This window comes from Achromobacter sp., assembly GCF_050285585.1.
Taxonomy (GTDB): Bacteria; Pseudomonadota; Gammaproteobacteria; order Burkholderiales; family Burkholderiaceae_B; genus Achromobacter.
Map to the genome: position 1 here is coordinate 178,428 of NZ_JBLZXF010000005.1, position 56,176 is coordinate 234,603.

Here is a 56,176-nt window from a genome sequence, read left to right on the forward strand (position 1 = left end):
GCCCCCACGCCGCGCTCCTGACGGAGCTAGCTGCCCCCCGAGGGGGCTGTCCCACCTTGGGGCGGCCCGGCGGTGGGACGGCGCCCCCCACCCCGCGCTCCTGACGGCGCTAGCTGCCGCCCGAGGGGTCTGTCCCACCTTGGGGCGGCCCGGCGGTGGGACGGCGCCCCCACGCCGCGCTCCTGACGGCGCTGGCGGGGGCATCGCGTGATGAGCGCCCTGCGGGGCGCTTTTTTCATTTCCGGCGGCCGGGGCCGCCTGGACGCCGTTGCGCGTCGCATCCGGTCAATCGCGGTTCTCTCCCTGTCAACCCGGGCGGGAGCACCGCGCCCTAGCATTCCATGCATCGGCTCGCGATCCGGCCTTGCCCGGCCGGACGCTCCTCATGCGGATCCCCAAGAATGCTGACTCTCCACGACCACCCGCGCTCCGGCAACTGCTATAAGGTCCGGCTCTTTCTTGCCCTTATCGGCAAGGAGTATCAGAGCGTTTTTGTCGACGTCCTGGCGCGCGGGAACCAAACCGAGGAATTCGCGCGCATCAGCGCGTTCCAGCAGGTTCCCGCGCTTGTCGACAACGGCCTTGCCATCTGGGACAGCCACGCCATTCTTCTCCATCTTGCCCACCAGTACGCGCCCGGGTGGCTCGCGCCCCAGCCCCACCTTGGCGCCATGTATGCCTGGATATCGGTATCCGCCAACGAAATCGCGAACAGCCTGCAGCCCCTGCGGCTGACGCGCGTGGTCAGCAACGCCGAAGCCGCGCACCACCTGGGCGTGAGCGAGGCGCTGCTGGATGTGCCCGGCATGGAACGCCGCACCGAACGGGTCCTGCGCCGCATGGACAAGCGCCTGGCCGAACGTGGCTGGCTGGCCGGAGGCGATGCGCCGACCGTGGCCGACATCGCGTGCTACGGCTACCTGGCGCTGGCCGAGGAAGCCGCCATCGACATCGCGTCCTACCCGGCCATCGCGGCGTGGCGGCAGCGCATCCGCCAATTGCCGGGCTATGTCCCGCCCGGCCCGTAGACGGCCCACACCGACACATACCGATAAATATCAAGGAGGAGACCCCATGGACGCCATTCAGGCCGCAGAGCCCCTTTCCCGGCCGCACAAGAAACCGAATCTGTTCCGCATCGCCGTCGCCACGGTCGTCGGCACCGCCGTGGAGGCCTTCGACTTCCTCGCTTACGGAACGGCCGCCGCCCTGGTGTTCAACAAGCTGTTCTTTCCGCAGTTCGACCCCGTCACGGGAACGCTCGCGGCCTTTGGCGCCTTTGCCAGCGGCATGCTCGCCCGGCCCATCGGCGGCATCCTGTTCGGCCACTTCGGCGACCGCATCGGACGCAAGTCGATGCTGACGCTGAGCCTGCTGCTGATGGGCATCTGTACGGTGCTCATCGGACTATTGCCGACCTATGAACAGATCGGCATCTCGGCGGCGGTGCTTCTGGTCGTGCTGCGGATCGGACAGGGGCTGTCGTTCGGCGGGGAAATGGGAGGCGCCATGCTGATGGCCGTCGAACACGCGCCGCCGAAGTGGAAGGCTTTTTTCGGCAGCCTGCCTCTGGTGGGCGCGCCCCTGGGCATCCTGCTTTCCGTGGGCGCCTTCGCGCTGGTAACGCGGCTGCCCGAGGCCGACTTTCTTTCCTGGGGCTGGCGCCTGCCGTTCCTCGCGAGCGCCGTGCTTATCGTCGTGGGCCTTTTCATCCGCCAGGGCATCGATGAATCGCCGGAATTCGAGCAGGTCAAGCGCGAGAAGGCCCAGGCCAGGCAGCCTCTCGAAGAAAAGGTGCCGCTGGGCGAACTGCTGCGCGCGCACGGCAAGTCCCTCATCCTGTGCATCGGCTGCAAGATCGCCGAAGTGACGCTCATCTACACGTTTCTTGTGTTCTCGGTGTCCTATGCCGTGTCGAAGCTGGGATTCAGCCGGACCGACGCGTTGCATGCCTTGCTGTACGGCGCCGGCGTGCTGATGTTCACCATTCCGCTCTTCGGCATGCTGGGCGATCGCATCGGCGCGCGCCGCGTCTGCGGTTGGGGCGGGATGCTGCTGGGCATCATGGCCATCCCCATCTTTCTCGCCGTGGGCAGCGGCTCGCTCGTGGCATACAGCATTGCCGTCTTCATCGCCATGGCATTCAACTACGCGATCATGATCGCGCCGCAGTCGAGCCTCTACAGCGTGCAGTTCCCCGCGGAACTGCGCTATTCCGGACTATCCATCGGGGTCCAGTTCTCCGCCGCCATCGGAGGCGGGCTGGCGCCGCTCATCTCGGCCACGCTGGTCCAGACGTTCGACAGCATTCTTCCCGTCGGCATCTACCTGGCGTTTCTCGGCGTCGTCGCCGGCACCTCGGCCTTTCTCATGGCGCCGACGCCACAGGACGCGCGCCGCGCCTGAAGCGACGAAGCGGCGGCGCCTTGCCCGACCTAGGCAGGGCCTTCGTCCGCCCTCGCCGTCTTGCGGTAGAGGGCGGGAGGCATTCCGAAGCGCTCATGGAAACGGCGGATGAAATGGCTCGTATGCTGGAAACCGCAAGAGACGGCGATGTCCTTCACCTCGACGTGCCGGCGCCTCGGATCCTCCAGCGCCTCCCTGGCCAGCTGCAGGCGGCGTTCGCGCACATAGCTGGTGTATTGCAGCGCGCGCATCTTGAAAAGCCGGTGCACCCAGCGGGGCGACACGCGCAGCACGTCCGCCACCGCCTGGACCGAGAGTTCCGGGTCGGTGATGTGGGCCTCGATATAGCTGGCCAGGATCTGCCAGTTATCGGCAGGCGCACGCACGACGCCGGGAATCTTCTCCAGGGCCTGGCTGGTATAGATGGAGGCGAGCAGGGCAAGCAGCGCCTGTTCGGCAAACAGCGACGACGTGGGATTGGATTCCGCCTTATCGAAGAAAACGTGGTGCAGGCAGCGGTGGGCGGTCTGCACCATGGGCAGGCCGGCGGCGGCGCGCTGCGCGGTGAACTGGGCCATCGCGGCGCTATGCGCCCCCAGCAGGCGCGACAAGGGCCCCTTGATCACCACGAGCCGCGAATCGGTCAGCATGTGGATCTCGGAGGGAAGCGCGGTGGTGCGGAAAATGATGTCGCCGGGCTCCAGGAGCAGCGTGGCTTCGTTCTGCACGATGACGCCGTGCCCCGCGATCACGAAGCTCGCCAGGAATTCCGCGTGTTGCGGATCGGCGGCGTGCTCCGCGCGGTGGTTCACGCAAATCGGCGTGGCCTCCAGGCTCACGACCAATCCCCCGGCGCGCAGGCGACAGGCCTGCAATTGCAGCCTCGGCTGCTCGGTGAGCGCCCGGAATTCCCCTGGCAGGATCAGCTTGTCCAGTTCGCGCTGGTATCCGGAAATCTCCTGCGCGTAGAAGGGACGAAACAGGGGAGCGAAGTTGAGATCGATCTCGGGTGAGGCGGACCGGGCGGGTGGATTCATCGTTCGGCTGGCGCGTGACATGGCTTGGAGCACTCTATCAGCCCGGCCCGCGACGGCCGGCAGGCGCGTGCGCTCCTGTCGCAATGAGTCAACCCGCATTCGTGATCGGTCAATCGATTGGAGCGAAGGCGGGCGTGTAATTGAGTCATTATCCCCAAGGAGACCCCATGCTAGACAAACAAGCCCATTCCGACGCCTTCTTCGCGCGCTCCGCGAACAAGCTCGATTTCGGGAATTGGGGCGAGAAGGAGAAGGTGGCGTTGAGCTGCCGCATTCTCGCCAGCGAAGGTCATTCGGAAACCCTGGCCGGCCAGATTACCGTGCGCAACGAGGACGGCACGTTCCTCACGACGCCGATGGCCCATGCGTTCGACGAAATCGTCCCCGGCACCGTCATTCGCATCAATGAGGGCATGGAGGTGCTGGAAGGCCCGGGCACGCCCAACCCCGCCGTGCGGTTCCATTTCTGGGTGTACCGCCACCGCCCGGACGTGCATTGCATCATCCACACTCACCCGCCGTATGTGTCGACCCTGTCCATGACGGGCAAGCCGCTGGTCGTTTCGCACATGGATGCGACGCCTTTCCACAACGATTGCGCCCACCTGAAGGAATGGCCCGGGCTCCCCATCGCCGACCAGGAGGGCGAAATCATTTCGGGAGCATTGGGCGACAAGCGGAGCATCCTGCTGGCGAACCATGGTTTCCTGGCTGCCGGGACGTCCGTGGAAGAGGCGCTGTACCTGTCGGTGCTGATTGAGCGCGCGGCGCGCAATCAGCTGCTGGCCGCGGCCGCATACGGGGAAGTGAAACCGGTCAATGACGAACTGGCCGCCGAATCCCACGACTTCCTGCTCAAGCCGAGCATCGTCCGCGCGAGCTTCGCCATGTTCGCGCGCCGCGTCGAGCGGCAAATGGCTGCGGGCTAGGCCCGCTTGCGGGGCTCAGGCCTGGCGGGCATGCGCCTAGGCCGGAGCCCCGGGGCCTTTCCGGCTATTTCTTGAGCAGGTCGCGGATTTCGCGCAACAGGGCGACGTCCTCGGGCGTCGCGGCAGGCGCGGCCGGCGCTTCCTCGGCCTTGGTGCGGGCCTTGTAGATGGCCTTGACCATCCAGAAGATCACGAAGGCCAGCAACACGAAGTTGATGATGATCGTGACGAAGTTCCCCCACGCGAAGACGTTGGCGCCCGCCTTGGTGAGGTCGGCGTAGGTCATCGGGCCGCTATAGCCGTCCGGCATCGACAGGACCAGGAACTTGTTTGAAAAATCGACCGAACCGCCAAGCACGAAATTGACCAGCGGCATGACGATGTCCTTGACCAGCGAATCGACGATTTTGCCGAACGCCGCGCCGATGATGACACCGACCGCGAGGTCCACCGCGTTGCCTTTTACAGCGAAATCTCGAAATTCTTTGACGAAACCAGTCGCTTTGCTCATAAAAGCACTCCCTTCGTGATACGCCCCCCAGTGGGCTGGCGCTATAATACGCGGTTGCTATGTTGTTACATATTCCCGCGAAGCCGATGCCGCAGAAGTGATGCTACTCGTAGAGCGGGCGCATCAACAAGGATAGGAAGATGAGTCAGGATACGCTGGTGCATGATGATGACGGTGCGGTTGATCCAAATCTGCCGCCCGATCCTTCGCGACGTTTCTGGGTAACCACCGCCTGTGCTGTGGGTGGCGTAGCAGGTGTCGCAACGGCAATACCGTTGGTGAGCACGTTTTCCCCCTCTGAAAAGGCCCGCGCGGCCGGGGCGCCCGTGGAAGTGGACGTCGGCGACATTCCCGTCGGCTCCATGAAAACGGTCGAGTGGCGCGGCAAGCCGGTCTGGATCATCCACCGGTCTCCCGAACAGATCGCCGGCCTCAAGACCCAGGACGCCCTGCTGGCCGATCCCGATTCCAAGCGGCCTGGCTTCACTCCCGCATACGCCGAAAACGAAGGCCGCTCGCGCAAGCCCGAGCTCTTCGTCTGCGTCGGCATCTGTACCCATCTGGGCTGCTCGCCTACCGCGCACTTCGAAAAGGGCGGCGGCATGGGCGCCAACTGGCAAGGCGGATTCCTCTGCCCCTGCCACGGCTCGACGTTCGACCTGGCCGGCCGGGTCTACAAGAACAAGCCCGCTCCCGACAACCTCGAAGTTCCGCCGTACCAATATCTCAGCGATACCCGCATCATCGTGGGTGTCGATGAAGACAACAAGGCCTGACGCTCGCGTCGCGCTTTTTTAATTACGTAAGTAAAACAAATACGCCACGTATTAGAGAAGGAGCCGTTACATGGCTGGCGAGAAAACCGTCGAGACGACAGGCCTGTTGGGCTGGCTGGACCGGCGCTTCCCGGTGACCTCCACCTGGAAAGCCCATCTGTCCGAATACTACGCACCGAAGAACTTCAACTTCTGGTATTTCTTTGGTTCACTGGCCCTGCTGGTGCTGGTGTTGCAGATCGTGACCGGCATTTTCCTGGTCATGCACTACAAGCCGGATGCCGAACGCGCGTTCCAATCCGTCGAATACATCATGCGCGAAGTCCCGTGGGGCTGGCTGGTGCGCTACATGCACTCCACCGGCGCGTCGATGTTCTTCGTCGTCGTGTACCTGCACATGCTGCGCGGGCTGCTCTACGGCTCCTATCGCAAGCCGCGCGAGCTCGTGTGGATCTTCGGCGTCGCGATCTTCCTCTGTCTGATGGCGGAAGCCTTCTTCGGCTACCTGCTGCCCTGGGGCCAGATGTCCTACTGGGGCGCCCAGGTGATCGTGAACCTGTTCTCGGCCATTCCGTTCATCGGCCCCGAACTGTCGATCTGGATCCGCGGCGACTACGTCGTGTCGGACGCCACCCTGAACCGCTTCTTCGCCTTCCACGTCATCGCCATCCCGCTGGTGCTGGTGGGCCTGGTCGCCGCCCACCTGGTGGCGCTGCACGAGGTCGGCTCGAACAACCCGGACGGCATCGAGATCAAGCAAGGCCCGAAGGACAAGTACGGACGCCCGAAAGACGGCATCCCGTTCCATCCCTTCTATTCGGTGCATGATCTGATGGGCGTGGCGGGCTTCCTGCTGGTGTTCGCGTTCATCGTGTTCTTCGCGCCGGAAATGGGCGGCTACTTCCTGGAGTTCAACAACTTCATCCCGGCCGACTCGCTGAAGACGCCTCCGCACATCGCTCCGGTGTGGTACTTCACGCCGTTCTACTCGATGCTGCGCGCCACCACCGACGAGTTCACCTGGGTGCTGGCTGGCGCCTCGGTGCTGGGCGCCATCGCGCTGCTCGTCAAGAGCAACCTGAAAGGCGTCATGCGCGTCGCCATCCCCGGCATCCTGATCGTCGTGGCCGTGCTGCTGCGCGTGATCGACGCCAAGTTCTGGGGCGTGGTCGCCATGGGCGGCACCGTGGTCATCCTGTTCTTCCTGCCGTGGCTGGACCACTCCCCGGTCAAGTCGATCCGCTACCGTCCCACGTGGCACAAGTGGATCTACGGCATCTTCATGGTCAATTTCCTGGTGCTCGGCTACATCGGTACGCAGCCGCCCAGTCCGCCGTTGAACATCACGTCGCAGATCGGCACGCTTCTGTACCTGGCATTCTTCTTCATGATGCCGGTCTGGAGCCGCCTTGGCACCTTCAAGAAAGTGCCCGAGCGCGTTACGTTCCACGCCCACTGAGCCCACCAGATAACGGATTAACCATGATCAAGAAGCTGATTGGTGCCGTGGCCTTGTTGCTCGCATGCACCTCCACTTTCGCCGCCGAAGGCGGATTCCCGCTGGACAAGGCCCCGTACCGCGTCAACGACATGTCGTCGCTGCAGAACGGAGCCAAGCTGTTCGTCAACTACTGCCTGAACTGCCATAGCGCGTCCTCGATGCGTTACAACAAGCTCAAGGACATCGGGCTGACCGACCAGCAAATCAAGGAAAGCCTGCTGTTCACCGGCGAAAAGGTCGGCGACATGATGACCGTCGCCATGACCCCGAAGGACGCCAAGCAGTGGTTTGGCACGACGCCCCCGGATTTGTCCGTGATCGCCCGCGCCAAGTCCGTGAACGCCGGCCCCTCGGGTTCCGACTACATCTACACCTACCTGCGCACCTTCTACCGCGACACGTCGCGCGCCACGGGCTGGAACAATCTGGTCTTCCCGGCCGTGGGCATGCCCCACGCGCTCTGGGAACGCCAGGGTCCGCGCGAGCTCACGACCGTCGCCATGCACGAGGTCGAAGGCAAGGAAGGCGCGCCCAAGACCTGGGAACGGGTCACGACGGTGTACGATGCACAAGGTTTTTCCACGGTCAAGGCCGAACCGGTAGCCAACTACCACGGCCATGCCACCTTCGATGCCAAATTCAAGGCCGCCAACCCGGCCCAAGTCGCAACATACGACAACGACATCGCCGATCTGACCGCGTTCATGTCCTGGATGGCCGAGCCCGTCCAGACGTTCCGCGTTCGCCTCGGTGTCGGCGTCATGTTGTTCCTGCTGCTGTTCTTCCTGGTTACCTGGCGCCTGAATGCCTCGTACTGGAAACACGTGCGCTAACCGCAAGCCCCGCCAGGTTTTTTTGCCGTCCCCGGTTGTAAATGGGGACGGAATCGGCGGATAGGGCCGTACGCCTATCCCGCCTGGCAATTGGGGCCAGCGCCTGCTAGATTAAGGCGCTGGCCTTTCGTTTTTCATAAAGGACTTACCGCCATGATGGTGCTCTATTCCGGAACCACGTGTCCGTTTTCGCAACGCTGCCGTTTCGTGTTGTTCGAAAAAGGCATGGATTTCGAGATCCGCGACATCGACCTGTACAACAAGCCCGAAGACATCTCGGTGATGAATCCGTACGGTCAAGTGCCCATTCTGGTCGAGCGCGACCTGGTCCTGTACGAGTCGAACATCATCAACGAGTACATCGACGAGCGCTTCCCCCACCCGCAGCTCATGCCCGCCGACCCGGTCATGCGCGCCCGCACGCGCCTGTTCCTCTACAACTTCGAAAAGGAACTGTTCGTCCACGTCTCGACGCTCGAAGACCGCAGCGCCAAGCCCGACGAAAAGAAGCTGGCCAACGCCCGCCAGAACATCCGCGACCGCCTGGCTCAGCTGGCTCCCATGCTGCTGAAGAACAAGTACATGCTGGGCGAGGAATTCTCCATGCTCGACGTGGCCGTGGCCCCGCTGCTGTGGCGCCTGGACCACTACGGCATCGAGCTGCCCAAGAACGCGGCGCCGCTGCAGAAGTACGCCGAACGCATCTTCTCGCGTCCGGCCTATATCGAAGCGCTGACGCCTTCGGAAAAAGTAATGCGTCGTTAAGGCTGTTCCGCAATGGGTGAAACTTCGACCAAACCGTATCTGATCCGCGCGCTGCATGAATGGTGCACCGACAACGGCTACACGCCGTACATCACCGTGCAGGTCGACGAGCACACCATGGTGCCCGTCGCCCATGTGCGCGACGGGCAGATCACACTGAACGTCGGCACGCTGGCCACCAACCGTCTGGTGCTGGGCAATGAATTCATCGAATTCCAGGCCCGCTTCAGCGGCGTGACCGAAAACGTCTACGTTCCCGTGGGCGCCGTCAGCGCCATCTACGCGCGCGAAACCGGCGCCGGCATGGGCTTCGAAGTGCAGCCCTACGAACCGCCAGCCGCCGGCGCCCAGGGCACGGCGGCCGACGCCGCGCCCGAAGGCTCCGACGCGACCGCCGCCCCCGGCGACGACGGCGGAGACGGCGACGAACCCAAGCGTCCGCGCCTGACCATCGTCAAATAGCCGCCGCGCAGGCACGGCCACGCCCGGGGCTGCATTTTTTTCATTACAATGCGGTCCCTGTGCAAGGCCACGCAGGCAAAGCCGGTGTAGCTCAGTTGGTAGAGCAGCTCACTTGTAATGAGAAGGTCGAGGGTTCGATTCCTTTCACCGGCACCAAGCTTGCAGCCCAAACAGAATGGAAACCCGCAGCGCCCGAGGCGAAGCGGGTTTTTTTTGTCCGGGCGTACTGGCAGGCGCTCCCCGCGCGCGATCGCTCGATCTTGGCGCTGGTGACGGCGGTCAGGCCTCCCATTCTTCCAGCACCTTCCCGCGGGTCTCGATGCCATGACGGCCCGCACCCGCGAACCGGGTCATCGCCATCGGCCCGGAAATCGCGGCAAGCTTGGCCCATACAGCGCCCACGCCACAGCCCAATGCGCGCGGCTCCAACAGGCTATCTGCCGTACAACCTGAGCCGTCGCCACCATCAGCGAGATCTGCAAAGGCACCCTGATCGAACAATCGGTCATGAGCCGCATCGTGGATCAGGTCGAACAGCGCGGTTTCGCGGTGCGCGCCAAGCGCGCCACCAATGCCAGGGGGGCGAGGTCAGGCTGGCCCGTGGGCGAAGCCGTTCACGACCAAGTCGATATCGCCGCGCAGGCAATAACCGCCACCAGCCAGTCCATCCTGTCACAGGCCGAGCAGGACGATTTGAGACGGCAACCGGCGCGGCGTGGCGCTAGCCGGCCTTGGCGGCCGCGACCGCCATGCGGCCCACCAGCACCGCGATCTCGTCCGCGACGGCCTGCGGCAATGCCTTTACGGCCAGGCGCCGCAATAGCGCCTGCCTGGCCACCGCGAATGCGATTGCCTGGCCGAGAATGGCGTGCGCGCGCAGGATATTGCGGGCATCGTCCGCTGCGTCGCCCCGTATGCCGGCAACCCGCTGCGTCACCGCCTCGTGCAGCGGCTGGAACAGTTGCCCGTAAGTCTCGTCAAAGATCGGCGAAGGCTGGAGCTGTTCGCGCGCCAGCAGCAGGCTGCCGCTTACGGATTCGGCGGCGCCGTCCAGCAGCGCGCGCGTGAACGCCCGCATCAGCGCCTCCAGTGCGCGCGCCGAGGCTGCCGCGCCGGACGGCTGCTCGGCCAATATGCGCTCCAGGCCCGCGCGCTCGACGATGCCGTTCGCCACGCGCCGGATGACCGCGGCATATACACCGTCCTTGCCGCCGAAATGATAGGGAATGGCGGACTGATTCACGCCCGCCGTATCGGCCAGTTCACGCGTGCGCACGCCGTCCAGCCCGTATCGGCTGAACAGCGACAGCCCCGCCTCGATCAGTTTGTCGCGCGTTTCGCGGGCGCGTTCCGCATGACCGTCTGTGGATGGCTTCATCGTATCCGTGAGGCGGGGCGTCATGTTTACCACCTTGCCTGCATCAATCTCGTCGAGTTCTGGTTGAGTTCCACGCCAGCCGTGTCGCCCACGATGACGGTGCCGCCAACGTTGGCCACATGCCGCCCGAAAGCGCAGTTGGGCTCAAAAGCGAAACACATACCCGGCTTCAGCTCCAGTTCGCGCGCGACCGTGGGCAGGCGTTGCAACTGCGTATACCGGCCGGCCTCAGGTAGGCATTCTATGCCGGGCGCCGTGCCAAAGCCCACCGGCCCATAGGGATTGATGCTGTGTATCAGCGGATGCACATGCCAGCCGCCCGCCTCCAGCAGCGGCCGCTCCATCGCGTCCACCACGGCGCCGAACGTGTTCCCGGCATGAAGCGCCCGCAACCCCTGCTCGTAGCACTCGCGGGCGACCGCCGCCGCGCGCAGGATGTCCGGATGCACTTCGCCGACCGCCACCGCGGCCTGATGCTGCGTTTCCATCATGCCGTAGAGGGCGAATATCTCAGACAGTACGACGTCCCCCTCACGCAATACGCGAGGACGCTGCGAACGGTACTGCCACGCCGGCGGGCCCCAGCCCACATACTCCGGCCCCGACCCCAGCAGGATCTCGGCGGTGTATCCCCCCATGGAAAAGCAGGTGGATGTCACGGCAGCGACCAGTTCTGCCTCGGATACCCCCGGGCGAGCAGTCGCGCGCAGGGTTTCGCTCATGGCTTCGCCAATGTGCGCGGCATAGCGGATAAGCCCCAATTCCTCTTCGCTCTTGACAGACGCCAATGCGAAGAATGCCCGATACACCGGCACGAACTCGGCCTGCGCAAGCGCGCCCGCCAATCCCTCCATCGTGCGGCAGGGCAAGGCGCCATCGAAATAGAAGGGCGGGTATGGCTCCAGGCCGATGATGCCGACGCGCGCGCCGGCAAGGCCGCGGCTGGCCAAATAGGCGCCCGCATCGCGGCCGGTCTTGCCCACGCGCAACTGCTCGGGCGCCAGCCACTGCAGGTCGCCGCGCATTGCGGCCTGGATATGGTCGGCCACCATCATGGAAGCGAACGTGAATACCAGCGGCGCGTCCTCGCCAACGAAGAGCACCAGCGATCCTGGCCGGTCGTTGGTGAAGTAGCAGTCCGGCGCGAACGCCGCCGGGGCTGCCGCCTCCCGGTCGCCATAGACGATCAGGGCGTCAAGACGCTCTTCGCGCATGAGCCGGCGCGCCAACTGCCAGCGCCTGTCGCGCTCGGCCAAAGAGAGAGGAGGGGGAATTTGGATCATGCTGCGCTCCTGACAAGGTTGAGCCTACAATTTAATTCATTTGAATGAATTAAATCAACCTGGACACGCGATGGCGCGCGGCGGTTGCGGCCGGGGAAATCCCGCGCAACGCGGCCGCGCCGTTCCGTCCCCGACCGTTTTGCAATCTTCGCGAATTTTGTGCATAATTCGGCCCCTCTACCTGTTCCCCGATAGCTCAGTCGGTAGAGCGACGGACTGTTAATCCGCAGGTCGCTGGTTCGAGCCCAGCTCGGGGAGCCAAAGAATGCAGTACTGAAGGGCCCGCAACGTGTTTGCGGGCCTTTTGCATTTCCGGACGGCTTCCCGCCCGCCGCGCAGTACGATGATGCGCATTCCCTCACCGCGATTGCCCCTGCACCATGCGTTCTGCGCGATCCCTGCCCGCCCTGGTTTCCCTGCGCGCCTTTGAAGCAGCCGCGCGGCGCCTGAGCTTCTCCCTGGCCGCGCAGGAGCTGTTCGTCACGCAGAGCGCCATCAGTCACCACATCCAGCGCCTAGAGACGGAACTGGGCGTGGCGCTGTTCGAACGCCGCGCCCGCGCCGTGACCCTGACCGCCGCGGGCCAGGCCTACTACGAGCGGGTGCACGCCGCATTCGAGTTGCTGCGCCAGGGCACGGACGACATCCGCGCGCCCGCGGCGGCGCGCAAGAAGCTGCGGGTTGGCCTGCTGGCGTCGTTCGCCACGCGCTGGCTCGCGCCGCGGCTGGCGGGATTCGCCGCCGCTCACCCGGACATCGACTTGCAGTTGCTGCCCGACATCGCGCTGGCGGACGTCGCCGGCGGCGAGGTCGACGTGGCGATACGCTACGGGCAGGGCGCCTGGCCCGGCGTGCGGGCGCGGCTGCTGATGGCGGAGCGCCTGTCCATCGTCTGCGCCCCCGCGCTCATCGCGGGAAGGAAGCGCCCGCGAACTGCGGAGGACCTGCTGCGCTATCCCCTGCTGGCGTCCCACGCCAGGCACCCCTTCGAATGGGACGCCTGGGCGCAATGCTACGGCCTGGACCTGAGCCGCGCGCGGCCGGTACGCCTGCACGACTACAACATCGTGGTGGAGGCCGCCTTGGCGGGCCAGGGGCTGGCGATGGGCCGGCATCGCCTGATCGGGGCCCAGCTGGCCAGCGGCGCGTTGGTCGAGGCGCTGCCCGGCGCCACGCTGGAGGCCCCGCGCATCGGCTGGTGGTTCGTGACGCCGCGCGGCGCGCTCGGCGACGCGGCGCAGCGGTTCCATGCCTGGTTGACGCACGCGGCCGCGGCGCCCGGCGATACGCATTAGTTCTACTCATACATGCGTCACAAGAATTGATTGGTCACGGCGCGCCACGGCCGATAGCATGGGGGTTTCCACTAGATCCCTGCACAGGAGCCCCCTCATGACCCGTTCGATCTCCGGCCGCGTGGCCGAACTTGGCCTCGCCCTGGAAGCCGCCGCCGCTCCCGCCGCCAACTACGTTTCCTGCGTGCAGGAAGGCAATCTGCTCTACATCTCCGGCCAGATCTCGCGCAAGGACGGCAAGGCCGCGTATCTCGGGCGCCTGGGCGACCAGATCTCCGACGCGGACGGCGTCCAAGCGGCGCGCCTGTCCGCGCTGGGCGTCCTGTCGCAGATCGCCGCGGCCACCGGCGACCGGCTGGACCGGGTGGCGCGCGTGGTGCGCCTGGGCGTGTTCGTGGCCAGCACGCCGGACTTCAACCGCCAGAGCGCCGTCGCCAACGGCGCCTCCGACCTGATGGTGGACGTGTTCGGCGACGCAGGCCGCCATGCCCGCAGCGCGGTCGGCGTGGCCTCCCTGCCCCAGGGCGTCGCCGTGGAAGTGGAAGCCGTTGTCGCCCTCGCGCAGGCTTGACGCCGCGTCCCGGAACCGCCATGTCCGCCTCCCTGACCCCGGCCGCCGTGCAGGCCCTGCGCGCCCTGACCCCGGGCGCCCAAACCACCGTCCACTTCAACCACGCGGGCGCGTCGCTCCCGTCGGCCGCCACGCTGCAGGCGATCCATTCGCATCTGCACCGCGAAGCCACGCTGGGGCCGATGGAGGCCGGCGTGGCCTCGCGCGAACAGACGGAAAGGGCCCGCGTGCTGACCGCCCGGCTGTTCAATGCCCAGCCTGACGAGATCGCGCTGACCGGCGGGAACTCATCGGGCTGGGGCGCCGCTTTCGCCGCGCTGCCGGCCTGGAAGCCCGGCGACCGCATTCTGGTCGGCCGCCATGAATGGGGCGGAAACCTGGCAGCGATGCGGCTCGCGGCGCAGCGCGCGGGCGCCACGCTGGAAACCATCCCTTCGGACGATAGCGGCTGCGTGGACGCGCAGGCGCTGGAAGCGATGCTGGACGAAAGGGTGCGCCTGATCGCGCTGACCTGGCTGCCCGCCAACGGCGGATTGATCAACCCTGCCGCCGCCATCGGGCAGGTGGCGCGGCGGCACGGCATCCCGTACTTCGTGGACGGCGCGCAAGCCGTCGGCCAGGTGCCGGTGGACGTGGCCCGGATCGGCTGCGACGTCTTGAGCGGAGCGGGACGCAAGGCGTTGCGCGGCCCGCGCGGCACCGGCCTGCTGTATGTGCGGCGAGGCTTCCTCGATATGCTGACCCCCGCGTTCGTGGACACGCACTCGGCCCCCCTGGGGCCGGACGGCCAGCCCGTGCTCCGCCAGGACGCCGCGCGCCTGGAATCCGCGGAGAATTCGCTGGCGCTGCGCTGCGGCCTTGCCAACGCCTTGCAGGAAGCCCTGGACATCGGGCTGGAATCCATCCGCGCGCGCATCGACGCCGTCGCCCAGTCCTTGCGGGCCGAATTGGCGGCCATCCCCGGCATCGCGGTGCTGGACCAGGGCCGTGAACGCTCGGGCCTGGTGGCTTTCAATCTCGCGGGCCGCGACGCCGTGTCGGTGCAGCGCGCGATGGCCGCGCAAGGCGTGACCATCGGCAGCAACGGCGTGCCCTACACGCCGCTGGACATGGAAGCCCGCGGGCTGACGCAGATTGCGCGGGCGTCGGTCAGCTACCTCACCAGCGACGCGGAAATCGACCGGCTGCTGGAAGGGCTGCGCGGCCTGGCCGCCTAACCAGCCGCCTGGGCGCGGCGCGCAAAGGGCGACCACTTCGTGAAGACCAGCAGGTTGCCCAGCATCACCAGGCCCAGGCCCAGCAATGCATACGGCGTCCACTGATAGCCTTCGGCGTAGGACGAAACGCTCAGGGCCACGACCGGGAACAGCACCGTGCAGTAGGCGGCGCGCGCCGGGCCCATCCGCCCGACGAGCGTCAGGTAGGCGGTGAAGCCGACCACCGATCCGAACATGGCCAGGTAGAGCAGCGCGCCCACATAGGCGGCCGAACCGTCGAAATCGAAAGGCAGGCCCGCCGCCACGCAGCCGGCCAGCAGGATGGCCGCGCCGTAGAGCATGCTGTAGGCATTGCCCGTCAGCGGCCTGATGCCCGCGCGCTGCTGCAGGGACGACAGCATGTTCCCGGTGGAAAAGCAGAAGGTCCCCAAGAGCGCGAAGCCCAGGCCCAACAGCGTTTCATGGCTGGCTTCCTGGCTGGCCAGTTCCGGCCAGAACAGCAGGACGAGCCCGGCAAAGCCGAACACGCCGGCCACCATGACGCGAGGCGCGATGCGCGTGCCGAACCAGAGGCGGGCATTCAGCGCGTTCCACAGGGTGGCCGCCGAAAACACCACCGACACCAGGCCGCTGGGTATCCACTGCGTCGCCGTGTAGAAGCACAGGAAATTCAGGCAGAACAGGCACAGCCCCTGGCCTACGCACAGCCAGTGCCCGCGCCGGTCCAGCCGCTGCAGCTTGCGCGCCAGCAGCAGGGCTCCGAACAGGATGAGGCCCGCCAGCGCGAAGCGGTAGAAGATCGACACGGGAATGGCGACCACGCCCAGCTGGAGCTTGATGGCGATCCAGGTGGTGCCCCAGATCAAGACGGTGAGGAAATACAGGGAAAGGTTCACGTTGCGGCTTGCGGCAAGGCGGAAATAGGGACGGGAAAAGTCGGCGGCCCGGCGGCCGCCCGGAACACCAGTGTGCGCTTGCCGCCCCGCGCCGGATTGCCGTTTCTTGCGGTTTTTGCTTGCCGCCGGGGCGCTCCCGGGCAAAAAACGTCCCCTCGGCAAGCAATCGCAGTAGCATTTCAATCCTATGGTTTCCGTTGCCTCGGCCCCGTCCGATTTCTCCGTCTTCCGCACGCTGTCGCGCTCGACCGCGACGCTGCAGCGCGCGGCCCCGCTGGGCGAAGGCCTCGCGATCTCGCAATGGTCGCGCAGCGCCCGCGAAACCCTCGGCTACGAGACGCCCGGCCACCACACGCTCTCGCTGTACCTGCAAGGCGGCGACCGGTCTTTCCGCGTGGGCCAGGACTCGCTGCATGGCGGCGCCGGCAAGTTCTGCGTCCTGCCGGCCGAACACCACTCGCGCTGGAGCATGAACGACACGGTGCATTTCCTGCACCTGTACATCGCGCCCGAGCGCCTGGCGCGCGAGGCCGTCATGCGGCTGGATTGCGAACCCCGCACGCTGGAATTGCGCGACCGCACCTACATCCACGATGACTCGCTGATCGATGTCTGCCGGCAATTGCTCGGCACCGACTGGGCCCAGCCCGCCGACCGTCTCGCTGCCAGCAGCGCCGGCGAAACCGTGTTGCACCACCTGCTGAACCAAGGCGTCGCGCGCAAGGCCGGCGCGCCGGTGAAAGGCGGGCTTGCCCCAGGCGCGCGCCGGCGCGTCATGGACTACGTGGACGCGCATCTCGCCGAACCGCTCACCCTGGACCGGCTGGCGGGCGTGGCTGCGCTGTCCACCTACCACTTCGCCCGCATGTTCCATGCGTCTTTCGGCGAGCCGCCACACGCCTGGGTCAGGGCCAGGCGCCTGGCGCGCGCCCGCAGCCTGCTGGAAACCGGCAAGAGCGACCTGGCCGGCATCGCCCAGGCCAGCGGCTTCGGCAATGCCAGCCACCTGTCGCGCGTCTTCCGCGACGCCATCGGCGTCACGCCCGGCCAATACCGCGGCGCCCGCGGCAGGCACTAGCGCGGTCGTCCGGCCCCGTTTCCGCACCCGCCCGGTCTACAATGACGCACCGCCCTTAGGCCTGACCGCGCCCCTGCCCGACGCGATGCCGTCCCCGACCTCTCGCGACCTTGCCCCCTTGGCCGATCCCGCCAACCCGAGCCGCTTGCGCGCGCATTGGCTGGCGGAACTCGTCCGCCTGCGCGAAGCGCACTGGGGGCCGCTGGAAGACGCGGACGCGGTCCGGCGGGTTCGCCAGCTGGATGCGGACCTGCCCGGGCGCATCCTGGCCCGTGCCGGACTGCTCGCGCAGCGCGAGGGGCTGGATCCCCTGGTCGACGCGTGGCGGCGCAGCGCGCTGGGCATCCTGGCCGTGCTGTTCGTGCTGGCGGCGATATCCGGCGCCGCCGCCGCCCTGGGCGCGCTAGGCGACGGCTCGCGTCCGGTCAACGTCCTGTGGGCCCTGGGCGCGTTGCTGGGGCTGCACGCGCTGACGTTCCTGCTGTGGCTGGGCAGCTTCCTCTTCAAGGCCTCCGCCGCAACGGGGCTGGGACGCCTCTGGCTGTGGGCCACGCGCAAGCTCGCCCGCGGCCCCGACGGCGCGCTCGTCCCGCAGGCATTCCTGAACCTGCTGGCCCGCGCGGGCGCCTTGCGCGGGCTGTTCGGCGCCATCAGCCATCTGCTGTGGTTGACGGCCCTGTGCGCCGCGCTGGCCGCCTTGCTGGCCGTCCTGTCCACCGCCAGCTACCGCTTCATCTGGGCCACCACCTTGCTGGCGCCCGACACTTTCGTCTCGCTCACGCAGGCCATGGGCTGGCTTCCCGCCCACCTGGGCTTTCCCATGCCGGACGCCGCCGTGGTCCGCGCCAGCGACGGCACGCAGGCCCTGTCCGCCGACGCGCAGGTGCAGTGGTCGATCTGGCTGATCGGCGTGCTGGTCGTGTACGGCATCCTGCCGCGCCTGCTGGCCGCGGCCCTGTGCGCGGCCAGCGCGCTGCGCGGCTTGCGCGTCGATCCCGCGCTGCCGGGCTTTTCCGCCTTGCGCGACAGGCTCGAGCCTGCCGCCCTGTCCACCGGCATAGACCGCCCCGTCGGCCCGCTGCACGAGCCGCGGGTGCGCGCGGCGATCCCGGCAGGCCTGGACGGCCGGCCCGTCGTGCTGGGCCTGGAACTGCCGCCAGACCTGACGTGGCCGCCCCCCGGCGTGCCCGAAGCCGTGCAGCAGGCCGGCAACCTGGATACCCGCGAAGAACGCAATCGCGTGCTGGACGCGCTGGCGCAGGCCGCCGCCACCCGCCTCCTGATCGCCTGCGACGCCCGCCAGACCCCCGACCGCGGCACGCTGTCCCTGATCGCCGAACTCGCTGCCCACGCGGCGCAGACCCGCGTCTGGCTCATCCCGCCGCTCGCGGGCGCGGATGCCGCCACCCGCGCGCCGCTGTGGCGCGAACGCCTGCTCGCGCTGGGCCTGTCCGCGGACGCCATCGTGCAGGCGCCCGCCCCCCCGTTCGCGTGGCTGGAGTCCGGCCATGCCTGACGAATTGATCAAGATCGCGCTGGTCGGCCACACCAATACCGGCAAAACGTCGCTATTGCGCACGCTGACCCGCGATACCGGTTTCGGCGAGGTCGCCGACAGCCCCGGCACCACCCGCCACGTCGAAGGCGCGCGCCTTCGGCTTGAGGGGCGCGCGGTGCTGGAATGGTTCGACACGCCGGGCATGGAAGACAGCATTTCCCTGCTCGAATACCTGGAACGGCTGGACCGCCCCGGCGAACGCCTCGACGGCCCCGCTCGCATCCGCCGATTCCTGGACACGCCCGAGGCGCATGGCCGCTACGAGCAGGAAGCCCGGGTGCTGGCCAAGATGCTGGACTGCGACGCGGCCCTGTACGTCATCGATGCGCGCGATCCGGTGCTGGGCAAGCACCGCGACGAACTCGCCATCCTGGCCGCCTGCGGCCGCCCCTTGCTGCCGGTGCTGAACTTCGTCAACGCGCCAGCGCACCGGGCGGATGAATGGCGCGATGCCATGGCCCGCCTGGGGCTGCATGCGGTCGTGGAGTTCGATACCGTCGCACCGCCCCTGGACGGCGAGCAGCAGCTCTACGCCAAGCTCGGCGTCCTGCTGGACCGCCATGCCGCCGCGCTGGCGCGGCTGTCCGACAGCCTCGCGGCCCAGCGTCGCGCGCGCCGCGGCTCCGCCTATGAAATGCTGGCCGACCTGCTGATCGACGCGGCCGCCCTGCACCTGTCCAGCGCCAGCGACGAAGCGGCGCTCGTGGCCGCCTCGAACCAGCTGCGCGAACAGGTGCGGCGGCGCGAGCAGACCTGCGTGGACGCCCTGCTGGCGCTCTACAACTTCCGCCGCTCCGATTTCGCCGATGACGCGCTGCCGCTGCAAGGCGAGCGCTGGGGCATGGACCTGTTCCATCCCCAGGCACTGAAGGACATGGGCGTGCAGGTCGGCATGGGCGCCGCCGCGGGCGCGATGGCGGGCGCCGCGGTGGACCTGTTCAGCGCCGGCCTCAGCCTCGGCACCGGCATGCTGATCGGCGCCGCCGCCGGCGGTCTTTGGCAGGGCGTCGAAAAGCTGGGCAAGCGCGTGGCCGGCAAATTGCGCGGCTGGCGCGAGATCAGCGTGGACGACGCCGTGCTGCGCCTGCTGGCGCTGCGGCAGCGGCAGCTGATCGAGGCCCTGGAACGCCGCGGCCACGCCGCGCGCGAACCCCTGAAACTGGACCGTCCGGACGACGAAGCCTGGCGCAAGGGCCCGCTGCCCGAGGCCCTGAAGGAAGCCCGCAGCCGGCCCGAATGGTCGGCCCTGGGCGAGCACTACGAAGACAGCGACCGCCGCAAGCGTGTCGTGGCCGAATTGGCGAAAACCCTTGCCGAAGCGCCGCTGCCCGCGGCATGACCGCAATGCCCGCGGGCGCCGGGGCACTCACCATTCAAGGCCGCCCGCAAGCGCGTACTAACCCCAATCCAAACCGATTGACGCTTAAACGAATGCATCTATAAGATTCGTTTTGCATCGGCACGGGTCCGTCCCCGTCCTGATAGTCACAAGGTCACAAGGGGTTGGGTCGATCGTGAAGTCGAAGTCCTACGCAGTGATTCCAGGCAGCGCCATCACCGGCCCGCGCGCGGTTCGCGCCGCGCTCCGCTCGACCCCACTCCGCCTTTCGTCGTAAGCAGCAACGCCATGCCCCTGCCCTGGACGGGGCCGGGGCCCTATCACTTCTGTCGCGCTACCCGCGCACTACACGGAGCATGAGGGCTATGCGTACTTTTCCCCACCTGAAGCAAGCGGCGCTGGCTGCGGCCGTCGCGGCATCGCTGGCGTTCAGCGCCGGCGCGGCCGCCAAGACTTTCCATTGGTCGTACCAAGGCGACGCCACGTCCATGGATCCCATGGCCCTGAACGAAACGTTCACGCTGGGCTTCCAGGGCAACATCTACGAGACGCTGGCCGGCTACGACGGCAACCTGAAGCTGACCCCGCTGCTGGCGGAAAGCTGGGAAAACCCCGAACCCACCAAGTGGGTGTTCAAGCTGCGCAAGGGCGTGAAGTTCCATGACGGCTCGCCCTTCACGGCGGACGACGTCATCTTCTCCTGGAAGCGCAGCCTGACGCCGGGCTCCGACATGAAGGGCTACGGCGCCAAGGCGTCGGACATCAAGAAGGTCGACGACTACACCATCGAAGTCACGACCCCCACGCCCAATCCCATCCTGCCGCGCGAATGGGTGTTCCTGTACATCATGAGCAAGTCGTGGTCGGAGAAGAACAAGACCACCGAGGCCACCAACGTCAAGGGCGACAACCAGGGCAACTACGCCAACCTGCACGCCAACGGCACCGGCCCGTTCATGCTGGCCGAACGCCAGCCCGACGTGAAGACGGTCCTCAAGCGCTTCGACGGCTACTGGAACAAGAACATCAAGACCAACGTGGACGAGGTCATCTTCCAGCCGATCACGCAGGAAGCCACCCGCGTCGCCGCGCTGATCTCCGGCGAAATGGACCTGGTGCAGCCCGTGCCCGTGCAAGACTGGAAACGTCTGGAAGACGCCAAGGGCGTGAAGCCGCTGACCGCGCCCGAGGCGCGCGCCATCTTCATCGGCATGGACCAGGACCGCGACGAGCTGCTGTTCTCGGACGTGAAGGGCAAGAACCCCTTCAAGGATCCCAAGGTGCGCGAAGCGGTCGTGCTGGCCGTGGACACCAAGGCCATCAACGAGAAGATCATGCGCGGCGCGGCCAAGCCGCTGGGCTCGCTCATCGCCACCTCCATCAACGGCTATGACGATTCCTTCGGCACGCCGTACAAGCCGGATCCCGAACGCGCCAAGAAGCTGCTGGCCGAGGCGGGCTACCCGAAGGGGTTCACGGTCACCATGGACTGCCCGAACGACCGCTACGTCAATGACGAGAAGGTCTGCCAGGCTGTCGCGGGCATGCTGGCGCGCGTGGGCATCAAGATCAACCTGCTGGCGCAGACCAAGTCGAAATACTTCGGCAAGATTCTCCTGCAGGCAGGCAACCAGACCAGCATGTACATGCTGGGCTGGACGCCCAGCTCGACCGACGCGCACAACACGCTGCTGAACCTCACTTCCTGCCGCAACGCCAAGACGGCCGCCGGGCAGTTCAACCTGGGGGGCTACTGCAACAAGAAGGTCGACGAGCTCACCGACAAGATCGGCGTCGAAACCGACCAGGCCAAGCGCAACGCGATGATCAAGGAAGCCTTCGGCATCGTGCGCAGCGACTACGGCTACCTGCCGCTGCACCAGCAGCCCATGTCCTGGGGTGTAAAGGATAACATCCAGGTCATCCAGCGCGCCGACGACGTGCTGGACCTGCGCGACGTCGTCCTGCCGTAATCCGGCGACGCGAACCCCGGGCGGCCCAGCCGCCCGGGCGCGCCCGGCCCAGCCCCGGTTCCCGCCATCCGCGGGGAACGCGGCCCGGCGTCAAATGAACAAGAGGGCTCCCGATAATGCTTTCCTTTATTGCGCAACGACTCATCCAGTCGGTGCTGGTGATGTTGACGGTGGCGCTGATCGCGTTCGCCATGTTCCGCTACGTGGGCGACCCGATCGCCAGCATGGTCGGCCAGGACACGACTCCTGAACAACGCGCGCAACTGCGCGAACAGCTCGGCCTGGACGACCCCTTCGTCGTGCAGTACGCGCATTTCATCGCCGACGCCGTGCGCGGAGACTTCGGCATTTCGTACCGCCACCGCCGTCCCGTCAGCGAGCTGCTCGAAGAGCGCATGCCTGCCACGCTGGAACTGTCCTTCGTTTCCGCGGTGATGGCGCTGGTGCTCGGCATACCGATGGGCATCTACACGGCGCTCAAGCGCCACGGCGTGCTGTCCAAGGCCTTCATGGCGATTTCCCTGGCCGGCATATCGCTGCCCACCTTCCTGATCGGCATACTGCTCATCCTGTTCTTCGGGGTGCAGCTACGCTGGCTGCCCAGCTTCGGCCGCGGCGACGTAGTAAGCCTGGGATGGTGGACGACCGGCTTCCTGACCAAGTCCGGCTGGCTGGCGCTGATCATGCCCGCCATCACGCTGGCGCTGTTCCAGATGACCTTGATCATGCGGCTGGTCCGCGCCGAGATGCTGGAAGTGCTGCGCGCCGATTTCATCAAGTTCGCCCGGGCCCGCGGCCTGCCGGAGCGGTTGATCAATTTCCGCCATGCGCTGAAGAACACGATGGTGCCGGTCATCACGATCACCGGCCTGCAACTGGGCTCCATCATCGCCTTCGCCATCATCACCGAAACCGTGTTCCAGTGGCCGGGCATGGGCCTGCTCTTCATCCAGGCCATCAGCATGGTGGACATTCCCGTGATGGCGGCCTACCTGGTGCTGATCGCCTTCATGTTCGTGGTCATCAACCTGATCGTCGACCTGCTGTATTTCGCCGTGGACCCGCGTCTGCGCGTGCAGAGCAAATGAAAAACCACCCCCACGTCGCGCCTTCGGCTTGCTGCCCCCCAAGGGGGGGCTTTTTACCTTGGGACGGCCCGGCGGGGAAAAAAGCCCCCCGCGCCGCGCCTTCGGCTTGCTGCCCCCCAAGGGGGGGCTTTTTACCTTGGGACGGCCCGGCGGTAAAAAAGGAAATCTCATGATTGCTCGCATCGCTCCCTTCTTCTCCCGCGCGGCCGACAGCGACCTCTGGCACAGCTTCAAGCGGTCGCCCGGCGCCATCATCGCCGCGGTCGTCACGCTCGCCATCCTGCTGGGCGCGCTGTTCGCGCCTATCGTCGCCCCGCACAATCCCTTCGACCTGGCGTCGCTCAGCATCATGGACGCCAATACCCCGCCGTCCTGGGAAGAGGGCGGCAGCCCCGACTTCCTGCTGGGCACCGACGACCAGGGCCGCGACATTCTGTCGGCCGTGCTGTATGGCTCGCGCGTATCCTTGCTGGTGGGCTTCGCCTCCGTGCTGTTCTCCATGGTGCTGGGCGTGACCCTGGGCCTCATCAGCGGCTACGCGGGCGGCCGCGTGGACAGCTTCATCATGCGCATCGCGGACGTGCAGCTGTCGTTTCCCGCCATCCTGGTGGCGCTGCTGATCGACGGCGTGGCGCGCGGCCTGCTGCCGCGCGACATGCACGACAAGCTGGCGCTTTACGTTCTCATCTTCGCCATCGGCATCTCGGGGTGGGTGCAGTACGCGCGCACCGTGCGCGGCTCCACGCTGGTCGAACGCAACAAGGAATACGTGCAGGCGGCCCGCCTCATCGGCATCGGCCCCATCACCATCCTGCGCCGGCACATCCTGCCCAACGTGATGGGCCCGGTGCTGGTCATCGCCACCATCCACCTGGCGATCGCGATCATCACCGAAGCCACGCTCTCTTTCCTGGGCGTGGGCGTGCCGCCCACCGCGCCGTCGCTGGGAACGCTGATCCGCATCGGCAACAGCTATCTCTTCTCCGGCATGTGGTGGATCTCCATCTTCCCCGGCATCGCGCTGGTGGCGCTGGTGCTGTCGGTCAACCTGCTGGGCGACTGGCTGCGCGACGCGCTCAACCCCAAGCTGCGCTGAGGATGCCATGGCCCTGTTGAACATCGAAGACATCCGTATCGAATTTCCCAGCCGCCGCGGCACGCTGGTGGCGGTGGACGGCGTATCGCTGTCCCTGGAAAAAGGCGAAATCCTGGGCGTGGTCGGCGAATCCGGCGCGGGCAAGTCCACCATCGGCAACGCGGTGATCGGGCTGCTGGAAGCGCCCGGCCGCCTGGCCGGCGGCGCGGTGCTGCTGAACGGCGAACGCATCGACACCCTGAACCCGGCGCAGAAGCGCCGCGTGCGCGGCCGCCGCATCGGCATGATCTTCCAGGATCCGCTGACCTCGCTCGATCCGCTGCAGACGGTGGAAAGCCAGCTGGTAGAGACCATGCAGGTGCACCTGAACCTGTCTCACGCGCAAGCGCAGAAGCGCGCCGTTCAGCTGCTGACGCAGGTCGGCATCGACAAGCCGGAACTGCGCGTCAAGCAGTACCCGCACCAGTTCTCCGGCGGCATGCGGCAACGCGTGGTGATCGCGCTGGCGTTGTGCTGCGAACCCGAGGTCATCATCGCCGACGAACCCACCACCGCGCTGGACGTCTCGATCCAGGCGCAGATCCTGGACCTGCTGAAGAAGCTGTGCCGCGAAGAGCAGGTGGGCATGATCATCATCACGCACGACATGGGCGTGATCGCCGACGTGACGGACCGCGTGGCGGTGCTGTACCACGGCAAGCTGGTCGAGCAGGGGCCCACCGCCAAGATCCTGGGCGACCCCGACCATCCCTACACGCGCAGCCTCATTTCGGCCGTGCCCCGCCCCGACATCAAGCTCAAGCGCTTTCCGCTCGTAACCTACATCGAGGACGTGAAGACGCCGGCCCAGCCGCTGGATCTCGCCACTCACTGGCTGGGGCAGCGGCGCGACTTCGGCACGCGCACGGACGGCCCGCTGGTGCAGGTGCGCGACCTGAGCATGCGCTTCGTCCTGAAGAGCGCGCTGCTCAAGCGCAACCAGCGCACGCTGGACGCGGTCAAGCGCGTCAACTTCTCGATCGGCGAAGGCGAGGTCTTCGGCCTGGTGGGCGAATCCGGTTCCGGCAAATCCACCGTGGCGCGGCTGATCTCGGGCCTCTACACCCCCAGCGAAGGCTCGGTCAACTTCGGCGGCGTCGATCTCACCGCGCTCAAGGGCGAGAAGCAGCTGAACCCGTTCCGGCGGCAGATCCAGATGATCTTCCAGGACCCGTTCTCCTCGCTCAACCCGCGCATGCGCGTGCTGGACATCGTGGCCGAGCCCATCCGCTTCCATAAGCTGGCCACCAGCGAGGCCGAGGCGCGCCGCATCGTGGCGGACCTGCTCGACGTGGTGGGCCTGGGCGACCGCGCGGCCGAGCGTTTCCCCCACGAATTCTCGGGCGGCCAGCGCCAGCGCATCTGCATCGCGCGGGCCCTGGCCACGCGCCCCCGCTTCCTGATCTGCGACGAGCCCACGTCCGCGCTGGACGTCTCGATCCAGGCGCAGATCCTGAATCTGCTGAAAGACCTGCAGGAGGAGCTCGGGCTGACCATGCTGTTCATCAGCCACGACCTGCCCGTCATCCGCCAGATGTGCGACCGCGTAGGCGTGATGCGCTACGGCGAGTTGCTCGAGGTCGCGGAAACGGAAGATCTGTTCGAACGTCCCCAGCATCCCTACAGCCAACACCTGCTTGGCCTGATGCCCCGCCTGCAATCCATGTCCCGCGAAGGGCTGGACGTGGTGGCGGGGTAGGCCCCCCTGGCGCCAGGCACCATCCGGAGCGAAACATGACGGCAACACGACAGACCCTTTTCATCGGCGGCCAGGTTTTCGACGGAAAGGGCGGGCTATTGCCCGGGCACGGCGTGCTGGTCGAGGGCCAGCGCGTGGCGCGGGTGGCCCCGGCCGGCGAATTCTCCGGCTACGCCGGCGCAACGGTGCGCACCGAGGGCATGACCCTGATGCCCAGCCTGGCGGACTGCCACGTCCACCTGGTCTACACCGGCGGCGCGGATCCCAACGCGCAGCTGAGCAAGCAGGGCCCGGCGCAGATCACGCTGACGGCGCTTGAGAACGCGCAGGCCAGCCTGCGCGGCGGCGTCACCGCGGTGCGCGACTGCGGCGGCAAGGACTACCTGGAATTCGGCGTGCGCGACGCGATCGCGCGCGGCGTGTTCCCCGGGCCGACCATCCGGGCGTCGGGCCGCATCATCTGCATGACGGGCGGCCACGGCAACCGCATCGGCCGCGTCGCGGACGGCTGCGAGGACGTCATCAAGGCCGTGCGCGAGCAGGTCCACGCCGGTTGCGACCTGGTGAAGATCATGGCCACGGGCGGCGTCATGACGCCGGGGGTCAGCCCCATGGACGCGCACTACAGCGCGGAGGAAATGAAAGCGGGCGTGCACGAAGCCAAGCGCTTCCGCAAGAGCACGGCCAGCCACGCGCAGGGCACGCTGGGCATTCTGAACGCGGTGCGCGCCGGCATCGACTCGATCGAGCATGGCATCTTCATGGACGACGACTGCCTGCGCGAAATGCTGGAGGCCGAAACCTACCTGGTGCCCACCATCGCGGCGGTGCGCAACATCATCGCCAACGCCGACAACGGCATCCCCGCCTATGCGGTGGAGAAGGCGCGCGCGGTGGAACAACGCCACCGCGAATCGTTCCAGATGTACTACAAGGCGGGCGGACGCATCGCCATGGGCACCGATGCCGGAACGCCCTTCAACCTGCATGGCGAAAACGCCATGGAGCTGGCCTACATGGTGGAGTTCGGCATGACGCCCGTGGACGCGCTGATCGCGGGCACGTCGCGCGGCCACGACCTGATGGGGCTGGACCGCCACGGCGTCATCGCCGACGGCAACATGGCCGATCTGCTGCTGGTGCGGGGCGACCCCACCGAGGATATTCTCAAGGCCGCCGACAAGCGCTTCCACGTCGCGGTGCTGCGCCAAGGAGAGCTGGCGGCCGGCGCCTTGCCCGCCTGAGCGTGCGCGGCGCGGCTCGTTCCGCGCGAACCCGGCTGCCCGGCGGCGCTAAGGCAGCAAGCCGGCGTCCCGCAGCAGCGGCTCTTCATACGCGGCATCTTCCGCGGGATAGCGCAGGCCCGCAACGCCGAGCGCCTTCGCATGCGCCCAAATCACGCTCTCTCCGGCGGGAAGCGTGCCGGGCGCTTGCGCATACAACGGATCCTGAAACGCGCTGCCTGCCGACGCGATGTTCCACCCATGCGCCGTCAGCGCCTCGATCACGTCAGGCAGCGCCGCGGCGTTGATCTGATTGGTATGGAGCAGCATCACGTGGACCGGGCTTCTGCCCAGGACTTCGCGCGCCAGGCCATCGTAGTATTGCGCGCGGTCCAGCAGATGGCGGAGATAGGCCTGCTTCAGGCGCGCGGCCTTGCCGGCGTCGCCCGCCTTGAGGTGCGCCGCATAGACGATGTTGTAGTACCAGTCGCTGGCGTCGATGGATACCGGCGCGCTTCTGTAGTTATTCCTGGCCATCCAGTCGCGCATGCCATCGCGCTTGGCCGGGGTATCGCCTTCCTTCAGGTAGGGAAACCTGAGCATCGGCACAAAACCGGCCAGGTTCTTGGCCGCCGCGTCCGCCGCCTGCACGTCGGCGATGAACCAGTCCAGCGATACCTTCGGATCGGCAAGGCTGCGATGGCTGGCCGTGTGGTTGCCGATCAGGTGCCCCGCCCGGGCCCACGCGGCCGCCAGCGCCATCCCGCCGGCGCCCTCCATCCGCGCCAGCGAAGGAAACAGGGCCGCCTTGATGCCATGGTCGCGCAAGGCCTCCAGCATTTGCGCATTCCATTGGACGGCCTCGGGCTGCTTGCCCGGGTTGAAGCCGTCGTCGAAGGTCAATGCGAGCGTTCTTGCGGAACACCAGGATGTCCACAGCGCAAGAACCAGGACGGCGAATGGGCGGAAGGGAAGGAACCGGAAAGCCATGTCGGGGATGACGCGCGATGTTGCCGGGGAAGGGGCGATCGGACGCCGCCACCCGTGCACCGGTTAAAAAAAAAAGCCGCCGCGCCCTGAGGCTGCGGCGGCAGTCGTTGCGGCGGCGGCCGGCGCTTAGCGCGCGCCGCCCATGGCCCCGCTCAGGACCATCATCAGGAACTGCTCAACCGGCATCTTCTTGCCGTTGAAATCCACCTGGCCGTCGGCGTAGTTCAGGTAGGTCACGATGTTGTCGTTCTCCACCTTGGCCAGGCCCATCGCCGTAGCCATGGTGCCCACCATCTCGGCCTGGCCCTTGGCGGTCTGCACGGCCTGTTCAGCCGGCACGCCGCGCACCTGAGGTTCGATGGCCATCAGGTCGCCCAGGTTGCCCTTGGAGAGCACCAGCTTGGCGTTCAGCTTGCGGATGACTTCCTTCACCGTATCGGCGAACTCGCCGTCCATCGAGGCCGGCTTGGTCAGGTCCAGGTCCAGGTTGAACGTCGAGGTGCCGTTGGCGGTGCGCACTTCCAGCGGCGATACCGACAGCGTCGGGTTGCCGGCCAGCAGCAGTTCGACATTGGTCTTGAGCGCCTGCTTCTCTTCGTCCGTGAATTCCGGGGCCTGCTCTTCGACCTTGCTCTGCAGCATGCGGCGCGAGGCGGCCTCGTAGACATCGTTCAGGGCCTTGAACGCCTTCGCGTCCAGGCTCTTCGCGTCGACGACCAGCTTCAGGCCGGCCATGTCCTTGTCCTGGATGTTGATCATGCCGAAATCGACGGCCATCTTGGCGCCCATGGTCGTATCGGCTTCCGTCATGTCGACGGCGATGACCGTATCCTTCAACTGGACGGGCGGCTTCTCCTTGGAGGTGATCGTCCAGTTCTTCAGGCCCAGCTTCTGGCTGCCCACGTACATGTCGTTCTTGGCAGGCGTCATGTCGCTGGTCAGGCTCAGGCCCTGCATGGCCATGCCGACGATGTCGTTATCTTCGGACGCCGGACTCTTCATCACCAGGCTGTCGGCCAGCAGCGAGACCGTGCCGCGCTTGCTGCCGGTGGCGTAGGTGACGTCGCCCTTCATGCCGGAGAACGCCAGGCTGGTGTCGTCCTTGGCGAACTCCACGGGAGCCATATCGAAATTGCCCGAGACGTTCTTCGCGTAGCTGACGCTATATGCGCCCGACAGGGGAACCGTGCCCTTGGTCGCGGCAAACCATTCCTTCACGGTGGGCGTCTCTTCCAGCTGGAAGCGGCTGGCCACCATGGCCGGCGCGAAGGAACCCGACTTCAGTTTCGACAGCGGGAAGGGGCCGTGGTCCAGGTATTCGACGAACTGGAAGGCGTGTTCCTGGGCCGGCTTGCCTTCGGCGGCCGGCTCGGTCAACTTCACGCGATAGCGCTCGGTGGAAGAAAATACGCCGCGCTCGAACGACATCAGCTCGACCACGGCGGTCACGCCCCATTGCTCGCCGAACTTCTGGAGCTCGGCATTGGCCTGGTCGATCGACTGCTTGACGAAGGCCTCGGCCTTCTGGCCCGTGTACCAGGCCGTGCCGGTCCAGACCGCGCCCAGCGCGACGACGACGCCCACTACTGCCGATTTCTTCATAGCGATCCTTTATTCTTCAAATGGATGAAAGCGGACGGATTATAGGGAGTGATGCTTAGGGAAAACACTTATTTGGTGCAAAGGCACTGCAATTTGTTACCTGGTGATACCTAACGCCGGGCTTGCGCCGGTGTTGCGGCGCCACATCAGCTACAATCCCTGCGTGTGTTTTGCCAATCTGCACACGTCCGCTAGGCCCTTCGCTGCCAAGCTTCGCCCATCAGGGCGCTTCCCTTTCTCCTTGTTCGTCCGCCTGGATTGGAGTCTCTCAACTTGAGCGACGGGCTGCCGTTGGAGTTGTCTTGACTACCTCTTCCCCTTTCGCCGACCTCGGGCTGGCCGATTCCCTGTTGCGTGCCATCGCCGACACCGGCTACACCGCGCCCACCCCCATTCAGGCCCAGGCCATTCCCCAGGTCCTGAAAGGCGGTGATCTGCTCGCCGCCGCCCAGACCGGCACTGGCAAAACCGCCGGCTTCACGCTGCCCATTCTGCACCTGCTGATGCAGAAAAAGCCCGAGCAAAGAAAGCCCGGGCGCCCGCGCTGCCTGATCCTGACCCCGACGCGCGAACTGACCGCGCAGGTCGCGGAATCGGTGCAGACCTACGGCAAGTACACCTCGCTGACGTCCATGGTGATGTTCGGCGGCGTCAACATCAACCCCCAGATTTCCGCGCTGCGCAAGCCGCTGGACATCCTGGTCGCGACCCCCGGCCGCCTGCTGGACCACTGCGGCCAGAAGACGATCGACCTGTCCGGCGTCGAGATCCTGGTGCTGGACGAAGCCGACCGCATGCTGGACATGGGCTTCATCCGCGACATCCGCAAGATCCTTGCGCTGCTGCCCAGGCAGCGCCAGAACCTGCTGTTCTCGGCCACCTTCTCCGACGATATCCGCACCCTGGCGCGCGGCGTGCTGAACAATCCCGGCGAGGTGTCCGTCACCCCGCGCAACACCGCCACCGAGCTCGTCACCCAGACGGTGCACATGGTAGAGCAGCACCACAAGCGCGATCTCCTCAGCCACATCATCCGGGAAAGCGGCTGGCACCAGGTGCTGGTGTTCACGCGCACCAAGCACGGCGCCAACCGTCTGGCCGAAAAGCTGGTCAAGGACGGCCTGACCGCCGCCGCCATCCACGGCAACAAGAGCCAATCGGCGCGCACCCGCGCGCTGGCCGGCTTCAAGGACAGCTCCGTGGCGGTGCTGGTCGCGACCGACATCGCCGCCCGCGGCCTGGACATCGACCAACTGCCCCAGGTGGTGAACTTCGAACTGCCCAATGTGCCCGAGGATTACGTGCACCGCATCGGCCGCACGGGCCGCGCGGGCGCCACCGGCGCCGCGGTTTCGCTGGTCGACAACAGCGAAATCAAGCTGCTCAAGGACATCGAGCGCCTGATCAAGAAGACCATCGAGCGCAAGCCCGTGGAAGGCTGGACGCCGCCCGCCACCAGCGCCGCGGCATTCGAGCGCCAGGAGCGCGAAGAAGACAACCGCAGCCCGCGCGGCGGCAACCGCAACGGCCGCGGCGGCAACGCCAATGCCGGCCGTTCGCGCCCGGCTGAGGGGCGCCCGGCACAGGGCCAGCCCCGCGCCGCGGCCGGCGGCCGTGCGCAGGCCCCGGCCCGTTCCGGCGAAGGCCGCGCCAGCCATGGCCCGCGCGACGGCAGGCCCGCCGACCGCCCGGCCCACGCCGGCCGCAACGAGAGCCGGCCCCAGCAGAACCATCGCCATCCGGAAGGCGCCGCCCGCCCCGCCGGCAATGCCGGCTCCGGGCGCCCGGCTCAGGGGCGCCCGGCACAGGGGCGCCCGGCTCAGGGGCGCCCGGCCGGCGGCCCGCGCGCGGCGCTGTTGAGCAAGTAATATCCACCGGCAACCCCAGAACCGCGACCCACGGACCCGCACCATGCCCTTATCCACCTGGTTGACGTTTTTCCTGGCCTCCTGGGCCATTTCGTTCTCGCCTGGCGCGGGAGCGATTTCGGCCATGTCTTCCGGGCTGAAGTACGGGTTCTCGCGCGGCTACTGGAACACGGCCGGCCTGATCATGGGTATCCTGTTCCAGTTCGTCGTCGTGGCCGTGGGCCTGGGCGCCGTGCTGGCCACCTCGGAAATGGCCTTCAATGTGGTCAAGTACCTTGGCGTGGCCTACCTGATCTACCTGGGCGTACGCCAGATCCGCACGGACGCGGCCCCGGTCACGGTCGATTCCGGCGATCCCAAGCGCGCGTCGATCCGCGAGCTGGTGCTGCGCGGCTTCCTGATCAACACCATGAATCCCAAGGGCACGGTGTTCCTGCTGGCCGTGGTGCCGCAGTTCGTGGACACCGCGCTGCCGCTGACCCCGCAATACGCGGCACTGGCGGGCACGCTGGCGTTCACCGACCTGGTGGCCATGGGCGTCTACACGCTGCTGGCGGCGCGCGTGCTGCGCATGCTGCGCGACGCGAAACACATCCGCTGGATGAACCGGACCTTCGGTTCCCTGTTCATCCTGGCGGGCGTGTTCCTGGCGTCGTTCCGCCGCCATTCCTGAACCCCATGCGCGGGGCATGCGCCGGCGACGGCGCATGCCCCGCGCGCTTTCGTGCCCGATACCGGACCACGCCGGGCGAAGAAACGGCGTTAAGTAAAATCCTCCGATCATGAACATCACCCAAGAAGTTGCGCGGCGCCGTACGTTCGCCATCATTTCCCACCCGGACGCGGGCAAGACCACGCTGACCGAAAAACTGCTGCTGTTCGCAGGCGCGATCCAGATCGCCGGCAGCGTCAAGGCTCGCAAGGCATCGCGCCACGCATCGTCCGACTGGATGGAGATCGAGAAGCAGCGCGGCATTTCCGTGGCGTCCTCCGTGATGCAGATGGAATACCGCGATTGCGTCATCAATCTGCTGGATACCCCGGGCCACCAGGACTTCTCCGAAGATACCTACCGCGTGCTGACCGCAGTGGACGCCGCCCTGATGGTGATCGACGCCGCCAACGGCGTGGAGCCGCAGACCATCCGCCTGCTGCAGGTCTGCCGCGCGCGCAACACGCCCATCATTACGTTCATCAACAAGATGGACCGCGAAGTGCGCGAGCCCCTGGACCTGCTGTCCGAAATCGAAGGCCACCTGGGCATGGACGCGGTGCCGTTCTCTTGGCCGGTCGGAATGGGCAAGGCGTTCGGCGGCGTGTTCGACATCCGCCGCGATCGCATGCGCGTGTTCCGCCCCGGGCAGGAGCGCCGCTCGGACAGCGACGATTTCATCGAAGGCCTGGCCAACCCCGAAATCGCCCGGCGCTTCGGCGCAGCGTTCGAACAGGCCAGCAGCGAGATCGAGCTCATCAATGAAGCCGCGCCCGCCTTCGACCGCGAACAGTTCCTGGCCGGCAAGCAGACCCCCGTGTTCTTCGGCTCCGCCATCAACAACTTCGGCGTGCAGGAAGTCCTGGACGCGCTGGTGGAACAGGCTCCGCGCCCCGGCCCGCGCGTGGCGCTGCAGCGCGAGGTGCAGCCCGAAGAGCCGAAGTTCACCGGCGTGGTGTTCAAGGTGCAGGCCAACATGGACCCGGCGCACCGCGACCGCGTCGCTTTCGTGCGCGTCAGCTCCGGCCGCTTCGAGCGCGGCATGCGCCTGAAGGTCGCCCGCACCAACAAGGAAATGCGCCCCAACAACGTGGTGTCGTTCCTGTCGCAGCGCCGCGAGCTGCTGGACGAGGCCTATGCGGGCGACGTGATCGGCATCCCCAACCACGGCGTGCTGCAACTGGGCGACGTGCTGACCGAAGGCGAGACGCTGCAATTCACGGGCCTGCCGTTCTTCGCCCCCGAGCTGTTCCAGGCGGTGGAAGTCAAGGACCCGCTGCGCACGAAGCAGCTGCGCACGGGCCTGACCCAGCTGGGCGAGGAGGGGGCCATCCAGGTCTTCCGCCCCGAGGCCGCCGGCGGTTCCCTGCTGCTCGGCGCGGTCGGCCAGCTGCAGTTCGAAGTGGTCGCGCACCGTCTGAAGACGGAGTATGGCGTGGACGCCCGGATGCTGCCTTCCCGCTACACAATGGCACGTTGGATTACGTCTGAAAACCCCAAGGCGCTGCGCAAGTTCATGGATGCCAATGCAGCCCATATCGCCTATGATGTTGTGGATGCGGCGGCGTTTTTGATCGGTTCTCCCGCGCAATTGCGCGTTGCTGAAGAACTGTATCCCGATGTGAAATTCCACGCCATGCGGGAGCACGGCGGCAAGGTTTTCGGAGACAAAGCGTAGACCCGTTGGGGTTCCGCACGGCAGATGAGGGTAGCAATGTCTTGGCGTTTCTTATTCGCAACGCTCCTGGTCGCGCTTGGCGCGTCCGCCTGGGGCGGCATTCAACTGGGTGACTGGCTGGTGGCGCATGCGCCAACCGCCGCGCCCGCTCCCGGCCAGGACACGGCGGCTTCACAGCAGCCCGTCCTGGACGCCAACGGCCGCCCCTACGTGGCGCAGCCTCCCCAGCCCCGCATCGACGGCACGCTGGGCGTGCCCGACAAGCCGGCCGACCGGGAATGGCAGGTCAACACCGTATCCCTGTTCGACAGCGTGAGCGACCCCTCCGTGAAGATCTCTCGCGAACGCATCAGCCCGGAGCAGGCCCGCGAGATCGCCGCGGCCTCGCACGTGCCGCTGCCCTCGGGCCCGTCGGACGTCAGCACGCTGGACTTGCAGGCCCCCGGCACTTCGGCCGCGGTCAACGGCGGCCAGGCCCAGGCCGGCGGCTATGGCACGCCGCAGATGGTGCAGGCGCCCCCGCCGCCCCCGAACACCGCGCAGGCGCCCGGCGCGCTGGGCTGGCAGGACGCGCTCAAGCGTGAACTCGCGCACTGCGCCACGCAGGGCTTCTTCGAGCGGCCGTCCTGCTCCTGGGCGGCCCGGAACAAGTATTGCGGCCCCAATCGCGCCTGGGGCACCATGGCCGAATGCCCGGCCCGGCCGTAGGCGCCCGACCGCCAGGCCGACTGCTCGCCCCATAAAAAATGGCGCCCCGCGGGGCGCCATTCTCATTGCCGCGCGGCAATCATTCCGGCACGGACATCTGGCTTTGCAGATAATTCTGGAGGCCGACCTTGTCGATCAGCTCGATCTGCGTTTCCAGGTAGTCGATGTGCTCTTCGGTGTCGTCCAGGATGTCCTGGAACAGATCACGCGACACGTAATCCCGGACCGATTCACAGTGCGCGATCGCTTCCTTGACGGTGGCCTGGGCGCCTTGTTCGAGCTTCAGGTCGCAGGCCAGCAGTTCCGGCACGTCTTCGCCGATCAGCAGCTTGTGCAGATCCTGCAGGTTGGGCAGGCCGTCCAGCATGAAGATGCGTTCGATCAGGCGATCGGCATGCTTCATTTCGCCAATGGATTCTTCGTACTCGTGCTTGCCCAGCTTGTCGAAGCCCCAATGGTTCAACATGCGCGCATGCAGGAAGTACTGGTTGATGGCCGTCAGCTCGTTGGTCAGTTGCTTGTTCAGAAACTGGATGACGGTTTTGTCGCCTTTCATGATGGACTCCTTGCAGTCAGGCGCGACGCGAGTGCATCGCGACAAAGGAGCGCACGATGCCGCGCGTACGCAACCCCGGCAGACTACCATCTGGCGCGGGCCCGCGCCTAGCCTTGCGCGGCATTTGGTAAACCGCTTTAGGACCGCTAGAAGGAAGCGATAGGCTAATGAGAATGAGTATGCGTGCGCGATGCCTTGCCTGCGCAAGACAGCATCCATGCGACTTATCCGCATGCGGATCTGCCGAATCCGTCACTCAATGCCGTGACGCCGGACGGGGAGCCGGCCCCTTGTCTCGCCGAACGGAAGGAAGAACCGCGCGGAGCCGCTCGTTGCATATCGGCAACCCCGCCGCAGCCCGCGCCCATGCGTTCAGGGGCTGCGCCGCGTCGCAAGCCAGATGCCGAACGCGATGGGCACGATGCCAAGCAGGTCCAGCCACGACACCGGCTCGCTCAACACCAGCCACCCGAACAGCAGCCCCAGCGGCGGCATCAGGAAATGCAGCGCGCTTGCCGACGTGGCGCTGGCCCGCCCCAGGATCATGAACCACAGGTAGTAGCCGCCCATCGACACGGCGACGATCATGTAGGCCATGCTCCAGAACAGGCTGGCCGTCATGCGCGCATCGCCGATGCTCTCGTTCGCCAGCGCGAAGGGCAGCAACGCCGCCGCGCCGGCCAGCGACTGTATGCCCGTCGAGGTCCACAGGCCCGAGGCCGGCTTCAGGCGCTTGTAGAGCAGCGTGCCCGCCACCAGCGCCACCAGGCCTCCGGTGACGAGCATCGTGCCATGCAGGTCTTCCTGCATGCCGGACAAGCGTGAACGCAGCACCAAGGCCACGCCCGCCAATCCCAGGCACAGGCCGGCCAGCTTGCGCCACCCCAACCGCTCGCCCAGCACGGGGCCCGCCAGTACGCCGATGAGCAACGGATTGGTGCTGATCAACACGGCCGTGAACGCCGACGAAACGGTGGTCATGCCCGACCAGCTCAGACCCAGGTACAGGCTGTTGTTCAGCACGCCCAGGAGCGCCAGCGCCGCCAGGTCCCGCCCCGCGGGCAGCTTCCAGCGGCCGCTCGCCGCCGCCAGGCCCAGCATCAGCGCGCCGGCGACCAGGAAACGGATGGTCAGCAAGGTCAGGGGCGGGCAGTCCCGCACCGCGATCTTCGCCGCCGCGAACGCCGAGCTCCAGAGCAGGCAGAACGCCGCGATCGGGACCCAGCTGATGCCGGGCGCAGCGCCAGCGGGCAGGGCGCCGGAGGACAGGGTGGAGGAGGCCTTCATGAGGGATCCAGGAGGATGCGTGAGCCGCAAGCACGGCGGATGAAGCGATTCTGCGCGGGCTCGGATCCATTGACAAACTCTTTATTCGGATCGACAGTATTTGAAAATCAAATGCTTTAGGGGGCCCGATGCTCGATCTGGATCTTCTCCATAGTTTCGTATCGGTGGTGGATGCCGGCGGCTTCACGGCAGCCGGCGAACGGGTCCACCGCAGCCAGTCCACCGTCAGCCAGCAGATCCGCAAACTGGAAGCGTCGCTGGACTGCGCGCTGTTCATCCGCGAGGGCCGCCAGGTCTTGCTGACCGAGGACGGCGAGCGCTTGCTGGGCTACGCCCGGCGGATGCTGGCGCTGTCGACGGAGGTGCGGGAAGCGGTCAGCGGACGCAAGCGCGTAGACGTGATACGGCTGGGCATCCCGGACGATTTCGCCGCGGACACCCTGACCGCGGTGGTATCGCAGTTCGCCCTGTCCCGCCCGGACGTGCGGCTGTCGGTGCGCTGCGACCTGACCGCCTCGCTCGCGCGCGGCCTTGAGCGGGGCGACCTGGACGTTGCGCTCATCAAGCGGGAACCAGGCGGCGGCGGCGCGCTGGCGACCTGGCGCGAAAATCTGCACTGGATCAGCAGCCCCTCTCTGGATCTGGCCGGCGCCGAACCCGTGCCGTTGGTGGCCTTTCCCCAAGGCTGCATTTACCGCAACCGGGCGATCCACGCCCTCGAAGCCGCCGGCCGGCACTGGCGCATTGCGTACGAAAGCCCGAATCTGCTGGGTCTGCAGGCGGCGTTGGCGGGAGGATTGGGGGTGGCGCTGCTGGAACGGCGGTGCATCGGCTCGGGCCACCGGATCGTCGATGCGGCGCTGCCCGCGGTGCCGCCGACCGAGCTCGCGCTATGCGTGGTCGAGCCGGTGCGCGAACCGGTGCGCCGGCTGGCGATGACTATCCGGGATTTTTGCGAGAAGGAAACGACTCGGCTCGCCGCGTGACAGGCAGCGAGCCGGCAGGGGGGCCAATCGCTCAGGCCGTGGCGACGAGCGGAATCGGGAAGCTGCTGTTGGCAGCAGGCGCGCCCGATTCGACCAGGGTGGCCGGCGGATTGACCGGAACGGCAATTGAGCGCACGTCGCACACGCTGGAGCAGCGGCCGCCCGGCAGGTATTCGGCGGCGGTCGCCGCGCAGCAGCCGCAGCACGTGGCCACGCCCAGCTCGAACTGCAGGTCGGAAAGCGTCGTCGCGCCACCGTCCACGCTGGCGCGGACTTGGCGTTCGGTGATGGCATTACATACGCAAATGTACATGAGAATAATTATCGAAAATTATTCAATAACTGGCAAGCCCTTGTGTCAAATAAATTTGCAACCGGAATGTCACGCAAGTCCTTGAAATAAGGGACGAATTTGAATCCGTCCGTCCCTTATTTCAACGGGCGCCAGCCTGCGCCTTGCGCAGTGCCGCCGGGGCGATACGCAGCGCTTCGCGGTACTTTGCCACCGTCCGGCGGGCGATGACTATCCCCTGATCGGCCAGTTTTTGGGTGATCTGGCTGTCGGACAGGGGCTTGGCGCGGTTCTCCTCCGCCACCATTTGCCGGATGAAAGTCTGCACCGCCGTGGCGGAAGTCGCGTCCCCGCCTTCCGTCGACACGCCCGTGCCGAAGAAGCGCTTGAGCTCCAGCGTGCCGAACGGAGTGAGCATGTACTTCTGCGTTGTAGCGCGCGAAATCGTGGATTCGTGCAAGCCCAGCTCGCCTGCTATGTCCTTCAGGATGAGCGGCCGCATGGCGGCGGGCCCCTGGCTGAAGAAGGCGGTCTGATGCTCCACGATGGCCTGGGCCACTCTCAGGATGGTGTCGAAACGCTGCTCCACGTTGCGGATCATCCATCGGGCCTGCTGCAGTTGCGATTGCAGGCCCGCGTGCGCGGACTCCTTCTGGTTGCCCAGCATCTGGGCATACAACCCGTTGATCTGCAGCCTGGGCACGGCCGCGCTGTTCAGCGTGGCCTGCCAGCCGCGCCGGGTCTTGCGCACGATGACGTCGGGCACCGCGTAGTCGGCAGCGGGCACGGTCCAGGCGCGCCCGGGCCGGGGCTCCAGCCGCAGGATCAGGGCGTGGGCCGCCCGGAAGGTGGGCTCGTCGCAGCCCACCGCGGCGCACAGCTTCGCGGTGTTGCCGGTGGCCAACAGGGCCAGGTGCTCGGCGCAGATCCGGCGCGCACAGGCCAGCACGGCGCCGTCTGCCGCCTCGGGCAGGCGCGCCAGGTCGGGGTTGCGCAGTTGCAACAGCAGGCACTCCGCCATGTCGCGGGCGCCGATGCCGGCCGGATCGAACGACTGCAGCAGCGAAAGGGCCGCCTTCAGTTCGTCCAGGTCCGGCTCCATTTCGGGCGGCAGCCACCCCAGGATTTCTTCTAGCGGCGATCCGAGGTAGCCGTTCTCGTCGAGTTCGTCGATCAACAGCCCCGCCAGCGCAACGTCGCGGGGCTCCGCCCGCGTCAGCACCAGTTGGCCCAACAGATGTTCGCGCAGCGTGTCCGGCCGGGCCGCTTCGGGCAGGAAGGAGTCTTCGTCCGGATAGACGCCGCCGGACCCGGGCATTTCCTCGGCCGGCGTCTCGCGCTCGACCGGAGGCTCGTCGTCCTGCACGGAGGATTCGCGCTCGGAATCGGCCTGCGTTTCGGTCGACTGCGGTTCGTCGTCCCGTTCGAGCAATGGGTTCTCGGCAAGCACCTGCGAAATCTCGGCTTCGAGTTCGAGCGTGGACAACTGCAACAATCGGATCGATTGCTGCAACTGTGGCGTCAGCGTCAGATGCTGACCAGGTCGCAGTTCTAAAATTGGACGGGTCATAGGTACAATATTTTGCATGATGAATCTGACTTCGCCCGCAAGCGTCCGCCAGGACTGCCGCCTGATCGGCCAGACCCTGCTCAAACTGGCGCTTCCCCGACTCATTGTGCGTGCGATCGTCATCGCCGTCGCCCTTGTGATCTGGTACCTGGTTGCCCGCTGGATACTGGATTTCGGCCGCACCATGAACTACGACTTCCTGCATTCCCTGGGCCAGCCCACCGTGGACATGGTGCAGAAGGTCAATCCGTATCTCTGGTGGGCCGTCGCCGCCATCTGGTCCCTGATCGTGTTCTTCACCGTCCGCGCCTGGCTGGCCGCCAGCCTGGCCTCGGGCAGCGCCACGCCGGTGGGCACGGACGTGCTGGCCGACCTGGCCCCGAACCTGTCGGAAGCGTCCCTGGGCGTGCTGCGCTGGACCTGGGGCGACCGGCAAGAACCCTTCACGGTGGGCGACCTGCGCCGTTCCCTGTCTGAAATCCGCCACAACCGCATCGGCAAGATCGCGATGGTGGCCGACCAGGCGCGGATCCTGGAAGGGGCCGACAGCCAACCCGGCCGCGATCCCCGCGACGACGGGCGCCGCAGCCCCGAGATTGCCGTCCGCGGCGAAACCCGCGGCGACCACTACATCGAACCGCGCATCGGCCCGGCCCGCTAGGCCCGCCCGGCTCCCATCGCAGGCCGCCCCCGGGGCGGCCTGTTCGTTTCAGTCCCCTGCCAGCCAGCGTCCCTATACTGGCAGCTCCAGGCTCGCACAACCGCCGGCCGCGCAGCAGGCACGACAACTCTACCGGCAACCGGAACAGCCGGATGCGCAGCCAGCCCCCTGGAGTCGCATTCATGTCCCGTACCCCCGTCCGCTATGCCGCCGGCCTGCTGCTGGCCTGCTCGGCCGCATTCGCCGCCACCCCCGCCCTGGCGGCCTGGCCTGACAAACCCATCACCTTCGTCGCCCCATTCACCGCGGGCGGCGCCAACGACCTGGTCGCCAGGATCATCGCGAAGGCGGTGGGCTCGGCCCTGAACCAGCCCGTCATCGTCGAAAACCGCCCCGGAGCCGGCGGCATCGTGGGCGCCGCGCATGTCGCGCGCAGCGCCGCGGACGGCTACACCTATCTGGTCGGCAGCAACGGCACCGTCACGAACAGCCTGATCCGCTCGGACCAGCCCTACAAGGACGAAGCGCTCACCCCCGTGGCGCTGCTGTCGATCACGCCGTCCGTCATCGTGGCCAATCCCTCCAATCCGGCCAAGGACCTGAAGGACTTCGTCGCGCGCGCCAGGCAGTCCAAGACGGACCGCATCACGTTCTCCACCGCCGGCAACGGCAGCACGCCGCATTTCGTGGCCGAGATGATGAAAGAGGCCACGGGCCTGCCGATCGAACCCATCGCCTACAAGAGCGGCTCGGAAGGCGTGACCGCCGTGATCGGCAATCAGGTCGACGCCACGTCCGAGGCCAGCATCGTGACCCTGCCGCTGATCCAGAGCGGCAAGCTGAAGGCGCTCGCCACCACTTGGGACAAGCGCATGGCGAGCGCGCCGGACATCCCCACCACCTCGGAAGCCGGCTTTCCCTCGATCCGCATCGGCCACTGGGCCGGTCTGTTCGCGCCGACGGGTACGCCCGCCGACGTTCTGGACAAGATGAATGCCGCGGTCGATGCCTCCCTGCAAACGCGGGAAGTGCAGGACGCGTTGCGCCAAAGCAGCATCGAACCCGGCGGCGGTTCGCGCGCCAGCTTCGCCGAATTCGCCGCTAGCGAACGTGAGCGTCTCGGCAAAGTCGTGAAAAGCGGACACATGCAGACGCAGTAGGCAGGGCGCCGGAAATGGCGGCGGGGCGTTCCGCCCCCCGTTTTTTTGAACGTTTCCATTTGCACTCCTCCGAAAAGTATGGTTGACTAGCAACCTATGGCCGCTTACCGCACCCCCCTCGCGATTGCCACCGGACGCTCCGCCGCTCCGGTTGCCGGCCTGCGCGCTCGCATCTCCTCCATCGCGCTATCGCTATACCTACCGATCGGTTGCCGGGCCTAGTGTCCCCGTGGTAGCTCGGCAGCCACGCTTGCCACACGCGATTTTTCCCTTTTATCTCTGAATCCTGCCGGTCGATTTCGACACACTCCGGCAACCCCCGGCACAAGACCGCCATCCGGTCGCGATGCCGCCGAGAGCAGTACTCCCGGGATTCAAAAGAAACCGATCGAGGTGTAGTCATGATGCTTGCCAACCCCGCCGCCAAATACGTCCCCTTCGTACCGTTTGCCCGCGACTTCTCCGAACGCACCTGGCCCAGCCGCCGCATCACCCAAGCGCCGATCTGGATGAGCACGGACCTGCGCGACGGCAACCAGTCCCTGATCGAGCCGATGAGCGTCGAGCGCAAACTCCGCTTCTTCGAACAGCTGGTGAAGATCGGCTTCAAGGAAATCGAAGTCGGCTTCCCGTCCGCCTCGCAGACCGACTTCGACTTCGTCCGCAAGCTCATCGACGAAAAGCGCATCCCCGACGACGTCACCATCATCGTGCTGACGCAGTCGCGCGAAGACCTGATCAGCCGCACGGTCGAATCCGCCGCGGGCGCCAAGCAGGCCATCGTCCACTTGTACAACGCCTGCGCGCCGGCGTTCCGCAAGGTCGTGTTCAACATGAGCAAGGACGAAATCAAGAACATCGCCACGACCGGCACCCGCCTCGTGAAGCAGTACATGGCCCAGCATCCGGAAACCCAGTGGCGCTACCAGTACTCGCCCGAGGTCTTCAGCACGACCGAGCCCGAATTCGCGCTGGAAGTCTCCAACGCCGTGGCCGACGTATGGCAGCCCACGCCGGAATGCAAGATGGTGCTGAACCTGCCCGCCACGATCGAGGCCACCACCCCGAACATGTACGCGGACCAGATCGAATGGATGCACAAGAACCTGGCGCGCCGCGACAGCATCGTGCTCAGCGTGCACCCGCATAACGACCGCGGCACCGCCGTGGCCGCCGCCGAGTTCGCCGTCATGGCGGGCGCCGACCGCATCGAAGGCTGCCTCTTCGGCAGCGGCGAACGCACCGGCAACGTCGATCTCGTCACGCTGGCGCTGAATCTCTACACGCAAGGCGTGCACCCCGGCCTGGACTTCTCGGACATCGACGAAGTGCGCCGCTGCGCCGAATACTGCAACCAGTTGCCCGTGCACCCGCGCCATCCCTACGCCGGCGACCTGGTCTTCACCGCGTTCTCGGGCTCGCACCAGGACGCCATCAAGAAGGGCTTCGCGCAGCAGAAGGCCGATGCCGTCTGGGAAGTGCCGTATCTCCCGATCGACCCCGCCGATCTCGGCCGCAGCTACGACGCCGTGATCCGCGTGAACAGCCAGTCGGGCAAGGGCGGCGTGTCGTACCTGCTCGAACAGGAACATGGCCTGGTGTTGCCGCGCCGCCTGCAGATCGAATTCAGCCGCGCCATCCAGCGCGTTACCGATGAGACCGGCCGCGAAGTCACCGCCGACGACGTGCACACGATCTTCAATCGCGAATACCTCGAACAGAAGGCCCCGTGGAAGCTCGTGCGCCATCGCATCGACGGCAATCCGGCCGCCGGCGAAGGGCAGCATTTCAGCATCGAGGCCGAACTTGAATACAACGGCGAACGCCGCATCGTGACCGGCAAGGGCGACGGCGCGATCTCCGCCTTCGTGGCCGCGCTGGACGTGCCCGTGCGCATCATGGACTACCACGAGCATGCCATCGGCACCGGCACCGACACCCGCGCCGCGTCCTATGTGGAACTGCGCGTGGGCGATTCGAGCACGGGCTTCGGCGTGGGCATCGACCGCGACATCGTGACCGCCTCGTTCCAGGCGGTCCTGAGCGCCGTCAACCGCCACGCCAATGCGAACGCCGTGGCCACCGAGCAAGAAACTGCCGAGACCGCGTGATCCGCGTCCCGGCATGAAAAAAGCCCGCCTTATCCGGCGGGCTTTTTGTTTGGCGCGGAGCTTGCCGCCGCGCCATCACCCCCTGGGCCACATGTCGGACGCGCCGATATCCGGAGCGTGGGCGGCCAGCAGGCGTTGGTGGACCCAGGCGGCGACGGCCAGGGTGAAGTGATCGCTGTGGCGCCGGCCCACCAGCTGCAGCCCGACCGGCAGGCCCTGCGGGCCGGTTGCGAACGGCAGATTCAGGCAGGGCACGCCGAACAGCGTCCAGGCGCGGGAAAACTGGGGGTCGCCGGTGCCCAGGTCCGCGAAAGGGGCCTCGCCGGCCACGCTGGGCGCCAGCAGCACGTCGTACTTGTCGAACCACGCGTCCACGCGCGCGCGGGACTCCGCCGCGCGGTCCAGGTTCTTCAGGTGTTCTTCCGCCGTGATGCGCGCGCCCGCGTCCAGGATCGCCTGGATCTTGGAGCTGAGCTGCGCCGCGTGCTCCAGGCGCTCATAGGCCAGCGACTGCGAGGCCTCGAACGCCATGATGTCCGAGTGCAGCTGCACCAGCACGCAGTGCTCCGGCGGCAGGGGCACTTCTTCCACGACGGCGCCGGCCCGCGACAGGATGGCCGCCGCCTGCGCGAACGCCTCCTTGGTTTCCGCCTGCGCGTGGCGCCACTGGAGGCTGCGGTACATGCCGATGCGCGGCTTGCCGTCGTAGGCCAGCTCGAGCATGCGGGGATCCCGCATCAGGACCGAGGCGAAGAGCGCCACGTCCGGCACCGAACGCGCGAAGCCGCCGACCGTATCCAGCGATTCCGCCAGGTTCTTGACCCCCGCGCGGGGGATGCCGCCGAACGTGGGCTTGAAGCCCACGATGCCGCAGTAGGACGCGGGGCGGATGATGGAACCCGCGGTTTGCGAACCCAGCGCGAACGGAACCATGTCATCGGCCACCGCGGCGGCCGAGCCACTGGACGAGCCGCCCGGCGTGTAGGCCTCGTTGCGCGGATTGCGCGTGGGGCCCGCCAGGTAGGTGGCGAATTCGGTAGTGACGGTCTTGCCGATGACGACCGCCCCCGCCCCGCGGCACAGCGCCACGGAGGCGGCGTCCAGGCCCGGGCGGTGGCGTTCGTAGATGGGAGAACCGTAGCGGGTGGGCAGGTCGACGGTGTCGAACAGGTCCTTCACGCCGATGGGCAGGCCATGCAACGGACCTTGCAGGGCGCCGCGGTCGAGTTCTTGCGCGCGATCCAGCGCGGCCTGCTTTTGCAGCGCGGTCCAGGCATGCACGGTGTTCTCGCGCTGCTCGATGCGCGCGAAACAGGCACGCACCAGCTGTTCCGCCGTTAATTCACGCCGTTGCAGCTTGCGCGCGGCTTCCAGCGCGCCAAGTCTGTTCAAGGCTGTAGACATGGTCCTTTCCTCTTTACCGGCGCCGCGCATCACGCGCGGCGGCTGAACTACGCACCCGGTCCCCTTGACCGAGGGCCTGCCCGATTCCGCGGGGCAGAGACCTGCCATGCGTTCTGGACGGACCGACTTCAACCATTGTTCACTCCGCGTCAATTGGGAAAAACACGGAACACGCCTTGTTTTCCCTGGGTAAACCCCGCGTCGCGCCTTGGCTTTGTTGTTGCGTTCCCCCAGCATAGCGCAAACGCGTGCAACACAAAGGTCATATTTGTCTTGTATGATGAAATCGTTTTCACGGATCCGGCAGCTATACCCGCCATGGCCTCGCGCTCGTCGCCCCGCTTTTCCATTATCGAAGTGGCTCGCAAGGCCGGGGTCTCGCCGGCAACGGTATCGCGCGCGTTCAATCAGCCGGACATCGTGCACCCCGACACCCTCGCGCATATCCGCAATGTGGCCAAGCGCGCCGGCTTCCGGCCCAACCGCGTGGGCCGCAGCCTGCGTTCGGGCAGCACGCGCACCCTCGGGCTGATCCTGCCTACGCTGTCCAACCCGGTCTTCGCCGAATGCTTCGAAGGCGCGGAACGCCGCGCGCGCGAATCCGGTTACAGCGTTATGCTCACGGCCACGGGCTACGACCCGGCAGTGGAGTCGGCCGCGGTCCAGGGCCTGATGGACCACCAGGTCGACGGCTTGATCCTGACCGTCGCCGACGTGGCCCGAAGCGCCACGCTGGACGATCTGGACAGCGCCGGCATTCCTTACGTGCTGGTCTACAACGAATCGGCCGCCCATCCCTATGCATCGGTGGACAATCGCGCCGCGGCGAGCGACATGGTGGCCCATCTGGCCGCGCTCGGCCACAGGCGCATTGCGCTCGTGACCGGCCCGCTGACGGCATCCGACCGCGCGCGCCGCCGCCTGGTGGGCGCCCGCGCCTGCGCCAAGCGGCTCGGCCTGGAAACCATCCAGCACATTTCCATGAGTTCGCACACCGGCAGCGACGCCGACGTGCTGAAGGCCGCGCTGCGCGGCAAGCAGGCGCCGACCGCGCTGTTCTGCTCGAACGATCTGCTAGCCACCGCCGTGATCGCCGACCTGGTCGCCCTGGGGCTCTCGGTGCCGGCCGACATTTCCGTGTGCGGGTTCGACGGCATGCGCTTCGGCGCCTTGCTGACGCCGCCGCTGACCACCGTGGCCCAGCCCAGCGACGGCATCGGCGAAGCCGCCTGCTCGAACCTGCTGGCGCAGATCCACGGCCATCCGCCCCAATCGGACCGCCTGCCGCATTGCATCGTCGTCGGCGGCACCGCTGCGCCGGTCCGCCGCAAGGCCTCCAGCGCCGCCTAGCGGCCAGCGGAGCATTCCACGATAACCCTCCTATATTCACGCCCATGCTCATCGCACAGATTACCGACCTGCACATGCGCACTCCCGGCGACAAGGCCTACGGCATCATCGATCCCGCCGCCTTCCTGGCCCCGGCGGTGCGCGCGCTCAATGCCCTGACGCCGCGGCCGGATTGCGTGCTGATCACCGGCGACCTGACCGACCTGGGCAAGCCGGTGGAGTACCAGGCGCTGCGGGAACATCTGCAGGCGCTGGAGATTCCGTATTTCCTTCTGCCCGGCAACCACGACGATCGCGCCGGGCTGCGCGCCGCATTCCCCGACCACGGGTACCTGCAAGGCCAGGGCCCGTTCATCCAGTACGCCGTCGAAACCTATCCGCTGCGCATGCTCGCGCTGGATACGGTCGTGCCGATGAAAAGCCACGGCGAGCTTTGCCAGGACCGGCTGGACTGGCTGGCTGCGCGCCTGGCCGAACAGCCGGACCGGCCCACGCTGGTGCTGATGCATCACCCGCCTTTCCTGACCGGCATCGAGCATATGGATGCCATCGGCCTGCTGGCCGGCGCGCCCGAACTCGAGCGCATCGTGTCGCGCTTTCCGAACGTGCAGCGCGTGCTTTGCGGCCACCTGCACCGAACGATATTCCAGCGCTTCGGCGGCACGATCGCCTCCACCTGTCCGGGCACGGCGCACCAGCTGGCGCTGGAGCTGGGGCCGCGCCCGACGCTGCAATACATCATGGAACCGCCGGGCTACCAGCTGCACTGGTGGCATGGCGGCAACCTGGTCACGCATCACGCCGTCATTGGGGAATACCCCGGCCCGTATCCTTTCGCCTGAGACCAGCGGCTAGACTACCCCGCATTGCCATACATCCGTCATGTTTGCGCTGCACAATGAAAAGGTTTTCATAACAGGCAACAATGCGGATCTAACTACTAGATCTTCGAGACAGCATGTCATCCATCGTTCTGGATAACCTTACCAAGCAGTACGGCGGCGCCGCCGCGATCCATGGCGTGAGCTTTTCGGTTCCCGCCGGCAGCTTCACGGTCCTGCTGGGTCCTTCGGGCTGCGGGAAATCCACCACCTTGCGCATGATCGCCGGGCTGGACACCCCCACCTCGGGCAGCATCCATATCGGCGACCGCGACGTCACCCAGCTTCCGCCCTCCAAGCGCCGCATTTCCATGGTGTTCCAGTCGTATGCGCTGTTTCCGCACCTGTCGGTGCGCGAGAACATCCTGTTCGGCCTGAAGGTGCGCAAGGAACCGGCGCGCGACTACGACCGCCGCCTCAAGCGCGTGGCCGGCCTCCTGGGCCTGGACCACCTTCTGGACCGCAAGCCCTCGCAACTGTCGGGCGGGCAGCAGCAGCGCGTGGCGCTGGGGCGCGCCGTGATCTCGGAAGCCCCGGTCTGCCTGATGGACGAGCCCCTGTCGAACCTGGACGCGCAGCTGCGCCATGAAATGCGCCGCGAGATCCGTGCGCTGCAACAGGATCTGGGCATCACCATGGTCTACGTGACGCACGACCAGACGGAGGCCATGAGCATGGCCGACCAGGTCGTGCTGCTGCGCGGCGGCCAGATCGAACAGCACGACACGCCCGACGGCCTGTACGCGCGTCCGGCCAGCGAGTTCGCGGCACGCTTCATCGGCACGCCGCCCATGAACCTGATCGGTCTGACGGCGGCGCGCGGTTCCACCGTGATCGCCGGCACGGAAGGCCCGGCCATCGCGAACGCACCCGCCGGCTCGGTAAAACTGGGCGTGCGGCCCGAACACATCCGCATCGACGACAACGGCATCGCCGCCACCGTGGAAAGCGTGGAGTATTTCGGCGCGGATTCGATCGTGGTGTGCCGCGTCGGCGACACCAGCGGGGTGGCCGTGCGCGTGGGCGGACACCTGCGCGCGCGCGCAGGCGAAGCCCTGCGCCTGTCCTGGCCGGACGGGCAACAGCATTTCTTTGCCGCCGATTCGGCGGTCATCAACACCGACGGACGCTAAGAAAAATGGCCCCCAACGCCGTGTCGTCGGTTTGCCGCCCCCCCGAGGGAGGCGCTTTTTACCCTGGGGCGGCCCGGCGCTAAAAACGCCCACTACACAGAAAAGGAAACCAACATGCGACGCATCGTACTGAAGACCCTGGCCGCCAGCCTGGCCGCCGCTTGCCTTTCGCTGCCGGCGCAGGCGCAGAACAAGCCCGTCGAGGTGGAGTTCTATTACCCGGTCGCGGTCGGCGGCCCCATCACCAAGATCGTCGACGATATGGTGGCGGATTTCCAGAAGGAAAATCCCGACATCAAGATCAAGCCGATCTACGCCGGCTCCTACCAGGACTCGATCGCCAAGGCGCTGACCGCGCTCAAGGGCGGCACCCCGCCGCAACTGGCCGTGCTCTTGTCCACCGACATGTTCACGCTGATCGACGAGGACGCCATCGTTCCGATCGACAGCCTGGCCAAGAGCGACGCCGACAAGAAGTGGCTCGGCGGCTTCTACGACGCCTTCATGCAGAACAGCCGCACGGGCGGCCATACCTGGGGCGTGCCGTTCCAGCGTTCGACTATCGTCATGTACTACAACAAGGACCTGTTCAAGGCCGCGGGCCTGGATCCCGAGCGCGCGCCCGCCAACTGGGACGAGCTGGTCGAGTACGGCAAGAAGCTGACCAAGCAGGACGCCTCGGGCAACACCACGCAGTGGGGCATCGAGATTCCCTCGGGCGGCGCCTTCGCCTACTGGCTGTTCCAGGCGCTCACCACGCCCAACGACGCCATTCTGATGAACGAGGCCGGCAACGAGGTCTACCTGGACAAGCCCGCCGTCGTCGAGGCCGCGCAGTTCTGGCGCGACCTGTCCGCCAAGCACAAGATCATGCCTACCGGCACGATCGACTGGGGCACCACCCCGAAGGACTTCCTGGAGAAGAAGGCCGCCATCGTCTGGACCACGACGGGCAACCTGACCAACATCCGCAAGAACGCCGACTTCCCCTTCGGGGTCGCCATGATGCCGCAGAAAAAGCGCGGCGGCAGCCCGACCGGGGGCGGCAACTTCTACATTTTCAAGAGCGGCACGCCGGAACAGCAGCAGGCCGCGCTGAAGTTCGCGCAATGGGTCACCACGCCCGAGCGCGCGGCGGACTGGAGCATCGCCACGGGCTACGTCGCGGTGACGCCGGCCGCATGGCAGACCGAGAAGATGAAGAAGTACGCGCAGGAAGTGCCGGCCGCGGCAGTGGCGCGCGACCAGCTGGAAGTCAGCGTGGCGGAGTTCTCCACGCATGAGAACCAGCGCGTCACCAAGACCCTGAACGACGCCCTGCAGGCGGCGCTGACGGGCTCGAAGACGCCCCAGCAGGCCTTGACCGACGCGCAACGCGAGGCCGACCGCATACTGCGTTCCTACAAATAAACCGACAAGCACGATGAGCCGCTCTTTAAACGCGCTTTATGGCTGGCTGCTTCTGCTGCCGGCCATCGTGCTGCTCGCCGCGTTCACGCACTACCCGGCGCTGGCGACGCTATGGCACAGCTTTTTCTCCACGCCCAAGGGCGCGCGTCCGGCCCGGTTCGTCGGGCTGGATAACTACGCGGTCATGCGCGATGACCCGGTGTTCTGGCAATCGCTGTGGAACAACCTGTGGTTCGCCCTGGGCACGATACCCACATCGATCGGCATCGCGCTGATCATGGCGCTCTGGGTGAACCGCAACCTGCGCGGCCGCGGGTTCCTGCGCATGGCGTACTTCACGCCCACCGTGCTGCCCATGGTGGCGGTGGCCAACATCTGGCTGTTCTTCTACACGCCGCAGTATGGGTTGATCGCCCAGGTGATGCAGTTGTTCGGGTCGCCCGGCCCCAACTGGCTCGGCAGCCGCGAAACGGCGCTGCCCGCGCTGATGCTTGTGACGGTATGGAAGGAAGCCGGATTCTTCATGATCTTCTACCTGGCCGCCTTGCAGACGGTGTCGCCGTCCTTGCGCGAAGCCGCCATGCTGGAAGGCGCGTCGCGCTGGCAGTACTTCCGCCGCATTCTCTGGCCGCTGCTGATGCCCACGACCCTGTTCGTGCTGATCAATGCGCTGATCAACGCATTCCGGCTGGTGGACCACGTCGTGGTCATGACTCGCGGCGGACCCGACAACGCCAGCACGCTGCTGCTGTACTACATCTACCAGGTGGGTTTCAGTTTCTGGGACACGGCTTATGCCGCCACGCTGACCGTCGTGTTGCTGGTGGTGCTGGCGCTGACCGCGCTGGTCAAGTTCCGCTGGCTGGACCGCAGGACGCACTATCAATGAAAGACAAGCTCGACACCCTGGGCGCCTGGGCGCTCGGCCTGCTCTGGATCCTGCCCCTGGCGTACGCCATGTGGGCGGCGTTCCATCCGCCCGCCTACGCGACCCGCTTCGACCTGTTCGCGCCGCTCACGCTGGACAATTTCGTGCGGGCCTGGCACGCCGCGCCGTTCCCGCGCTATTTCCTCAACACTTTCCTGCTCGTCACGATGGTGCTGGCCGCGCAGCTGGTTCTGTCCACCCTGGCCGGCTATGCGTTCGCGCGGCTGGAGTTCCGCGGGCGCGATTTCGTCTTCATGCTGGTGCTGTTGCAGCTGATGATCATGCCCGACGTGCTGCTGGTGGAGAACTACCGCTCGATGAGCCAGCTTGGCATCCGCGATACGGTGTTCGCCATCGGCCTGCCGTACTTCGCATCGGCGTTCGGCATCTTTCTGTTGCGGCAAACCTTCAAGACGGTCCCGCGCGAACTGGAAGAGGCCGCCCGCATGGAAGGCGCCAACCAGCTGCAGATCCTGTGGAAGGTGTACGTGCCGCTGGCCAAGCCGATCTACGTGGCCTACGGGCTGGTGTCGGTCAGCCACCACTGGAACAACTTCCTGTGGCCGCTGATCATCACCAACTCGGTCGAATCGCGGCCGCTGACGGTGGGGCTGCAAGTGTTCTCGTCCACCGACCAGGGCATCGATTGGTCGGTCATCACGGCCGCCACCCTGATGTCGGCCGCGCCGCTGCTGATCGCCTTCCTGCTGTTCCAGCGGCAGTTCGTGCAATCGTTCATGCGTGCGGGAATCAGGTAGCCCGCCCCCGCGCGCCGCGCCCCCCCTCAAGGGGGCGCCGCTACGGACCGGCGGAGCCGGATCCGCGCGGCTTCGCCCAGGGCGGCTTGCCGTGATGCGGATGCGTCAGCGTTAGTCTAGTTTCACGCCGGCGCGTTTGACGACCTCGGCCCATTTCGGGATGTCGCTGCGCATCAGCTCCGCCAGCGCCTGGGGCGACGAGGATTCCAGGATCAGTCCTTCCTCCGCGAAGCGTTTCTTCATCTCGGGATTTTCCAGCGCCTTGACGAGCATGGGCTGCAGCTTGTCCACGACCGCCTGCGGCACGCCCCGGGGCGCCACGACCGCATACCAGGTGGTGGCGTCCAGGCCAGCCACGCCGCTTTCGGCCGCCGTGGGCACGTCGGGCACCGCCGACAGGCGCTGATTGCCGGTGATGGCCAGCGCGCGCACCTGCTTGGCGCGGTATTGCTGCAACATCTCGGCCACCTGCGTCACGCCCATGTCCAGTTCGCCCGACACCATGGCCATCACCACCGGCGCGCTGCCCTTGTAGGGCACGTGGACCATGGCGCCCTTCATGTTCACGTTGAGCAGTTCGCCGGTGAGATGCGTGATGCTGCCCGCGCCGGACGAACCGTAGTCCAGCGAGCCTGGCTGCGCAGCGGCGGCGTCGATCAGTTCGCGCAGATTGCTGGCCTTTACGCCCGGGTTCACGGCGAACACCAGCGGGCTGCGGCCGACCAGCGTGAGCGGCGTGAAGTCCTTGAGCGGGTCGTAGCTGAGCTTGGTGTAGAGGCTGGGCGCGGTCGCCAGCGTGGATACGTTGCCCAGCAGCAGCGTGTAGCCGTCGGGCGCGGCCTTGGCCACGGAAGCGGTGCCGATGGTGCCGCCCGCGCCGGCGCGGTTCTCGACCACGACGGTGGAGCCATAGGCCTCGTTCAGGCTCTTGGCCAGCGCGCGCGCCAGCGTGTCGGCCGCGCCGCCCGGCGGGAACGGCGTGACGAGCCGGATCGGCTTGTCGGGATAGGACTGCTGCGCGAGCGCGGCCGCGGGCGCCGCGACGGCGAGCGCAAGCGCGCCCGCCAGCCAGCCGAGCTTCCTGTTTATCCACATGGTCATGCTTGTCTCCTCGTTGTGATGGTTCTTCTGCGCGAGCCCTCAGCGGGGCGGATGCGTGGCCAGCCAATGGCGCGCGATGTCCGCCCGGCGGCAGACCCACACGCCCGGCTGGCGCGATACGTAATCGAGAAAGCGCTCCAGGCCGGCGGCGCGGCCGGGATGGCCGACCAGCCGCAGATGCAGGCCCACCGACATCATCCGGGGACGCTCGGCTCCCTCGCGGTACAGCATGTCGAATGCGTCCTTCAGGTAGTCGAACAGGTCCTGGCCGGTAGCCATGCCGCCGCGGATGAACTTGGCGTCGTTGTTGGCTAGCCCGTAGGGCACGATCAGGTGAGGCCGGCCGCCCACGTCCACGTAATACGGCAGCTCGTCGTTATAGGCGTCGGAGTCGTACAGGAAGCCGCCTTCCTCGGCCACCAGCTTGCGGGTGTGGATGCCGGGGCCGTAGCGGCAGTACCAGCCCAGCGGGCGGACGCCCACCGAAGCCTCGATGGACGCAACAGTGCGGCGGATGCGTTCGCGCTCTTCTTCCTCGCTCAGGTTCTGGTGACGCTCCCAGCGCCAGCCGTGCGCGCATACGTCCCAGCCCGCCTCGCGGATGGCGGCGCACACCTGCGGATTGCGCTCCAACGCAAGGCCGCAGCCGAAGATGGTGGCAGCCATGCCGCGCTCGCGCAGCAGGCGCGCAACGCGCCAGAAGCCCACGCGGCTGCCGTACTCGAACATGGATTCCGCCGCCAGGTCGCGGCCGGCGAAACCGCCGCCCCCGCCTTCCGTCAGCGCGGACTCCGAGGCCTCGTCGCCATCGGGCACCGACAGTTCGCCGCCTTCTTCATAGTTCACGCACAGGTTCAGCGCGATGCGGGCGCCGTCCGGCCACTGCGCATGAGGCAGGTCCGCGCCGTAGCCGACGAAGTCGCGCCGCAGGTGGGGGTAATCGGGTTGCATGGGGATTTCCTCGTTCAGCGGGAAAAACCGGGCGGCACGATGTCTACCGACGCGGCCAGTTCCAGGAATTCATCGTTGCCGTCGTCCGCCAGCGTCATGGCGACGGCGAACTGGGCCGGGGCGCGCAGCACGGACAGGCCCTGGTGCCAGACGCCGGCCCGGTAGCACACGCCCTGGCTGCCGCAAGCGATGAACGCGCGCAAGCGGGACAGATCTGGCGCGCCGTCCGCGCCGTCGGGCGCGACCGCGACCAGGTACGGCGCGTTGTCCAGCGGGATGAAGGTTTGCGACGAATGGGGATGGCGTTCCAGCAGCACGACCGGGCAGGGCCAGGCGAGCGCCGCGTCGACCCGGCTGACCCACATGGCCGGCCGGCACGCGGGCGCCGCGTGGGCAAAGGGCAGGCTCAGATGGCGCCGCCGCGCGTCGCCGCCATGCTCGACCACTTCGCCGAATTCGGCGAAGCCCTCGGAGGTCAGGGGTTCGGCCACGACGCGGCGCATCGGATCAGCCCTCATGAGGCAGGTACCCCAGGGTCTTGGCGAAAGCGCGGCGCACGTTGTCCAGGTGCGCCGCCATGGCCTGGCGCGCCCCTGCGCCGTCGCCCGACTGCAATGCCTCGACGATGGCCAGGTGTTCGCCGCGGGCCTGCACGGAGCGTTCCGCCAGCCGCTCGACGTTGCACAGGCGCGCGCGGCGGCGGGCGTCGGCGATCATCGCGGCCATCGATTTGTTGCCGCAATGGGCGGAGATCAGATCATGGACTTCGTTGTCGGCGGTCCAGGTGGATTCGCCGCCCGCGGCGCTATGGCGCATCACGTCTTCCAGACGCGCCTTGACCGAGGCCAGCTTGGCGCCCGGGATCCGGCCGGCGGCCATGGCTGCCGCCTCGCCCTCCAGCAGGCGGCGGATCTGCAGCAGTTCGAGCAATTCGGTGGCGCCGAACTCCTGCACCACGACGGAGCCGTTGGACAGGCGCTTGAGGATGCCCTCGCCCAGCAGCCGGTTCAAGGCGGCGCGCATCGGCGTGCGCGAGACGTTCAGCTCTTCGGACAGGCGGCGCTCTTCCATCACTTCGCCCGGGCCTGTGCGGCGGGACGCGATGCGGTCCAGCAGGGCCTGGTAGGTGCGTTCGGATACGCTCAGCGCCGGGCCTTCGCCGGCAAGGTCTTCGAATGATTCCTGGTTCATTTTCCTGTTGCGATCCCGGTGGGATCCCACTTGAATACCAGCTGAACTATAGCTTGCGCGGCGTCAGCGCGATATGGCGATCAATAGGAAAAGGAGTAGGGAAAAACCCGCACTCCGAAAGGCGCGGGCGTGCAGGCGCTTGACGATCCGCCGCGGACATGCCGGGCGCAGCGCGCGGGAGGCAGAGGAAGAAAGGCCCGCCCGGATATGGCGGGCCGGAAGCTCAGTAGCCGACCGTCAGGCCGGGCAGATCCACCGTGATGCGCGGCCGTTCAAGGGCCAGCGCCAGATTGTTCGCGAATTCGCGGGCTTCCTTTTCATCGGTGGACAGGGTGTCGTAGCCCAGCGCGTCCGCCACCCCCAGCACCTTGTCCAGCAGCAGGACCTTGCCGCTGGGGCGCAGCGGTTCGCAGCCCAGCGTTTCCCAGGCGCCGTCAAACCAGTCGCGCGCCTCGGTCTGGCGCTGCGGGGAGGGTTCCACGTCGGCGGAAAGGTCCAGCGAACGGCGGGGGTCGAAAACAATGGTGATATCGCTGCGCATGGGGATTCCTTCAGAGGGCGTGAGGCAAGAAGCGTAGGGAAAAACGGCCGGGCAGATTGTCGGCCCGGCGACATTGCCCCGCCGCCTACCAGCCGCGCGACACTTCCCAGGTGACTTCCGCGTTGGCCGCCAGGGACTGGCGCATCATGTCCAACAGCGGGAAGGCGCGTTCCTTCATGCCCACCATGCGGGCCATCGGGGGCACCGGCGCCTTGTCGACGTCGTCTTCCTCGCTGCCCTCGTGGGCCCGCTGGTATTCGTCGATCGCGCGCTCGATGCCGGTGATGGCGGGCTGCAGTTGTTCCACGGTGAAAACGCCGCGCTCCGGAATCTTGTCTCCGAAGGACTTGCCGGCGGCCTGCAACAGCGCGCCCGCATGGTCGGTCAGCATCAGAACCTCGGCCACGACCTTGGAGTGAAAGGTGATCAACATATTCCGGTCTCCACAATGATTACTTACACACACTACCGCAACGCGCGGGGGATGCCAACTGGCGTCAGGACGGAGGACCGGCGGGGCCCACCTTCCGTCCCCGAAGGCGGGCCCGCCCGCCTCGGCCCAGGCCCGGGCCGGCGCCTGTCCGCCGGCCAAATCAACTATGATTCAGGAGATTCCCTGACAGGAGGACCTCCTGCGCCGCCCCGGAACCGGGCATGCGCGCGGCCCCGCTCCATACGTCAGGCAGCGTCCGCCCTGTCCGTTCCGCCCGCCAGGCCCGGTCCCCGCGGGCGCGTCCGTCAATAACTCAGAACCTCTCCAGACGCCCATGCTCCTCGAGCAACAGAAACAGCTTATCTCCCTGATCCAGGCCGCCGTCGCGCAAAGCCTGCCCGACAGCCAGTCCGATACGGCCCGGGCCAATGTGCTGCTGGAGCGCCCCAAGGTCGCCGCCCACGGCGACGTCGCCACCAACGTGGCCATGCAGCTGGCCAAGCCTGCCCGCCGCAATCCGCGCGAACTGGCCCAGGCCATCGTGGACGCCCTGATGGCGCAGCCCGGCGCCGCCGACCTGGTCGAAAGCGCCGAGATCGCCGGCCCGGGCTTCATCAATCTCCGCATCACCGCCGCGGCCCGCCAGGCCGTCATCGCGGCCGTGGCCGAGCAGGGCGCCGACTTCGGCCGCGCCGCCCGCAGCGGCGAAAAGATCCTGGTCGAATTCGTGTCGGCCAACCCCACCGGCCCGCTGCACGTGGGCCATGCCCGCCAGGCCGCGCTGGGCGACGCCATCTGCCGCCTGTACGACGCCAGCGGCTGGGACGTCACCCGCGAGTTCTACTACAACGACGCCGGCAACCAGATCAACAATCTGGCCATCAGCGTGCAGGCCCGCGCTCGCGGCCTCACGACCGATTCCCCCGAATGGCCGGCCGACGGCTACAAGGGCGACTACATC

At 66.7% G+C, this 56,176-nt stretch carries 52 protein-coding genes and 2 tRNA genes (1 of these 54 running past the window's edge); 36 read left to right on the top strand and 18 right to left on the bottom strand.

Annotated elements, in window-relative coordinates:
* Positions 1–401 precede the first annotated feature (401 nt).
* On the top strand, positions 402–1,028 hold the full coding sequence (locus ACN6PJ_RS09970) for a glutathione S-transferase family protein (protein ID WP_427995703.1): 627 nt from the start codon (positions 402–404) through the stop codon (positions 1,026–1,028).
* Positions 1,029–1,074: 46 nt separating this feature from the next.
* A complete protein-coding gene (locus ACN6PJ_RS09975) occupies positions 1,075–2,406 on the top strand; it encodes an MFS transporter (protein WP_427995704.1) in 1,332 nt (443 codons plus the stop codon).
* A gap of 29 nt (positions 2,407–2,435) precedes the next feature.
* On the opposite strand, the gene ACN6PJ_RS09980 is transcribed toward ACN6PJ_RS09975, so the two are convergent.
* The gene (locus ACN6PJ_RS09980) at positions 2,436–3,443 is read right to left on the bottom strand and encodes an AraC family transcriptional regulator (RefSeq protein ID WP_427995705.1); all 1,008 of its coding nucleotides are present in this window, start codon (positions 3,441–3,443) and stop codon (positions 2,436–2,438) included.
* Positions 3,444–3,610: 167 nt separating this feature from the next.
* On the opposite strand from ACN6PJ_RS09980, the gene ACN6PJ_RS09985 reads away from it, so the two are divergent.
* On the top strand, positions 3,611–4,372 hold the full coding sequence (locus ACN6PJ_RS09985) for an aldolase (RefSeq protein ID WP_427995706.1): 762 nt from the start codon (positions 3,611–3,613) through the stop codon (positions 4,370–4,372).
* Positions 4,373–4,436: 64 nt separating this feature from the next.
* On the opposite strand, the gene mscL is transcribed toward ACN6PJ_RS09985, so the two are convergent.
* The gene (gene mscL, locus ACN6PJ_RS09990; RefSeq protein ID WP_043545060.1) at positions 4,437–4,883 is read right to left on the bottom strand and encodes a large conductance mechanosensitive channel protein MscL; all 447 of its coding nucleotides are present in this window, start codon (positions 4,881–4,883) and stop codon (positions 4,437–4,439) included.
* Between the two features lie 140 nt (positions 4,884–5,023).
* Here mscL and petA point away from each other — a divergent pair, with 140 nt between their 5' ends.
* The 6 genes from petA (at position 5,024) to ACN6PJ_RS10020 (ending at position 9,376) form a co-directional block, all read left to right on the top strand.
* Positions 5,024–5,659, top strand: coding sequence for a ubiquinol-cytochrome c reductase iron-sulfur subunit (gene petA / locus ACN6PJ_RS09995; RefSeq protein ID WP_427995707.1), 636 nt, complete (start codon positions 5,024–5,026; stop codon positions 5,657–5,659).
* Between the two features lie 70 nt (positions 5,660–5,729).
* Positions 5,730–7,118, top strand: a complete 1,389-nt coding sequence (locus ACN6PJ_RS10000) for a cytochrome b (protein ID WP_427995708.1) — start codon at positions 5,730–5,732, stop codon at positions 7,116–7,118.
* 23 nt (positions 7,119–7,141) lie between these two features.
* Positions 7,142–7,993, top strand: coding sequence for a cytochrome c1 (locus ACN6PJ_RS10005; RefSeq protein WP_043545068.1), 852 nt, complete (start codon positions 7,142–7,144; stop codon positions 7,991–7,993).
* A gap of 153 nt (positions 7,994–8,146) precedes the next feature.
* Entirely contained in the window at positions 8,147–8,758 is a 612-nt protein-coding gene (locus tag ACN6PJ_RS10010; RefSeq protein ID WP_006388039.1) for a glutathione S-transferase N-terminal domain-containing protein, read from the top strand.
* Positions 8,759–8,770: 12 nt separating this feature from the next.
* Positions 8,771–9,220, top strand: coding sequence for a ClpXP protease specificity-enhancing factor (locus tag ACN6PJ_RS10015; RefSeq protein WP_427995709.1), 450 nt, complete (start codon positions 8,771–8,773; stop codon positions 9,218–9,220).
* A gap of 80 nt (positions 9,221–9,300) precedes the next feature.
* Positions 9,301–9,376 (top strand) — tRNA-Thr (locus tag ACN6PJ_RS10020).
* Between the two features lie 565 nt (positions 9,377–9,941).
* On the opposite strand, the gene ACN6PJ_RS10025 is transcribed toward ACN6PJ_RS10020, so the two are convergent.
* Together ACN6PJ_RS10025 and ACN6PJ_RS10030 are read right to left on the bottom strand one after the other, a co-directional pair.
* On the bottom strand, positions 9,942–10,598 hold the full coding sequence (locus ACN6PJ_RS10025; RefSeq protein WP_427995710.1) for a CerR family C-terminal domain-containing protein: 657 nt from the start codon (positions 10,596–10,598) through the stop codon (positions 9,942–9,944).
* 26 nt (positions 10,599–10,624) lie between these two features.
* Complete coding sequence (locus tag ACN6PJ_RS10030; protein ID WP_427995711.1) at positions 10,625–11,881, bottom strand: M24 family metallopeptidase; 1,257 nt, start codon at positions 11,879–11,881, stop codon at positions 10,625–10,627.
* 185 nt (positions 11,882–12,066) lie between these two features.
* Here ACN6PJ_RS10030 and ACN6PJ_RS10035 point away from each other — a divergent pair.
* The 4 genes from ACN6PJ_RS10035 to ACN6PJ_RS10050 all read left to right on the top strand — a co-directional run bounded on the left by ACN6PJ_RS10035 (position 12,067) and on the right by ACN6PJ_RS10050 (position 14,964).
* Positions 12,067–12,142, top strand: a tRNA-Asn gene (locus ACN6PJ_RS10035).
* Between the two features lie 119 nt (positions 12,143–12,261).
* Positions 12,262–13,176: a transcriptional regulator GcvA gene (gcvA, locus tag ACN6PJ_RS10040; RefSeq protein WP_427995712.1), complete on the top strand. Its 915-nt coding sequence runs from the start codon at positions 12,262–12,264 to the stop codon at positions 13,174–13,176.
* 97 nt (positions 13,177–13,273) lie between these two features.
* Positions 13,274–13,747 carry a RidA family protein gene (locus ACN6PJ_RS10045; RefSeq protein WP_427995713.1) on the top strand — a complete coding sequence of 158 codons (474 nt, stop codon included), beginning with the start codon at positions 13,274–13,276 and terminating at the stop codon, positions 13,745–13,747.
* Between the two features lie 20 nt (positions 13,748–13,767).
* The gene (locus ACN6PJ_RS10050; RefSeq protein WP_427995714.1) at positions 13,768–14,964 is read left to right on the top strand and encodes an aminotransferase class V-fold PLP-dependent enzyme; all 1,197 of its coding nucleotides are present in this window, start codon (positions 13,768–13,770) and stop codon (positions 14,962–14,964) included.
* Here the strand turns inward: ACN6PJ_RS10050 and ACN6PJ_RS10055 are convergent.
* The gene (locus tag ACN6PJ_RS10055) at positions 14,961–15,860 is read right to left on the bottom strand and encodes a DMT family transporter (protein WP_427995715.1); all 900 of its coding nucleotides are present in this window, start codon (positions 15,858–15,860) and stop codon (positions 14,961–14,963) included. The two genes, ACN6PJ_RS10050 and ACN6PJ_RS10055, sit on opposite strands and share 4 nt — an antisense overlap.
* Positions 15,861–16,047: 187 nt before the next feature.
* Here ACN6PJ_RS10055 and ACN6PJ_RS10060 point away from each other — a divergent pair, with 187 nt between their 5' ends.
* The 8 genes from ACN6PJ_RS10060 (at position 16,048) to ACN6PJ_RS10095 (ending at position 26,974) form a co-directional block, all read left to right on the top strand.
* Positions 16,048–16,938, top strand: a complete 891-nt coding sequence (locus ACN6PJ_RS10060; RefSeq protein ID WP_427995716.1) for a helix-turn-helix domain-containing protein — start codon at positions 16,048–16,050, stop codon at positions 16,936–16,938.
* Between the two features lie 118 nt (positions 16,939–17,056).
* A complete protein-coding gene (locus ACN6PJ_RS10065) occupies positions 17,057–18,454 on the top strand; it encodes a DUF2868 domain-containing protein (RefSeq protein WP_427995717.1) in 1,398 nt (465 codons plus the stop codon).
* Complete coding sequence (locus ACN6PJ_RS10070; protein WP_427995718.1) at positions 18,447–19,835, top strand: GTPase/DUF3482 domain-containing protein; 1,389 nt, start codon at positions 18,447–18,449, stop codon at positions 19,833–19,835. Before ACN6PJ_RS10065 ends, ACN6PJ_RS10070 begins: the two co-directional genes overlap by 8 nt.
* Before the next feature lie 365 nt (positions 19,836–20,200).
* On the top strand, positions 20,201–21,808 hold the full coding sequence (locus ACN6PJ_RS10075; RefSeq protein WP_427995719.1) for an ABC transporter substrate-binding protein: 1,608 nt from the start codon (positions 20,201–20,203) through the stop codon (positions 21,806–21,808).
* Between the two features lie 116 nt (positions 21,809–21,924).
* The gene (locus tag ACN6PJ_RS10080) at positions 21,925–22,896 is read left to right on the top strand and encodes an ABC transporter permease (RefSeq protein WP_427995720.1); all 972 of its coding nucleotides are present in this window, start codon (positions 21,925–21,927) and stop codon (positions 22,894–22,896) included.
* A gap of 169 nt (positions 22,897–23,065) precedes the next feature.
* The gene (locus tag ACN6PJ_RS10085; RefSeq protein ID WP_427995721.1) at positions 23,066–23,992 is read left to right on the top strand and encodes an ABC transporter permease; all 927 of its coding nucleotides are present in this window, start codon (positions 23,066–23,068) and stop codon (positions 23,990–23,992) included.
* 7 nt (positions 23,993–23,999) lie between these two features.
* Complete coding sequence (locus ACN6PJ_RS10090; RefSeq protein ID WP_427995722.1) at positions 24,000–25,730, top strand: dipeptide ABC transporter ATP-binding protein; 1,731 nt, start codon at positions 24,000–24,002, stop codon at positions 25,728–25,730.
* 35 nt (positions 25,731–25,765) lie between these two features.
* Entirely contained in the window at positions 25,766–26,974 is a 1,209-nt protein-coding gene (locus tag ACN6PJ_RS10095; protein WP_427995723.1) for an amidohydrolase family protein, read from the top strand.
* Between the two features lie 48 nt (positions 26,975–27,022).
* Here ACN6PJ_RS10095 and ACN6PJ_RS10100 read toward each other — a convergent pair whose 3' ends face one another.
* Positions 27,023–27,943, bottom strand: coding sequence for a polysaccharide deacetylase family protein (locus tag ACN6PJ_RS10100; protein ID WP_427995724.1), 921 nt, complete (start codon positions 27,941–27,943; stop codon positions 27,023–27,025).
* A 126-nt stretch (positions 27,944–28,069) separates the two neighbouring features.
* Entirely contained in the window at positions 28,070–29,545 is a 1,476-nt protein-coding gene (locus ACN6PJ_RS10105; protein WP_427995725.1) for a YdgA family protein, read from the bottom strand.
* A 302-nt stretch (positions 29,546–29,847) separates the two neighbouring features.
* Between ACN6PJ_RS10105 and ACN6PJ_RS10110 the strand changes: the two genes are divergently transcribed.
* The 4 genes from ACN6PJ_RS10110 to ACN6PJ_RS10125 all read left to right on the top strand — a co-directional run bounded on the left by ACN6PJ_RS10110 (position 29,848) and on the right by ACN6PJ_RS10125 (position 34,511).
* The gene (locus tag ACN6PJ_RS10110; protein ID WP_427995726.1) at positions 29,848–31,413 is read left to right on the top strand and encodes a DEAD/DEAH box helicase; all 1,566 of its coding nucleotides are present in this window, start codon (positions 29,848–29,850) and stop codon (positions 31,411–31,413) included.
* 43 nt (positions 31,414–31,456) lie between these two features.
* Entirely contained in the window at positions 31,457–32,086 is a 630-nt protein-coding gene (locus ACN6PJ_RS10115; RefSeq protein WP_427995727.1) for a LysE family translocator, read from the top strand.
* A 109-nt stretch (positions 32,087–32,195) separates the two neighbouring features.
* Positions 32,196–33,803, top strand: a complete 1,608-nt coding sequence (locus tag ACN6PJ_RS10120; protein ID WP_427995728.1) for a peptide chain release factor 3 — start codon at positions 32,196–32,198, stop codon at positions 33,801–33,803.
* A gap of 24 nt (positions 33,804–33,827) precedes the next feature.
* Complete coding sequence (locus tag ACN6PJ_RS10125) at positions 33,828–34,511, top strand: hypothetical protein (protein ID WP_427995729.1); 684 nt, start codon at positions 33,828–33,830, stop codon at positions 34,509–34,511.
* Positions 34,512–34,590: 79 nt separating this feature from the next.
* Here the strand turns inward: ACN6PJ_RS10125 and bfr are convergent, their stop codons facing one another.
* Together bfr and ACN6PJ_RS10135 are read right to left on the bottom strand one after the other, a co-directional pair.
* The gene (gene bfr / locus ACN6PJ_RS10130) at positions 34,591–35,067 is read right to left on the bottom strand and encodes a bacterioferritin (protein ID WP_043541340.1); all 477 of its coding nucleotides are present in this window, start codon (positions 35,065–35,067) and stop codon (positions 34,591–34,593) included.
* A 372-nt stretch (positions 35,068–35,439) separates the two neighbouring features.
* A complete protein-coding gene (locus ACN6PJ_RS10135; protein ID WP_427995730.1) occupies positions 35,440–36,354 on the bottom strand; it encodes a DMT family transporter in 915 nt (304 codons plus the stop codon).
* Positions 36,355–36,482: 128 nt separating this feature from the next.
* Between ACN6PJ_RS10135 and ACN6PJ_RS10140 the strand changes: the two genes are divergently transcribed.
* Positions 36,483–37,340, top strand: a complete 858-nt coding sequence (locus ACN6PJ_RS10140) for a LysR substrate-binding domain-containing protein (protein ID WP_427995731.1) — start codon at positions 36,483–36,485, stop codon at positions 37,338–37,340.
* Between the two features lie 31 nt (positions 37,341–37,371).
* Here the strand turns inward: ACN6PJ_RS10140 and ACN6PJ_RS10145 are convergent, their stop codons facing one another.
* Complete coding sequence (locus ACN6PJ_RS10145; protein ID WP_427995732.1) at positions 37,372–37,653, bottom strand: (2Fe-2S)-binding protein; 282 nt, start codon at positions 37,651–37,653, stop codon at positions 37,372–37,374.
* Positions 37,654–37,774: 121 nt separating this feature from the next.
* On the bottom strand, positions 37,775–39,220 hold the full coding sequence (gene rpoN, locus ACN6PJ_RS10150) for an RNA polymerase factor sigma-54 (protein ID WP_427995733.1): 1,446 nt from the start codon (positions 39,218–39,220) through the stop codon (positions 37,775–37,777).
* Between rpoN and ACN6PJ_RS10155 the strand changes: the two genes are divergently transcribed.
* The 3 genes from ACN6PJ_RS10155 to leuA all read left to right on the top strand — a co-directional run bounded on the left by ACN6PJ_RS10155 (position 39,219) and on the right by leuA (position 43,134).
* Entirely contained in the window at positions 39,219–39,863 is a 645-nt protein-coding gene (locus ACN6PJ_RS10155) for a hypothetical protein (protein ID WP_427995734.1), read from the top strand. The genes rpoN and ACN6PJ_RS10155 overlap by 2 nt on opposite strands.
* A gap of 182 nt (positions 39,864–40,045) precedes the next feature.
* On the top strand, positions 40,046–41,023 hold the full coding sequence (locus ACN6PJ_RS10160) for a tripartite tricarboxylate transporter substrate binding protein (protein ID WP_427995735.1): 978 nt from the start codon (positions 40,046–40,048) through the stop codon (positions 41,021–41,023).
* A 401-nt stretch (positions 41,024–41,424) separates the two neighbouring features.
* Positions 41,425–43,134: a 2-isopropylmalate synthase gene (gene leuA / locus ACN6PJ_RS10165; RefSeq protein ID WP_427995736.1), complete on the top strand. Its 1,710-nt coding sequence runs from the start codon at positions 41,425–41,427 to the stop codon at positions 43,132–43,134.
* 75 nt (positions 43,135–43,209) lie between these two features.
* Here leuA and ACN6PJ_RS10170 read toward each other — a convergent pair whose 3' ends face one another.
* Positions 43,210–44,538, bottom strand: a complete 1,329-nt coding sequence (locus ACN6PJ_RS10170) for an amidase (RefSeq protein ID WP_427995737.1) — start codon at positions 44,536–44,538, stop codon at positions 43,210–43,212.
* Positions 44,539–44,856: 318 nt separating this feature from the next.
* On the opposite strand from ACN6PJ_RS10170, the gene ACN6PJ_RS10175 reads away from it, so the two are divergent.
* The 6 genes from ACN6PJ_RS10175 to ACN6PJ_RS10200 all read left to right on the top strand — a co-directional run bounded on the left by ACN6PJ_RS10175 (position 44,857) and on the right by ACN6PJ_RS10200 (position 50,998).
* A complete protein-coding gene (locus ACN6PJ_RS10175) occupies positions 44,857–45,888 on the top strand; it encodes a substrate-binding domain-containing protein (RefSeq protein WP_427995738.1) in 1,032 nt (343 codons plus the stop codon).
* 44 nt (positions 45,889–45,932) lie between these two features.
* The gene (locus tag ACN6PJ_RS10180; RefSeq protein ID WP_427995739.1) at positions 45,933–46,730 is read left to right on the top strand and encodes a phosphodiesterase; all 798 of its coding nucleotides are present in this window, start codon (positions 45,933–45,935) and stop codon (positions 46,728–46,730) included.
* A gap of 116 nt (positions 46,731–46,846) precedes the next feature.
* Positions 46,847–47,902, top strand: a complete 1,056-nt coding sequence (locus ACN6PJ_RS10185; protein WP_427995740.1) for an ABC transporter ATP-binding protein — start codon at positions 46,847–46,849, stop codon at positions 47,900–47,902.
* A 114-nt stretch (positions 47,903–48,016) separates the two neighbouring features.
* Entirely contained in the window at positions 48,017–49,312 is a 1,296-nt protein-coding gene (locus ACN6PJ_RS10190; RefSeq protein WP_427995741.1) for an ABC transporter substrate-binding protein, read from the top strand.
* Between the two features lie 13 nt (positions 49,313–49,325).
* Positions 49,326–50,201 carry a carbohydrate ABC transporter permease gene (locus tag ACN6PJ_RS10195; RefSeq protein WP_427995742.1) on the top strand — a complete coding sequence of 292 codons (876 nt, stop codon included), beginning with the start codon at positions 49,326–49,328 and terminating at the stop codon, positions 50,199–50,201.
* Positions 50,198–50,998: a carbohydrate ABC transporter permease gene (locus ACN6PJ_RS10200; RefSeq protein ID WP_427995743.1), complete on the top strand. Its 801-nt coding sequence runs from the start codon at positions 50,198–50,200 to the stop codon at positions 50,996–50,998. The genes ACN6PJ_RS10195 and ACN6PJ_RS10200 overlap by 4 nt, the downstream gene beginning before the upstream one ends.
* Before the next feature lie 111 nt (positions 50,999–51,109).
* On the opposite strand, the gene ACN6PJ_RS10205 is transcribed toward ACN6PJ_RS10200, so the two are convergent.
* The 6 genes from ACN6PJ_RS10205 to ACN6PJ_RS10230 form a co-directional block, all read right to left on the bottom strand.
* Complete coding sequence (locus ACN6PJ_RS10205) at positions 51,110–52,099, bottom strand: Bug family tripartite tricarboxylate transporter substrate binding protein (RefSeq protein WP_427995744.1); 990 nt, start codon at positions 52,097–52,099, stop codon at positions 51,110–51,112.
* Positions 52,100–52,138: 39 nt separating this feature from the next.
* A complete protein-coding gene (locus ACN6PJ_RS10210; protein WP_427995803.1) occupies positions 52,139–53,056 on the bottom strand; it encodes an allantoinase PuuE in 918 nt (305 codons plus the stop codon).
* Between the two features lie 8 nt (positions 53,057–53,064).
* On the bottom strand, positions 53,065–53,568 hold the full coding sequence (locus ACN6PJ_RS10215; protein WP_427995745.1) for an ureidoglycolate lyase: 504 nt from the start codon (positions 53,566–53,568) through the stop codon (positions 53,065–53,067).
* Entirely contained in the window at positions 53,558–54,241 is a 684-nt protein-coding gene (locus tag ACN6PJ_RS10220) for a GntR family transcriptional regulator (protein ID WP_427995746.1), read from the bottom strand. The genes ACN6PJ_RS10215 and ACN6PJ_RS10220 overlap by 11 nt, the downstream gene beginning before the upstream one ends.
* Positions 54,242–54,464: 223 nt before the next feature.
* On the bottom strand, positions 54,465–54,782 hold the full coding sequence (locus ACN6PJ_RS10225; protein ID WP_427995747.1) for a hypothetical protein: 318 nt from the start codon (positions 54,780–54,782) through the stop codon (positions 54,465–54,467).
* 85 nt (positions 54,783–54,867) lie between these two features.
* Positions 54,868–55,215, bottom strand: a complete 348-nt coding sequence (locus ACN6PJ_RS10230; protein WP_043541319.1) for a DUF1840 domain-containing protein — start codon at positions 55,213–55,215, stop codon at positions 54,868–54,870.
* Positions 55,216–55,549: 334 nt separating this feature from the next.
* Here ACN6PJ_RS10230 and argS point away from each other — a divergent pair, with 334 nt between their 5' ends.
* Positions 55,550–56,176, top strand: partial view of an arginine--tRNA ligase gene (gene argS / locus ACN6PJ_RS10235; RefSeq protein ID WP_427995748.1) — the 5' end (the start) only. 1,071 nt of this gene lie beyond the right edge of the window; 627 of the gene's 1,698 nt are visible here — the first part of the coding sequence; it begins with the start codon at positions 55,550–55,552; its stop codon lies beyond the right edge, outside the window.

Coding starts and splice junctions, on each gene's coding strand:
- ACN6PJ_RS10175 (WP_427995738.1), top strand. CDS start 44,857: ATGGCCTCGCGCTCGTCGCCCCGCTTTTCCATTATCGAAGTGGCTCGC.
- ACN6PJ_RS10115 (WP_427995727.1), top strand. CDS start 31,457: ATGCCCTTATCCACCTGGTTGACGTTTTTCCTGGCCTCCTGGGCCATT.
- ACN6PJ_RS10050 (WP_427995714.1), top strand. CDS start 13,768: ATGTCCGCCTCCCTGACCCCGGCCGCCGTGCAGGCCCTGCGCGCCCTG.
- ACN6PJ_RS10080 (WP_427995720.1), top strand. CDS start 21,925: ATGCTTTCCTTTATTGCGCAACGACTCATCCAGTCGGTGCTGGTGATG.
- ACN6PJ_RS10060 (WP_427995716.1), top strand. CDS start 16,048: ATGGTTTCCGTTGCCTCGGCCCCGTCCGATTTCTCCGTCTTCCGCACG.
- ACN6PJ_RS10225 (WP_427995747.1), bottom strand. CDS start 54,782: ATGCGCAGCGATATCACCATTGTTTTCGACCCCCGCCGTTCGCTGGAC.
- ACN6PJ_RS10075 (WP_427995719.1), top strand. CDS start 20,201: ATGCGTACTTTTCCCCACCTGAAGCAAGCGGCGCTGGCTGCGGCCGTC.
- ACN6PJ_RS10025 (WP_427995710.1), bottom strand. CDS start 10,598: ATGAAGCCATCCACAGACGGTCATGCGGAACGCGCCCGCGAAACGCGC.
- ACN6PJ_RS09985 (WP_427995706.1), top strand. CDS start 3,611: ATGCTAGACAAACAAGCCCATTCCGACGCCTTCTTCGCGCGCTCCGCG.
- bfr (WP_043541340.1), bottom strand. CDS start 35,067: ATGAAAGGCGACAAAACCGTCATCCAGTTTCTGAACAAGCAACTGACC.
- ACN6PJ_RS10230 (WP_043541319.1), bottom strand. CDS start 55,215: ATGTTGATCACCTTTCACTCCAAGGTCGTGGCCGAGGTTCTGATGCTG.
- ACN6PJ_RS10085 (WP_427995721.1), top strand. CDS start 23,066: ATGATTGCTCGCATCGCTCCCTTCTTCTCCCGCGCGGCCGACAGCGAC.
- ACN6PJ_RS10105 (WP_427995725.1), bottom strand. CDS start 29,545: ATGAAGAAATCGGCAGTAGTGGGCGTCGTCGTCGCGCTGGGCGCGGTC.
- ACN6PJ_RS10045 (WP_427995713.1), top strand. CDS start 13,274: ATGACCCGTTCGATCTCCGGCCGCGTGGCCGAACTTGGCCTCGCCCTG.
- ACN6PJ_RS10180 (WP_427995739.1), top strand. CDS start 45,933: ATGCTCATCGCACAGATTACCGACCTGCACATGCGCACTCCCGGCGAC.
- rpoN (WP_427995733.1), bottom strand. CDS start 39,220: ATGCAAAATATTGTACCTATGACCCGTCCAATTTTAGAACTGCGACCT.
- petA (WP_427995707.1), top strand. CDS start 5,024: ATGAGTCAGGATACGCTGGTGCATGATGATGACGGTGCGGTTGATCCA.
- ACN6PJ_RS10145 (WP_427995732.1), bottom strand. CDS start 37,653: ATGTACATTTGCGTATGTAATGCCATCACCGAACGCCAAGTCCGCGCC.
- ACN6PJ_RS10215 (WP_427995745.1), bottom strand. CDS start 53,568: ATGAGGGCTGATCCGATGCGCCGCGTCGTGGCCGAACCCCTGACCTCC.
- ACN6PJ_RS10160 (WP_427995735.1), top strand. CDS start 40,046: ATGTCCCGTACCCCCGTCCGCTATGCCGCCGGCCTGCTGCTGGCCTGC.
- ACN6PJ_RS10030 (WP_427995711.1), bottom strand. CDS start 11,881: ATGATCCAAATTCCCCCTCCTCTCTCTTTGGCCGAGCGCGACAGGCGC.
- ACN6PJ_RS10000 (WP_427995708.1), top strand. CDS start 5,730: ATGGCTGGCGAGAAAACCGTCGAGACGACAGGCCTGTTGGGCTGGCTG.
- ACN6PJ_RS10100 (WP_427995724.1), bottom strand. CDS start 27,943: ATGGCTTTCCGGTTCCTTCCCTTCCGCCCATTCGCCGTCCTGGTTCTT.
- leuA (WP_427995736.1), top strand. CDS start 41,425: ATGATGCTTGCCAACCCCGCCGCCAAATACGTCCCCTTCGTACCGTTT.
- ACN6PJ_RS10015 (WP_427995709.1), top strand. CDS start 8,771: ATGGGTGAAACTTCGACCAAACCGTATCTGATCCGCGCGCTGCATGAA.
- mscL (WP_043545060.1), bottom strand. CDS start 4,883: ATGAGCAAAGCGACTGGTTTCGTCAAAGAATTTCGAGATTTCGCTGTA.
- ACN6PJ_RS10010 (WP_006388039.1), top strand. CDS start 8,147: ATGATGGTGCTCTATTCCGGAACCACGTGTCCGTTTTCGCAACGCTGC.
- ACN6PJ_RS10090 (WP_427995722.1), top strand. CDS start 24,000: ATGGCCCTGTTGAACATCGAAGACATCCGTATCGAATTTCCCAGCCGC.
- ACN6PJ_RS10070 (WP_427995718.1), top strand. CDS start 18,447: ATGCCTGACGAATTGATCAAGATCGCGCTGGTCGGCCACACCAATACC.
- gcvA (WP_427995712.1), top strand. CDS start 12,262: ATGCGTTCTGCGCGATCCCTGCCCGCCCTGGTTTCCCTGCGCGCCTTT.
- ACN6PJ_RS10200 (WP_427995743.1), top strand. CDS start 50,198: ATGAAAGACAAGCTCGACACCCTGGGCGCCTGGGCGCTCGGCCTGCTC.
- ACN6PJ_RS10170 (WP_427995737.1), bottom strand. CDS start 44,538: ATGTCTACAGCCTTGAACAGACTTGGCGCGCTGGAAGCCGCGCGCAAG.
- ACN6PJ_RS10005 (WP_043545068.1), top strand. CDS start 7,142: ATGATCAAGAAGCTGATTGGTGCCGTGGCCTTGTTGCTCGCATGCACC.
- ACN6PJ_RS10095 (WP_427995723.1), top strand. CDS start 25,766: ATGACGGCAACACGACAGACCCTTTTCATCGGCGGCCAGGTTTTCGAC.
- ACN6PJ_RS10140 (WP_427995731.1), top strand. CDS start 36,483: ATGCTCGATCTGGATCTTCTCCATAGTTTCGTATCGGTGGTGGATGCC.
- ACN6PJ_RS10125 (WP_427995729.1), top strand. CDS start 33,828: ATGAGGGTAGCAATGTCTTGGCGTTTCTTATTCGCAACGCTCCTGGTC.
- ACN6PJ_RS10205 (WP_427995744.1), bottom strand. CDS start 52,099: ATGACCATGTGGATAAACAGGAAGCTCGGCTGGCTGGCGGGCGCGCTT.
- ACN6PJ_RS10155 (WP_427995734.1), top strand. CDS start 39,219: ATGATGAATCTGACTTCGCCCGCAAGCGTCCGCCAGGACTGCCGCCTG.
- ACN6PJ_RS10220 (WP_427995746.1), bottom strand. CDS start 54,241: ATGAACCAGGAATCATTCGAAGACCTTGCCGGCGAAGGCCCGGCGCTG.
- ACN6PJ_RS10135 (WP_427995730.1), bottom strand. CDS start 36,354: ATGAAGGCCTCCTCCACCCTGTCCTCCGGCGCCCTGCCCGCTGGCGCT.
- ACN6PJ_RS10190 (WP_427995741.1), top strand. CDS start 48,017: ATGCGACGCATCGTACTGAAGACCCTGGCCGCCAGCCTGGCCGCCGCT.
- ACN6PJ_RS10185 (WP_427995740.1), top strand. CDS start 46,847: ATGTCATCCATCGTTCTGGATAACCTTACCAAGCAGTACGGCGGCGCC.
- ACN6PJ_RS09975 (WP_427995704.1), top strand. CDS start 1,075: ATGGACGCCATTCAGGCCGCAGAGCCCCTTTCCCGGCCGCACAAGAAA.
- ACN6PJ_RS09970 (WP_427995703.1), top strand. CDS start 402: ATGCTGACTCTCCACGACCACCCGCGCTCCGGCAACTGCTATAAGGTC.
- ACN6PJ_RS09980 (WP_427995705.1), bottom strand. CDS start 3,443: ATGAATCCACCCGCCCGGTCCGCCTCACCCGAGATCGATCTCAACTTC.
- ACN6PJ_RS10120 (WP_427995728.1), top strand. CDS start 32,196: ATGAACATCACCCAAGAAGTTGCGCGGCGCCGTACGTTCGCCATCATT.
- ACN6PJ_RS10195 (WP_427995742.1), top strand. CDS start 49,326: ATGAGCCGCTCTTTAAACGCGCTTTATGGCTGGCTGCTTCTGCTGCCG.